General features: G+C 66.0%; 35 protein-coding genes. 11 read left to right on the forward strand and 24 right to left on the reverse strand.

Going from position 1 to position 42,834, the window contains the following annotated elements:
• Positions 1 to 342 precede the first annotated feature (342 nt).
• Entirely contained in the window at positions 343 to 1,335 is a 993-nt protein-coding gene (locus B141_RS43500; protein ID WP_202805972.1) for a hypothetical protein, read from the forward strand.
• Between the two features lie 45 nt (positions 1,336 to 1,380).
• On the opposite strand, the gene B141_RS0129710 is transcribed toward B141_RS43500, so the two are convergent.
• Positions 1,381 to 3,036, reverse strand: a complete 1,656-nt coding sequence (locus tag B141_RS0129710; RefSeq protein ID WP_020578837.1) for a glycine/sarcosine N-methyltransferase — start codon at positions 3,034 to 3,036, stop codon at positions 1,381 to 1,383.
• 622 nt (positions 3,037 to 3,658) lie between these two features.
• Between B141_RS0129710 and B141_RS46345 the strand changes: the two genes are divergently transcribed.
• From B141_RS46345 to B141_RS0129725, 3 genes are all read left to right on the forward strand, one after another.
• Positions 3,659 to 4,165 (forward strand): NUDIX hydrolase, encoded by a 507-nt coding sequence (locus B141_RS46345; protein WP_020578838.1) that lies wholly within the window; start codon positions 3,659 to 3,661, stop codon positions 4,163 to 4,165.
• A 40-nt stretch (positions 4,166 to 4,205) separates the two neighbouring features.
• Positions 4,206 to 5,162, forward strand: coding sequence for a hypothetical protein (locus B141_RS0129720; protein ID WP_020578839.1), 957 nt, complete (start codon positions 4,206 to 4,208; stop codon positions 5,160 to 5,162).
• 139 nt (positions 5,163 to 5,301) lie between these two features.
• The gene (locus tag B141_RS0129725; protein ID WP_020578840.1) at positions 5,302 to 5,487 is read left to right on the forward strand and encodes a hypothetical protein; all 186 of its coding nucleotides are present in this window, start codon (positions 5,302 to 5,304) and stop codon (positions 5,485 to 5,487) included.
• Positions 5,488 to 5,632: 145 nt separating this feature from the next.
• Here the strand turns inward: B141_RS0129725 and B141_RS0129730 are convergent, their stop codons facing one another.
• The 15 genes from B141_RS0129730 to B141_RS0129800 form a co-directional block, all read right to left on the reverse strand.
• The gene (locus B141_RS0129730; RefSeq protein WP_020578841.1) at positions 5,633 to 7,165 is read right to left on the reverse strand and encodes a CoA-acylating methylmalonate-semialdehyde dehydrogenase; all 1,533 of its coding nucleotides are present in this window, start codon (positions 7,163 to 7,165) and stop codon (positions 5,633 to 5,635) included.
• A gap of 14 nt (positions 7,166 to 7,179) precedes the next feature.
• Complete coding sequence (locus B141_RS0129735) at positions 7,180 to 8,121, reverse strand: NADP-dependent oxidoreductase (RefSeq protein WP_020578842.1); 942 nt, start codon at positions 8,119 to 8,121, stop codon at positions 7,180 to 7,182.
• Positions 8,122 to 9,291 carry a thiolase family protein gene (locus tag B141_RS0129740; RefSeq protein WP_020578843.1) on the reverse strand — a complete coding sequence of 390 codons (1,170 nt, stop codon included), beginning with the start codon at positions 9,289 to 9,291 and terminating at the stop codon, positions 8,122 to 8,124.
• The gene (locus B141_RS0129745) at positions 9,288 to 10,094 is read right to left on the reverse strand and encodes an enoyl-CoA hydratase/isomerase family protein (RefSeq protein WP_020578844.1); all 807 of its coding nucleotides are present in this window, start codon (positions 10,092 to 10,094) and stop codon (positions 9,288 to 9,290) included. Before B141_RS0129745 ends, B141_RS0129740 begins: the two co-directional genes overlap by 4 nt.
• Positions 10,095 to 10,098: 4 nt before the next feature.
• Positions 10,099 to 11,085, reverse strand: a complete 987-nt coding sequence (locus B141_RS0129750; protein WP_020578845.1) for an NAD-dependent epimerase/dehydratase family protein — start codon at positions 11,083 to 11,085, stop codon at positions 10,099 to 10,101.
• Positions 11,086 to 11,150: 65 nt separating this feature from the next.
• Positions 11,151 to 11,894, reverse strand: coding sequence for a 3-oxoacyl-ACP reductase FabG (gene fabG / locus B141_RS0129755; protein WP_020578846.1), 744 nt, complete (start codon positions 11,892 to 11,894; stop codon positions 11,151 to 11,153).
• A gap of 3 nt (positions 11,895 to 11,897) precedes the next feature.
• Positions 11,898 to 13,007 carry a zinc-binding dehydrogenase gene (locus B141_RS0129760; protein WP_020578847.1) on the reverse strand — a complete coding sequence of 370 codons (1,110 nt, stop codon included), beginning with the start codon at positions 13,005 to 13,007 and terminating at the stop codon, positions 11,898 to 11,900.
• A complete protein-coding gene (locus B141_RS0129765) occupies positions 13,004 to 13,504 on the reverse strand; it encodes a MaoC/PaaZ C-terminal domain-containing protein (RefSeq protein ID WP_051114220.1) in 501 nt (166 codons plus the stop codon). Before B141_RS0129765 ends, B141_RS0129760 begins: the two co-directional genes overlap by 4 nt.
• Positions 13,505 to 13,509: 5 nt before the next feature.
• Positions 13,510 to 14,526, reverse strand: a complete 1,017-nt coding sequence (locus tag B141_RS0129770; RefSeq protein WP_020578849.1) for an MBL fold metallo-hydrolase — start codon at positions 14,524 to 14,526, stop codon at positions 13,510 to 13,512.
• Between the two features lie 13 nt (positions 14,527 to 14,539).
• Positions 14,540 to 16,285, reverse strand: a complete 1,746-nt coding sequence (locus B141_RS43510; protein ID WP_020578850.1) for an ABC transporter permease — start codon at positions 16,283 to 16,285, stop codon at positions 14,540 to 14,542.
• Positions 16,282 to 17,559: an ABC transporter ATP-binding protein gene (locus B141_RS43515; RefSeq protein ID WP_020578851.1), complete on the reverse strand. Its 1,278-nt coding sequence runs from the start codon at positions 17,557 to 17,559 to the stop codon at positions 16,282 to 16,284. Before B141_RS43515 ends, B141_RS43510 begins: the two co-directional genes overlap by 4 nt.
• A 28-nt stretch (positions 17,560 to 17,587) precedes the next feature.
• Positions 17,588 to 18,619: an extracellular solute-binding protein gene (locus tag B141_RS0129785; protein WP_020578852.1), complete on the reverse strand. Its 1,032-nt coding sequence runs from the start codon at positions 18,617 to 18,619 to the stop codon at positions 17,588 to 17,590.
• Between the two features lie 52 nt (positions 18,620 to 18,671).
• The gene (locus tag B141_RS0129790; RefSeq protein ID WP_020578853.1) at positions 18,672 to 19,865 is read right to left on the reverse strand and encodes a CaiB/BaiF CoA transferase family protein; all 1,194 of its coding nucleotides are present in this window, start codon (positions 19,863 to 19,865) and stop codon (positions 18,672 to 18,674) included.
• Between the two features lie 36 nt (positions 19,866 to 19,901).
• Entirely contained in the window at positions 19,902 to 20,354 is a 453-nt protein-coding gene (locus B141_RS0129795; protein ID WP_020578854.1) for a hypothetical protein, read from the reverse strand.
• Positions 20,355 to 20,395: 41 nt separating this feature from the next.
• A complete protein-coding gene (locus B141_RS0129800; protein WP_020578855.1) occupies positions 20,396 to 20,833 on the reverse strand; it encodes a MaoC family dehydratase in 438 nt (145 codons plus the stop codon).
• A gap of 415 nt (positions 20,834 to 21,248) precedes the next feature.
• On the opposite strand from B141_RS0129800, the gene B141_RS0129805 reads away from it, so the two are divergent.
• Positions 21,249 to 21,944, forward strand: coding sequence for a GntR family transcriptional regulator (locus B141_RS0129805; protein ID WP_020578856.1), 696 nt, complete (start codon positions 21,249 to 21,251; stop codon positions 21,942 to 21,944).
• A gap of 43 nt (positions 21,945 to 21,987) precedes the next feature.
• On the opposite strand, the gene B141_RS0129810 is transcribed toward B141_RS0129805, so the two are convergent.
• On the reverse strand, positions 21,988 to 24,210 hold the full coding sequence (locus tag B141_RS0129810; RefSeq protein WP_020578857.1) for a HelD family protein: 2,223 nt from the start codon (positions 24,208 to 24,210) through the stop codon (positions 21,988 to 21,990).
• 204 nt (positions 24,211 to 24,414) lie between these two features.
• Entirely contained in the window at positions 24,415 to 25,389 is a 975-nt protein-coding gene (locus tag B141_RS0129815; protein ID WP_020578858.1) for a phosphotransferase, read from the reverse strand.
• A gap of 246 nt (positions 25,390 to 25,635) precedes the next feature.
• Here B141_RS0129815 and B141_RS0129820 point away from each other — a divergent pair, with 246 nt between their 5' ends.
• The 3 genes from B141_RS0129820 (at position 25,636) to B141_RS0129830 (ending at position 30,226) form a co-directional block, all read left to right on the forward strand.
• Entirely contained in the window at positions 25,636 to 26,055 is a 420-nt protein-coding gene (locus B141_RS0129820; RefSeq protein ID WP_020578859.1) for a Fur family transcriptional regulator, read from the forward strand.
• Between the two features lie 46 nt (positions 26,056 to 26,101).
• Positions 26,102 to 28,303 (forward strand): catalase/peroxidase HPI, encoded by a 2,202-nt coding sequence (gene katG / locus B141_RS0129825; RefSeq protein ID WP_169512984.1) that lies wholly within the window; start codon positions 26,102 to 26,104, stop codon positions 28,301 to 28,303.
• Positions 28,304 to 28,435: 132 nt separating this feature from the next.
• Positions 28,436 to 30,226, forward strand: a complete 1,791-nt coding sequence (locus tag B141_RS0129830) for a HEAT repeat domain-containing protein (protein ID WP_026257675.1) — start codon at positions 28,436 to 28,438, stop codon at positions 30,224 to 30,226.
• 36 nt (positions 30,227 to 30,262) lie between these two features.
• On the opposite strand, the gene B141_RS43520 is transcribed toward B141_RS0129830, so the two are convergent.
• On the reverse strand, positions 30,263 to 33,595 hold the full coding sequence (locus B141_RS43520) for an AAA domain-containing protein (protein ID WP_157181395.1): 3,333 nt from the start codon (positions 33,593 to 33,595) through the stop codon (positions 30,263 to 30,265).
• A gap of 861 nt (positions 33,596 to 34,456) precedes the next feature.
• On the opposite strand from B141_RS43520, the gene B141_RS0129840 reads away from it, so the two are divergent.
• The 3 genes from B141_RS0129840 to B141_RS48035 all read left to right on the forward strand — a co-directional run bounded on the left by B141_RS0129840 (position 34,457) and on the right by B141_RS48035 (position 38,672).
• Positions 34,457 to 34,798, forward strand: a complete 342-nt coding sequence (locus B141_RS0129840; protein ID WP_020578863.1) for a site-specific integrase — start codon at positions 34,457 to 34,459, stop codon at positions 34,796 to 34,798.
• 184 nt (positions 34,799 to 34,982) lie between these two features.
• Positions 34,983 to 38,210 carry a hypothetical protein gene (locus tag B141_RS0129845; protein WP_020578864.1) on the forward strand — a complete coding sequence of 1,076 codons (3,228 nt, stop codon included), beginning with the start codon at positions 34,983 to 34,985 and terminating at the stop codon, positions 38,208 to 38,210.
• Positions 38,211 to 38,237: 27 nt separating this feature from the next.
• Positions 38,238 to 38,672, forward strand: coding sequence for an aminoglycoside phosphotransferase family protein (locus B141_RS48035; RefSeq protein WP_084678606.1), 435 nt, complete (start codon positions 38,238 to 38,240; stop codon positions 38,670 to 38,672).
• Between the two features lie 393 nt (positions 38,673 to 39,065).
• Here B141_RS48035 and B141_RS52400 read toward each other — a convergent pair whose 3' ends face one another.
• From B141_RS52400 to B141_RS0129875, 5 genes are all read right to left on the reverse strand, one after another.
• Entirely contained in the window at positions 39,066 to 39,188 is a 123-nt protein-coding gene (locus tag B141_RS52400) for a hypothetical protein (protein ID WP_272944116.1), read from the reverse strand.
• Between the two features lie 121 nt (positions 39,189 to 39,309).
• On the reverse strand, positions 39,310 to 40,521 hold the full coding sequence (locus tag B141_RS0129860) for a winged helix DNA-binding domain-containing protein (RefSeq protein ID WP_157181396.1): 1,212 nt from the start codon (positions 40,519 to 40,521) through the stop codon (positions 39,310 to 39,312).
• 2 nt (positions 40,522 to 40,523) lie between these two features.
• Positions 40,524 to 41,153 (reverse strand): DUF2461 family protein, encoded by a 630-nt coding sequence (locus B141_RS0129865; RefSeq protein ID WP_051114222.1) that lies wholly within the window; start codon positions 41,151 to 41,153, stop codon positions 40,524 to 40,526.
• 169 nt (positions 41,154 to 41,322) lie between these two features.
• Entirely contained in the window at positions 41,323 to 42,039 is a 717-nt protein-coding gene (locus B141_RS0129870; RefSeq protein WP_202805974.1) for a GNAT family N-acetyltransferase, read from the reverse strand.
• A gap of 280 nt (positions 42,040 to 42,319) precedes the next feature.
• Positions 42,320 to 42,751 (reverse strand): hypothetical protein, encoded by a 432-nt coding sequence (locus tag B141_RS0129875; protein ID WP_040422746.1) that lies wholly within the window; start codon positions 42,749 to 42,751, stop codon positions 42,320 to 42,322.
• Between the last annotated feature and the right edge of the window lie 83 nt (positions 42,752 to 42,834).

Raw genomic sequence — 42,834 nt, forward strand, 5'->3', positions numbered from 1 at the left:
TGGGGTGGACACGTGCACAAGGATCTCCGATCCCGCCCTCGCTCAGGTAACCCGGGACTCACTCCGGGTGTCTCACCTCAGCCTGACAAAGAGGGGTCGACCCGATCGCCTCTCACACTCCTTACCGGCTGAGCCTTCAAAGCATGCACGTCGCGCCGTGCCGCCGCAGGCAGCCGGAGCGCAGGACTTTGGATGTTTCTCGCGTCCTCATTCATGGCCTCTCCCGTGTAGGTCAGTCCTGAGCAATGCCTTGCCTCGTTGGTAGCGAGCACACGGTTTCGAGAACGTTTCGTTCACGCGGGACGCCTGGCGTCGCTCGGTCCGCCTCGTCGGTCTGCGTCCATGATCGTCAAGCGCGCACGTCCGCTAGACGACAGTCAGCTTGGGGAAATTTCCGTCGCACTTGCTGTCGCCCGCTTGTACGGTGTCGCGGTGGACGTGTTGGGGATCGATGTCGAGAACTCAATGATTCGACGCTGGGCTGGCTGGCTGGCGCCGGCCTGTCAGCCGTTCTTCTTGACCGCCGCCGAGGTGGTCGAACTCGGGCTCACACCTGACCGCCCGACCCGCGATTTGCCGGCCGAGCTTCGCGATACCTACGAGGTCTGGAACCTTCCTGAGGGCCTGGAGGTCGTGTGGCTTGACGAGCATGTGTTTCATGCTCAGCCGCGCGAGGTGCGTGCCGCGCTCGTCCGAGCGCAGGTAAGACACGGGCGAGGAGCCGTGCCTACCATCGCCGATTGGGCAGACCTTCTTGATGCACAGGTGCTGCGCGAGCAGGCTGACGGGGCTCGATTCGTCTGGTGGCCGACCCTGGTGGAGCCTCATCTCGATGCCGTCCTCAAGCGCGTTATCAGTGAGTGGCAACTACCCTGCAAGCGCATGTCGGTGTCGGAGGAGATCTGGCGCACTTCCTCATCCAAACTCCCCCGTGCCCGAGCACTCAGTGGAACCTTCGCCACAGGGAGCAGAGGAAGCTCCTTCGCCAAAGAAGGCGCAACATTCTGCTTCGCCACCGTGATGGCGGCAGCAGGTGTCCAGGGCGCCGACGATGAGCCCTTCGAAGCATGGCTCGCCGCTCACTGCACGGTCGGAGGTAGTGACGATCTGCCGGGAACCGTGCTGGTATGGCGCGACGCCGACGGCAACAACACACATGCGGCGGTCACTCTGGGAGGCGGCTGGGCACTGCATAAACCAGGTCAGGAATGGCTTAGCCCTCGCCAAGTGCTCACGGTGCGCGACCTCATCGGCCTCGCTCCACCGGCAGTCACACTGCACCGGTACTCCCTGCAGGATGCCGACGCCCGCACCGCCCTGGACGAGCCAGCCTGAAAGGCGAAGGTCGGCGGGGCGGCGCTGGGGCGTGAGTCGGGCGCGCTAGCCGGCTCGAGCCACGAACACCCCCCACGCCAGGTTGCCGGCCCGTCCGCCGTCGACCCAGTGTCGAAGCCCGACCTTCATGCGGCTGAGGTAGTCGTCGCTGATCCGGCCGGAAAGTTCCTGCTCGCGGCGTTCGGTTTCCTCGAGCACTCGCTGGTAGTGCGTGGACAGGTGCGGGCTGAGGTCCTCGAACTCCACCGGGCTCATTCCGAGACGCCGCAACTCCCGGTGGTAGAAGCCGGGCGAGGCCATGCTGTCAAGGCGAAGACGCTTCAGGATGGGTACGAGAGCCTCCCGCTGGCAATCGTCGGCCGCCATCGGATCAGTAAAGACCAGGTGGCCACCGGGTCTGAGGACGCGGACCGCCTCCTCCAGTACCCGCGTCCGATCGCCGCTGTGCAGCATGGCGTCCTGCGACCACACGACGTCGAACTTGCTGTCCTCGAAGGGGAGATCCTCGAACGACCCGTCGACGACCTCGACCATCCCGTCAAGGTCGTGCGCGGCGTTCAGTTTGCGGTTTCGGGCGTTCTCCACCTCGCTGAGGTTGAGGCAGGTGACCTGACAACCGTGGGTTGCGGCCAGGAGTCGCGCGGCGCCGCCGAAGCCCGCACCCAGGTCGAGAACCCGAGTGTCCGGAGAAAGCTGCAGCTTCGCGGCCATGCGTTCGACCGTACGCCGGCTCGCGGTCGCGATGCTCTGCGTCTCTCCGTCGTAGATTCCCACGTGGATATCCTCGCCGCCCCAGATCGTCGCATAGAAGGTGTCGGCGTCTTCGGAGTTGTAATAGTCGCGAGCTGTGTGCACGGCGGTTGAATAGGAGTCGGAGATGTCCTCTTCTATGCGGTAGGACTTCTCCGCCACATGGATGAAGAAGTCTGGTTCGCCTTCTGGATGGGTGTCCTGGAAGTCTCCGTACGTGTCGATGCGCTGGAATCCCACGTCCCGCATCAGGCGGCGCATGTAGTCCTTGCGCAAGGGATACATGTTGAGGTGATACTGCGAGCGGTCGGGGAAGGTGTAACGAAATCTGGCGAGCCCGTCGTCGACGTGCTCGGGGTCGACGGACACCTCGTCACCGCAGTAATAGTAGGTGTGACTGTTGGAGTAATCGCCGTCCAGGAGCGCGTCATAGTTGCGCTGGTCGATGATCAGTATGCCGTCGTGCTTGAGCATGGCATAGAACTCAGCAAGCGCCTTCCGGCGATCGCGTTCGGAGAAGAGATGGGTGAAGGAGTTTCCCAGGCAGACGATCGCGTCGTACTCCCCATGCACGTCGCGGTTCAGCCAGCGCCAGTCAGCGTGGACGACCCGCAGGATGTGCCCGCCACGTTTCCGGGCGTTCTCGAAGGCCTTGGCCAGCATGTGGGGACTGCCGTCCGCGCTGACCGTCTCGAATCCCTCATCAAGGAGACGAACCGAGTGGAAGCCCGTCCCGGTAGCGACGTCGAGTACGGTCTTTACGCCGCGCGCTTTCAGCTGGTCGATAAAGAATCTCCCCTCGCTTTGCGCACGCTTGTTCCAGTCGATCAGCTCATCCCACTTTTCGACGAAGCTGGTGACGTACTCCTGCGTGTAGTGGTCGGTGTCCCTTACCTCGATCGGGTTCTCTCCGAACTGCTGATGACTCTCAAGTCCTTCGCTCTCGCGCATCGAGCTCTCGTGCCGGGCACCGTCGCGTCCGGCGACTGCACGCTGGACAGGATCGGCGGCGGGTAGCGAAGCGGCCTGCGCTGTTCGTCGGGTTTCGTGGACACTCCTTGCCACGTTATGCACACTCCCAGGGATTTTCGGTGGTCAGATTTTCGGCCGATTCCAAAGCACGAGCGCAATACCACGCCTGCCGGCATTGGTGAAGGCCGCAAGGGGACACGCGCCGCGGCGGGCGTACTCACACCGATCCGCATGCCGGATGGATGCGGGTTGACGGCGGCTGCGCAGTCGTCAGGGGTCGCCATCGACCCCGCGGGCGACCGGCGCCGTTGCCGGTCCGGCGCAGCCGCGAATGGCTTCCGCAAGGCCGCGCACCGCAAGCCAAGCTATGCGATCTGTGTCCAGCTATCAACACTCCGCCCGAACGGGCCATCGACGGCGGCATCGATCCGGCGCACGTGCGGGTGGATGGGGTACGCCGGCTCGCTCATCGCTCCCCGAGCGGAACTCCTCGCCTGGGCAGCGACTTCGCGCACCAAGCTCCGGCGGCGGTGAGTAGGGCCGACCTCCGGTTCGCTCATGTAGGTTGGCACGAAGCTGCGCGGATCTAACCCTGTGGATGATGGAGGACGGCTTGCCGAGTGAGACCTTGGTGCTGCCCAACGTGTACGGCTTGATCAAGCGTCGTGATGAAGGCGGTGTGCTGATCCAGCGACGGTGGAAGCCACAGACGGATCCGGACAACCTCGGCAAGTGGGAGCTGCCAGGCGGCAAGTGGCGTGCCGACGAGTCGGCGCAGGACTGCTTGCGGCGCGAGCTGCAGGAAGAGTGTGGCATCGATGTCAGCTCAATCGAGGGCTTGTTCGCGCAGCACGAGCACTTGGGCCAGCGGGTCGAGACATCCTCGCCGACTCTGGTGGTTCAGATGCTGATCGGGTCGTACCCCTCGGTCCTGGTGGTGTACTCCGGCTTCTCCGAGGAGCAACCGGCCTCACGAGGTGATGGTGCACGGGACGCCACCTTCATGGACGTATCCGAGCTGAAGAGCGCCCTACGGCAGCATCCGGACACCTTCACCGCCCTGTCATTTGCTGCACTGACAGAGCTTTTGTCACGAGAACTGCTGTAGCGAAGAGGTCACCCAGCCGTCGCCGTGCTCTACTTCGGGGATGGATGATCGCCTACCGGATCCCACGCAGGCGGCGAGTTGGCGGCGTACCGCCGTGCAACCCGTCCTCGAGGCGTATGCCGCTTCCGCAGTGGTCGACGCCGTGATGCTGAGCGGTTCCACCGCCCGCGGTGACGCTGACCGCTGGTCCGACACGGAGGTCGGTGTGTTCTGGTCCCGGCCGCCGACGGCCAGAGAACGCGCCGCGGTCGCTGAGGCGGCACGCGCGGTTGACATCCGTATGGTGACCGGCGAAGACGCGAACCCACCTTGGTACGACCACATCTACCTCGGCGTCGGACGGCCGGACGGGCTGATGGTCGAAGTCGTACACACGTTGACGAAAGTGGTCGACGACACCCTCGACAGCGTGCTGAGATCCTGCGAACCCGACCCGCCCGGCCTCGACGCCATCAAGGGAATCGTCGACGGCGCCGAGGTCAGCGGCGCAGGAGCGGACGTCGTAGCCCGCTGGAAGGCACGCGCGGCCACATATCCGCGCGGCCTCGCGATCGCTGTCGTCCAACGGGACGGCGCGATCGAACAGTTCTGGCGTTGGCGCATGCTCGTCGAACGCGACAATCCGCTCTTGCTCGCGCGCGAGTTCAGCCGGATCGCGAGCCAGCTGCTCAACGTCCTGCACGCGCTGAACGGTCGCTACTGCGGACACCCGTCGGCGTTCAAACGCCTCGACGCGCTGGAGAACGAACTGACGATCGCGCCGCGCGGGCTCGCAGCTCGACTGCGTTCGGCATTCACACTGCCCGCGGCGGAGGGCGCGGCGGTGCTACGCGATCTGGTTGAAGAGACATACGACCTGGTGGAGCTCCACCTGCCCGAAGTGGACGTCGAGCGGCTGCGCACGTTGTTCCGGTCCGACCGCAGGCCGCTCGAAACACTACCCACGACCTTCAGGGCCGGTACGCACCACGTGCCGATCTCGCCGACCGGCTGCTGACCGATGCGCCGCGCAGGTTTTGCCGGTGAACGCTTCGCCTCGGCGCACGCGGTCGACCCGACGCAGGCGTACGCTGTCCTGCGCCCTCACCGATGAAGATCGAGAGTGGCGCCGCTGACCAGCAGGTACTGGAGGTTGCATGAGCGAGTCGACTGTGCCGGAGCTAAGGTGCCCGCTCTGCGGATGTACGCAGTTCCAGCGCGAAGAGTCCCGCAGTGACTCACGGTGGGGCTTCACGAGCCACCGGATGACGCTGCTGATCTGCGAGCGCTGCCGCTACATTCTGCATTTCTACGACAACCACTCGATCTTCGACTTCGACTAGTAGTCCCCTCGTGGGTAAGGGCTCGGACCTGCCTGGTACCTCCCCGGTTGTTGAGTTGGGTCCGAAACTGTAGACTCCGCGGCCTTCGGTCTACACTTTTAGGACCCAACTCAAAGCTGGCTCAACCAAGAGTGGGTAGCGGTCGTTAGTTGGCGGGAAATCCCATACTGATCTGGCTCTCATTCGCCTCGGGCCACCTGCTCGTGACGACTTTCCGGCGGGTGTAGAAATTGAAGCTCTCTGGACCGTAGATGTGCGTGTCGCCGAAGAGGGAGTTCTTCCAGCCACCGAATGAGAACGCACCGATCGGAACGGGGATCGGCACGTTGACCCCCACCATGCCGACTTCGATATCGAACTCGAACTCCCGCGCGGTCTTTCCGTCACGGGTGAAGATCGCCACTCCGTTGGCGTACTCATTACTGTTGATGAGCGAGACGGCCTCGTCGTAGCTCGCCACCCGGGCGATCGAAAGCACCGGCCCGAAGATCTCCTCGTCATAGACGCGCATTCCGGGGACGACCTTGTCGATCAGCGACGGACCGATGAAGAAGCCGTCACCGTCGAACCGGAGCTGCCGCCCGTCAACGACGACGCTCGCACCCTCGGCGGGCGCACCCTCGACGAAACCGGCGACCCGGTCCCGCGCCTCCTGGGTGATCAAAGGCCCCATCTCAGTGGCCGGGTCCGCACCGTCACCCACGTGAAGCGCGCCGAGCCGGTCCGTGATCTTGGCGATGAGCGGATCGGCGACGTCGCCGACCGCGACGAGGACGGACACGGCCATGCAGCGCTCGCCGGCCGAGCCGTACGCGGCGGAGACGGCAGCGTCAGCCGCGGCGTCCAGGTCGGCGTCGGGCATCACCACCATGTGGTTCTTCGCCCCACCGAGGGCCTGGACCCGCTTTCCGTTGGCGGCCGCCCGCGCGTAGATGTACTTCGCGATCGGCGTCGACCCGACGAAGGAAGCGGCTCTCACCACGGGATCGTCGAGCAGGGCATCCACCGCCTCCTTGTCCCCGTGAACGACGTTGAGGATCCCGTCGGGCAACCCGGACTCGGCGAACGCCTTGGCGATCCACACCGCGGCGGACGGATCCCGCTCAGACGGCTTGAGGATGACCGCGTTCCCCGCCGCGATCGCGGTCGTGACCATCCACAGCGGAACCATCGCCGGGAAGTTGAACGGCGTGATGCATGCGACTACCCCAAGCGGCTGCTTGACCTGATGTACGTCGACACCGGTGGCAACCTGCTCGGAGTACTCCCCCTTCAGGTGGTGAAGGAGCCCCGCACAGAACTCGACGTTCTCCAGACCGCGCGCGATCTCCCCTGCCGCGTCAGGAACGGTCTTGCCGTGCTCCGCGGTGATGATGCGGGCGAGCTCGTCGCCGCGCTCGCGGAGGATCCGGTGCAACTCGAACAGCACCTTGGCCCGCTTGGCCAGCCCGGTCCGGCGCCAACCCGGTTGGGCCGCCTCCGCGACCCGAACCGCCTCGTGCACGAACTCCGCGGTGGCGAGTGGCACGTGCTTCGTCTGCCGCCCGGTCGCCGGGTTGTGGACAGCACCCATCCGGGTTGCTTCGCGTGCCTCCCGTCCGCCCACAAGGTGCGGGATCACGGCGAGTGTCGCGGGATCGGTGGCCCGTCCACCGGCTTCCAGTGACGTGTCGGTCATCTTCTCCTCCTCGGTTAGCTGGTGGGTACCGGGCCGGTGGTGCGGAGCACGACCTTGCCGCGAACGTGACCCTGGAGCAGGTGACGGTAAGCCGCCCGCACCTCGTCGAGTTCGTACGTCGCGTCGATCGGTAGCACCAGGCGACCCGCGGCGATGTCCTCGGCGACCACCCGCACCGCCGCGGGTTCAGTCGCGCGACGGCCGACCGAGAGCACGCCGTAGGACGCGGCCAGGTCGGCGTCGATGATGGCGTTGACGCGCTGCGGTGGAACACCGAGCGCCAGGGCCTGCTCGATGTCATCAGCACCGCGGGTGGCGAAGACGGCCGAGAGACCACCGGGCGCGAGCGTTCGCAGCCGATCAGCCAGCTGTGGGCCGTACTCGACCGGCTCGACGCCGAGGGCACGCAGGTAGTCGTGGTTTCGAACGCTGGCACTGCCAAGGACCCGGGCACCGGTCGCCCGGGTCAGCTGGACGGCAAGGATCCCGACCCCTCCGGCGGCGCCGCTCACGTAGACGGTGTCTACGGAGGTGAGCCGGAGAGCCGCCACGCCAGCCAAGGCGGTCCGGCCGGCGATGTCGAGCGCCCCGGCCACCTCGACACCCAGTCCTGGGGGCACGGGGTTGAGGGTGCTGAGGTCATCGATGATCAGGTGGTCGGCCTGAGCACGCAGCCGCGCCCCGCCATACACCAGGTCTCCGACGGCGACACCCTCGACGCCGGCACCGACCTGATCGATCACCCCGGCGAAGTCGTTGCCCATGCCGGCGGGCACGCGCACCCCGAAGCGGTCGGCTATCGGCCCGCCGGCGAGGATCTTCGCGTCGACCGGATTGAGCCCGGCGACGAGCACCCGGACGCGTACCTGACCGGATCCGACCGTCGGTGCGCGGCCCGTCTCGACGGTCAGCGCGTCGACCCCGCCGAAGCGATCGAAGATGACTCGACGCGACATTCAGCGCTCCAGCACGACGGCGAGCCCCTGGCCGACGCCGATGCAGATCGCCGCCACACCGACCCCCCGCCCACGAGCCGCGAGGGAGCGCGCGAGGTGTCCCACGACCCGGGTCCCGGACGCCCCCAGGGGGTGGCCGATCGCGATCGCGCCTCCGTGCACGTTGACCTTGTCTGGGTCGAGGTCCGGCCAGAGGGCGAGGCAGGCGAGCGACTGGGCGGCGAATGCCTCGTTGAGCTCGACGAGATCGACGTCCGCCCACGTCTTGCCGGCCCGCTCGAGTGCGCGGTTGGCCGCATCGACGGGAGCGATACCGAACCGGTGCGGCTCGTTGGCGGCCGCGGCTCTCGACACGATCCGGGCGAGCGGCTCGGTGCCGGGCAGCGCATCCTCACCGCCGACTATCACCGCGGACGCACCGTCGTTGAGCGGTGAGGAGTTGCCTGCAGTGACCGTACCGGCGGGCCGGAAGGCCGGCTTGAGCGCCGCGAGTGCGGCCATCGACGCGTCGACACGGATGCCCTCGTCACGGGTGAGCGAGGCTCCGGGAACACCGACCACCTCCGCGTCGTAGCTGCCGTTCTCCCAGGCCTGGTTGGCCAGCTGGTGACTGCGCAGTGCGAACGCGTCCTGGTCGTCGCGGCCGATTCCGAACTCGTCCGCGAGGATCTCGGCGGTCTCGCCGAGGGGTACCGTCCACTGCTCGGGCATCGACGGATTGGTCATGCGCCAGCCGAGGGTCGTCGAGTGCAGCTGTTCGTGACCCGGTGGGTACGGGTGGGCGGGCTTGCGCATCACCCACGGGGCCCGGCTCATCGACTCCACACCGCCGGCGATCACGAGGTTGGCGTCCCTCGTCTCGACCGCCCGGCTGGCCTGGATCACCGCTTCCAGGCTCGAGCCGCACAGCCGGTTCACCGTCGTACCAGGGGTCGAAACCGGCAAGCCCGCAAGGAGTGCGGCCATCCTGGCGACGTTGCGGTTGTCCTCCCCCGCCTGGTTGGCCGCACCGAGGATCACGTCATCGACCAGGGCCGGGTCGAGGTCTGGATGGCGATCGAGCAACGCGCGCAGGGTGTGTGCGGCGAGGTCGTCCGGACGGATACCCGCGAGCGCCTTTCCGTAGCGCCCGAACGGCGTACGCACGGCGTCGTAGATGTAGCTGGTCATGACCTCGCCCCTCCCTCGCGCCGCTCCTGCGGCGCCGTGTGCTCGGCTGGCCTGCGCTCGAGGAACGCCTGCTGAGACTCTCGTGCGTACGCGGTGGTCGAGAGCTCGTAGGTCACGGACTGCTCGAAGCGGTACCCGTCGCGCAGCGGCATGAGCTCGACGGCGTTGAACGTCGCCTTCGCCTTTGCCACCGCGGGTGGGTGCTTCGTCGCGATCTCGCGGGCGATTCCCAGGGCCGTCGGTATGAGTTCGGTGTCGGGTACGACGTCGGCGACCGCCCCGTGCCGGAGCAGGTCGTTCCCGCCCAGCCGGCGGCCCGTGAAGAACAACAGCCGGCAGAGCGTCCGAGGTAGGTGCTGCTCGAGGAACTTCGCACCACCCATCAGCCCCCGGTCGAGTTCCGGCATCTGGATCCACGCCGACTCGGCGGCGACGATGATGTCGCAGCCGGCGGCCAGTGCGTAGCCGGCGCCGATGGCTGGTCCGTTGAGGGCGGCGATCACGGGTTTGGGGCAGTCGGTCAGCGCGAAGAAGCTCTCCCGGGTGACCCGGTTGTGTCGCAGGTAATCAGCCGCGCCACCCTCGATGGTGACCCGCTCCTTGATGTCTGCCCCGGCCGAGAAGACCTTGCCCGCCCCGGTGAGTACCACGGCACGGATGTCGTCCCGCTCGGCTATCGCGTCGGCGAGCCAGACGAGTTCCTCCCGGGTACGTCGATCCTGGGCGTTCACCGGCGGCCGGTCGAAGGTGAGCAAAGCGACACCAGGCTCGACCAGCTCGAGGCGAAATCGTTCGAGTCGCACGTGGTCACCGTTCCCGGGCGGCGGCGCGCCAGTCGATGAACGCCTGGAGCCCATGCGTGTAGTCGGGGTCCGGAGCGAAGCCGAGTAGCTGGCGGGCCCGGGACGGGTCGTAGTAACGGGCGGTCGAGATGGCACCGTTCGGCTGGCTCGGGCCTGTCCACTCGATCTGCGTCGGCGCTCCGTAAAGCCGCAGAAGCGCCGTGAGCACGTCCTCGAGCCGAGTGGCGGCACCAGTGGAGACATTGATCGGCGCATTGACCTGGCCACCATCAAGGCCACTGGCAAGGCCAACGTCAAGCGCACGGACGAAGCACTCGGCCGCATCGGCGACCTGCACCCAGTCGAGGGCTGCGTTCGGATCACCATCGACTGTTGGCACCCGTCCGGCGTCGACGTCGTCGAGCACCGACAGGAGGAACCTCGAGGTGAGGCCCATCCGCAGGCGGGCCCCGAACAGAACGCCAAGGCGCAGGGCGGCCCACCGCATCCCGTTCGCCGCGGCGAATGCCTCCGCGTAGCGCTCATTGACGTACTTGCTCAGTCCGTAGAAGTCGCGGGTGAGTGCCTCGTCGGTCTCGACGAACGGTGCCGGCGCCGCTCCGCCCACAGCCGTACGGTTCACGCCGTAGACGGAGCCGGAGGAGGCGAAGACGACCGGCTTGTTCCCGGCGACCTCGAAGAGGGTGTGGGTGGCCACCACGTTGACCGCGAGGAGCGGTCCAGCCGGGCTGCCGCCGGCCTTCGGCAGGATCGCCGCCACATGCACGACGGCGTCGGCCGCGCCGACCAGAGAGCCGAGGAGGCGTGCGTCCGTCACGTCGCCCACCACGTCGGTCACCTGGTCCGCCGGCGACTCGTGCCCGTAACCGGGTTCACCACGGGCGAGGTCGAGGGCGATTACCTGGTGTCCCTCACGACTGAGCCGATCAACGATGTGCGACCCGAGCATGCCGTTCGCCCCGGTCACGAGGACCGTCCGTCCCCTGGCCATCTGTTGTCCCTTCCTGCCGTCGCTGGGTCAGCCGCTACCAAGGCCCGCTGGAGCTCACGCCGCCCTCACATGTGCCGACCGCCGGCAACCTCGACGACGGTTCCGGTGATGTACGCGGAAAGGTCGCTGGCCAGGAAGAGCGCGGCATTGGCGACGTCGCTGATCTCCCCCAGCCGCCCGAGCGGGATGTCCTTGAGCCGGTCGGCGAGGAGTTCCGGCGACAGACCCTCGATCATCGCCGTCCGGATCAGGCCCGGCTGGAGCGCGTTCACCCGTACACCGAAGCGCGCGCACTCCTTCGCCGCGGCCTTGGTGAGTCCGACCATGCCGGCCTTCGCGGCGCTGTAGCTGGTCTGGCCCGGATTGCCGACCTTGCCGGAGATCGACGACATGTTGAGGATCGAGCCGCCGCGCCCGAGGTCACGCATCGCCTGGCTCGCCGCCCGCGTACCCAACCAGGCGCCGAGCAGATGAACGTGGATGACGGCGAGGAAGTCCTCGACTGTCATCTTCCGCATCGAGGCGTCCCGCGTGAAGCCGGCGTTGTTGACGAACACGTCGAGGGACGCGAACTCCTTCAGGGCCCGCTCGACCAGGGCGGCGACGGAGGACTCGTCGGTGACGTCGCAACCGCATCCGATCGCCTCGACCCCGGACTCGACGAGGGTCCGCGCCCGCGCCTCGGCCGCGTCCGCGTCGATGTCGGCGACCACGATCCGGGCGCCGCTCGCCCCGAAGACGCTGGCTATCTCGGCGCCGATCCCGCGCGCGGATCCCGTCACGACCGCGGTCTTTCCTTGCAGCAGCATGCGTTAGTCCTTCGGCTTCACGTCGACGACAGCCCGGCCCACGATCCGCCGTTCGTCGAGCGCGCGGTAGGCGGCGCCAGCACCGTCGAGGTCGAACCGGTCGGTGATGAGGGGGTCGACCTGGATCCGCCCGGTGGCCGCGAGTTCGAGCACGGCCGGCATGTCGGTGCGGGCCCGGGCGCCGTAGGAGCCGAGGATCTGTATCTTGCGCCGGACAACGTGCGCGATGTTCAGCCGGGCGGTCACCCCGGCCGGTGCGATGCCCACGAGCACCACCCGCCCGCCGTCATCGACGCTCCCGATCGCGGTCTCTACGGTCGTGGCAGCCCCCAGCGCCTCGAACGCCACGTCGACACCCCGGCCGCCGGTGATCTCCCGGACGCGTGCGACAGCGTCTTCCTCGCTGGCGTCGACCACATGCGTCGCGCCGAGCTCGCGCGCGAGGGCCAGTTTCTCGGCACTCACATCGACCGCGACGATGGTCGAGGCGCCGAACGCCGCGGCCATCTGCACGATGTTGAGCCCGATGCCGCCGACGGCGACCACCGCGACCGACTCGCCTACCCCGAGCCGGGCGACGTTCTTGACCGCACCGTAGCTGGTGAAGACACTGCAGCCGAGGATGGCGGCGTTGTTGAGGTCGAGGCCCGCTGGTAGCGGAAACACGTCCGTCGCGGGTACGACGGCGTACTCCGCCAGCCCGCCCATCGAGTACATCGCGATCGGCTTTCCATCGAGGTCGGCCAGCCGGCTGGTGCCGTCGTAGAGGGTCCCCTTGAGCCGGTTGAACGCGAAGAAGGTCTCGCACAGGTCCTCGTGCCCGCGTACACAGTGCCGGCACCTGCCGCACGGCATGATGAAGCTGCACGCCACCCGGTCGCCGACGTTGAGCCCGCTGACACCGGCACCGAGTTCGGCCACGTGGCCGGTGATCTCATGTCCCAGCACGCACGGCGCCGGGAAGGCGACCTCGCCTTTCATCACGTGCAGGTCCGTGTGGCAGACGCCGCAGGCCGCGACCTCGACCAGGACCTCGCCGTAACCCGGCCGCGGATCCGCGAGCGCTTCGACGCCAAGGTCGGCGCCGACCTCCCGGAGCACCGATGCCCTCATGATCCGTTCACCTCCACCTGAGCCGGCTGCCGGCACAGGATCAGCACGGCGATGATGCCGTCCTGGACCACCTCGTCGCGTTGGTTGATCAGGCGCAGGCGTCGGCGCACCACGCCCGAGGTCCCCTTGCTCGTCAGTCGGGTCGACTCGATGGTCATCTCCAGGTGCAAGGTGTCGTTGACGAAGATCGGCGCGACGAACTTCCATTCCTCGATCTCGAGCATGGCGCCCATGGACGTCTTGAACAGGCCCATCCGATCGAGGAAGCCGGTTGCCATCGAAAGCCCGAGTACGCCGTGCGCGACCCGCTGTCCGAACATGCCGGACCGGGTGATTTCCCGATCAAGGTGAATGGGGTTGAAGTCCCCGCTCAGCCCCGCGAAGCCCACCACGTCGGCCTCGGTGACCGTCCGCCCACTGCTCACGAACGTCTGTCCGACCTCGAGGTCCTCGAAGTAGAGGCTGGAGAGACTCCCCACCACGGTCGGCCTTTCCATGTCCTTCACCCGCTCACACCCGATGTCGTCTGCCAGAGCACAGGTCTTCCTTTCGTTGCCGTGACCATCTCTGCGTCGAGGGCATCGAGGAGGTACGCCTCCGCCTCCCCCGTAGCCGCCAAGCGTGCGTTGCCGTCCAGCTCGGACCATGCGCGGCGCCGCCGCATGCGCGCGGCGATCTGCCACGCTGTGGACCGGGTTGTCGCGAGCTGGGTAACTTCTGAGCGCTTCTCGTCGTACACCGCGCGAAGGACCCGCATCCGTGCCGCGAGGTCGTCGAACGGATCGTCGTGGCCAGGGAGCACCACCGCCGGCTCCAGCGCCAGGAGACGCTCGGTCGAAGCCCAGTACTCCTTCAGAGGACGCTCGGGCGCATAGGGCCTGCTCGTCGCGTTGGCCCGGCGGCTCGCGAAGACATGATCTCCGCTGAACAGCAGTCGTAGGTCCTCGTCGAGGTAGCAGGTGTGGCCCGGAGTGTGACCTGGCGCGTGCACGACGCGGATCCGCCTACCACCGAAGCTGACCACCTCATCGTCGGCGAGTACGACGTCAGGCCGCACCGGCCGGGTTCGCGAGGCGATCTCCGCGTACTGTCGCAGCGCGAACTCGGCACCGGCCGGATCGGCTCCGACGCGTGACAGCCACTGCTGGAGGACGTGCGCGAATCCGCCGCCATCCTCGAAGCGGGCTCGCAGTGCACGCCACTCGGCGGCGTGCATCGCGACGCGGACGCCGTACTCAGACTGGAGTAACCCAGCCGCGCCAGCATGGTCATCGTGATGGTGCGTGAGAAGGACGTACCGCAGTGCGGCTGGTTCGACGCCCGCGGCACGCACCTGCGCGAGCAGCTCCGCGTAGGTGTCGGGTGTCCCCCACGGCACGTCGATCAGTACCGCGCCATCGTCGGAGTCGAGCAGGTAGGCATTGACAGAGCCGAAACTGTGCCCAGGTAACCGCACCCGCAACAACCACGTCCGCGCCGAGATCTCAACGAGAGAAGGCTTTGCGTCGACCGAATCCATTGTGGACGCCACCTCAGGCGCCCCTCCGGTAGCGCTGACGACCAAGCAGGATGAAGAGAATCACGGCCGTACTGGTGATCGCGGTGACGATCGTGGCGAACGCCGCCATCGGACCGACCGTGCCGTTCTCCCAGATCTCCACGAGCACGAACCCGATGACCGGCGTCTTGGTTCCCGCCAGCAACGTGGACGCCGCGAGTTCCCCCACGATGAGTACGAAGATCAGCGCCCACGCGTTCAGCAGGCCTGGCCGGGCCAGCGGAAGCGTGATGCGGGTGAAGGTTCGCCACTCCCTGCCACCGGAGATGTAGGACGCCTCGGTCAGGTCGCCACCGACCTGCGACAGGGCGTTGGAGGTCGTCGTCGACACCTGCGGCATGAAGATCACGAGGTACGCGAGCAGCAGGATGACGTACGTTCCGTTGAGGTGGAACGGTGGCCCGCTGAACGTCACCACGAACCCCAGCGCGATCACGATGGCGCTGAAGGCCGCCGGTAGCTTCGTCACCGCGTCGAGGATGCTGCCGATCCTCGGACTGATGATGACGCCGAAGGAGGTGCGGCGCCGGGCGATGGCGATGATCGTGGTCACCGCCACCGCTACCAGACCGCCGAGTAGACCGAGGAGAACACTCGTCTCCAGTGCCTTGCTGGCGACCCGGTGCTTGAACAGCATGCGCTCGAAGTGCTGCAGGCCAAGGTGGGAGAAGTCGATCGTCGGCGTCCAGTATGGCTGGAGCGCGACCAGGATCACCGCCAGCAGCGGAAGGACCGTGGTCATCAGCAGATAGCTGATCGTGATCACGCGAAGGACGATCCGCCAGCGACCGAGCCGCATCTTCGCGTTGCCACTGCGCCCGCTGATCATGGCGTGCTGGCCGCGACGCGTCACGGCGTTCTGCAGCAGCCAGGCGGAAAGAACGAACACCAGCAGGATCGTGGTCAGGACAGTCGCGCTGGCGAGGTCCGAAGGAAACTCGAAATGCATCAGGCGCACGATCCGCACCGACAGGATGTCGATGCCGGCGCCCGTTCCGATCACCACCGGAGCCGAATAGAGGGCGAATCCGACCACGACGAGGAGAAAGAACGCCGACACCATCGCCTGCGAGACTGCGGGCAGCGACACCCGCACAATCGTCTTCAGGACGCCGGCGCCGCTCACCCGCGAAGCTTCCTCCAGCGCTGGATCGAGATTGCGGAGTGCACCAGCGATAGGGATGTACGCGAACGGCACCAGCTCGAGTGTGTAGACGAAGATGAGCCCCGGCATGCTGAGAATGTTCAGCTCGAATCCGCCGGGAAGCGCGGCCAGCAGGCCGTTCAGGAAGCCCACCTTCGGCGACGCGAGAAACATCCAGCCAGCGGCCACGGCGATGGGAGGCATGAGCAGCGGCATCAGCGGCATGAACGTGCCCAGCCAACCAAGCCCCGCATCCGTACGCTCGTTGATCCACGCCAGCGATGACGCCACGATCAGCGAGAGCACCGACGAGCAGGCGACCGCGATCACGGTGTCGCGCAGCATCGGCCAGAACCACGGCTGCCGCACCGTCGCCCCGAAGGCATGCAGGTCCAGGCTTCCATCAGGGAAGAGGGCGCTGACCGTCATGCGCAGAACGGGAAACACCAGCAGCACAAGCAGCACCGCCGAAAGGAGCAGCACCCCGGCCCTCAGCAGCAGACCCTGCTCGAGGAACCATCGGCGCCACTGGAAACGCCCGGGCGTACGCCGCTCCGCGTCGGTACTCGCGGTCACGCCACACCCCCGGTCGAGGTGGCCGCGTGCGAAATGCTGCGCTCCTCCGGCAGGAGGTGCACGCATTCGGGAGCGACCGCGATCCAGATCTGGCCGCCCTCTTCGGCGCCGATGTCCTTGAGCGTCCACACCCGCAGGGTCTGCTCGCCGATCCTGACGAGGTACTGGTAATGCGTGGCGGTGTAGCTGATCCGCTCCAGCTCGGCCGGCCAGGCGTTCGGCACCTGCGGACGGTCGAGGCTGACGTCGCACTCCTCCGGACGGAACATCGCATAGAGGGACTGGCCCGGTGAGAGAGGCGTTCCCGCCCACTCCTCGCCCGGGCGCTTCGCGACGATCCTGCCCAGCTCGGTGTCGATAGCCACCGTGTCGCCGGCTGTCGTGTCGCCGGCTGTCGTGTCGTCGGCCGAGTCGCCACCCGCCGGGTTCTCGGCGGCGGTGGCGAGGGTTGCCGGCAGGAGGTTGGCCAGTCCGACAAACTCCGCGACATAACGCGAACGAGGACGCCGGTAGACCTCCCTCGGTGGCGCCAGCTGTTCGATGCGACCGCGGTCGAGCACCGCGATCCGGTCGGCGAGCTCCATCGCCTCCGCCTGGTCGTGCGTCACGTAAAGTGCCGTGAAGCCGATCTCACGCTGCACCTCGATGATCTGTGCGCGCAGCTCCTCGCGTACCTTCGCGTCGACGTTCGAGAGAGGTTCGTCGAAGAGGATGAGTTCCGCCTCGCTGACCAGGGCCCGGGCCAGCGCCACCCGCTGCTGCTGGCCACCCGAGAGTTGTCCGGGGTACTGATTCTCGAGTCCGGCGAGGCCAACGCGTTCGAGGCCCCTGGCTACCGCCTTCGCGACGGCGGCCTTCGGGAGCTTGCGGGCCCTGAGCGGGTAGGCCACGTTGCTGAAGATCGTCATGTGCGGCCAGAGCGCGTACGACTGGAAGATCATGCTGATGGGTCGACGATTCGGCGGAACGAACAATCGGCGTGCCGAAGCGAAAACCTCAACACCCTCGATGGTGATCGACCCTTCGTCCGGCCGCTCCAGGCCCGCAACGCTGCGCAGCAAGGTGGTCTTGCCGCAACCACTTGGTCCGAGCAGGACGAGGAGCTCGCCCCTGGCGATATCCAAGCTGACCTGGTCGATCGGGACGACGTCACCGGCTCCCTGCCTCCGGCGGAACCGCTTCACGAGGTTCCTGATCCGCACATGCGGAGTGGGCGCCGAGCTACCCGACTCCGCGGCCTCCGCCGCGGTAGTCGAATGGGCCATGAGTGTCATCGCTCCCGTTCCTTCGTGGTGCTGTATCTCAGCGTCCGAGCAGTGTGACGATCTGGTTCTGCTCCGCCTTGCTGACGTCCCAGACCGCGGGCGTGTAGTTGCTGGCGAGCGGCTGGCAGTCCGACTTCTCGTCCTTCTTCACCGTCGAATAGACCGGGTCCGCGCAGAGCACCTTGTAGCCCTCCGAGCTGACGAGCCAGTTCACGAAAAGCCGCGCGGCGTTCGGGTTCGGCGCATCCTTCGAAATGGCGACGCTGGTGGTGAGACCCTGAGTGGGGTCGAGGTCGGTGACCATGCCCACAGGTGCGCCGGACTCCTTCAGGTCAGCGATATGCGAGGGGTAGTTGGGTAGGGAATAGTCGTACTTCCCAGTCGCGACCTGCTGGGCTCCTACCGCACCACTGTCGACCCAGAGCGGCTTGAGGTCCGCCAGTGCCTTGAGGTATTCATCGCCGAACCGCTTGCGCATGATCGCGTACCACGACATGTAACCAGGCGAGGACTTCGGGTCGACCAGGATGATCTTGCCCTTGTTCGCGGGGTTGATGACATCCTTCCAACTGGTCGGTGGCTTGCTGACCTTGTCCGAGTTGTAGACCAGCACCACCGACTCGACCGCGACGTTCAACGAGTTCGACGTACGGAAGTCTTTGGGCCAACCAGCCGCGTTCGGGATCTCCTTGTCGGTGAGGTCACCGAACCACTCGGGATGGTCACTGATGAACGACGGCTGCACGGTTGGCATGAACACATCGGCGGCGACGGAACCAGCCTTGGCCTCAGTCGCATACCTGTTGAGAAGCGAGCTACCCGGAGCACGGAAGGGATTCACCGCGATGTCGGGGTATTTTTCCATGAACCCGTCCGCGAGCGCCTGGAGTTGGCCCTCGGCAGCGCTCGCGTAGATCGTCAGCTCGCCTTCCTTGTTGGCGGCTTGGACGAGGGACGCGAGCGGGTCGTTGCTGTTCTCCGTTTTCGTCTCCCCCGAGCTGTTACAGGCGGACGCTGAGACCATCAGCGCGGTCGCGGCCAGTGCCGCGAGAATCGCCCTCTTCCTCATGGTGTGCTTCCCTTTCTTTCATTGAAAGCAGGCTCGGGTACGCCGAGGTCACTCAGATGACCTGAGATTCGCGGAGCGCGGAAATCCGCTCCGCGGAATAACCGAGTTCGGTCAGGATCTGCTCGGTGTCCTGACCGACAGTCGGGACGCCCCGGTTCACTCGCAGGGGCGTTTCCGCATAGTGCAAGGGAGTCGCGACGACCTTGGCTGTTCCGCCGTCCCCACGGGGAACGTCGATGAAGCCGCCGAGCTCGGCCATCTGAATGTCGTCAGCGACCTCGTCCAGGCTGTTGAGGCGAGCGCACGAAACACCCTGCGCCTCGAGTCCGGCGAGACATTCGGTTGTCGTGAGCGCGCCCGTCACCCGCGAGAACTCCTCGACGAGCGCCTTGGTGTTCTCATAGCGAAGCGGCAGGCTCACGAAGCGGGGGTCGTCAGCCAGCTCGGGAACCCCGAGTCCGGCACAGCTCCGGCGCCACATCGAGTCGTTCGCCGCCGAGATCACGAGCCAGCCGTCCTTCGTCCTGAACGCTTGGTTCGGGATCCCCAGCCGGTTCGCCGTACCCAGCGGCTTGGGCACCACGCCCTTGAGCCAGTAGTCGGCGAAGAAGTAGTTGAGCAGGCTGACCTGGCTCTCGAGCATCGAGGTGAAGACCTGCTGGCCCTGGCCGGTGCGCGCACGGTGCATCAGCGCGCCCAGGATGCCGATCACGCCGTAAAGGCCCGCGGAGAAGTCCGAGATCGCCGTGCCGCAACGCACCGGGTCACCATCGGGTTCACCGGTGAAGCTCATGAGCCCGCTGTAACCCTGGATGACCAGATCGTTCGCGGCCTTCTGGGAAAGGGCGCCCTTGTGCCCGAACCCGCTGATCGAGCCGTAGATGACAGAGGGGTTCTCCTTCGCGATCGAGTCGTAGTCGAGGCCCCAGCGCTCCATCAGGCCGATCCGAAAGTTCTGGATGACCACATCAGCGTCGAGCAGGAGATCCTTGGCGACCTGACGACCGTCCTCCTGGTTGAGGTCGAGTGCCAGGCTGCGCTTGTTGCGGTTGAGCGCGAGGAACGCCCCGCTCATCGGCGGTTCATCGGCCGACTGTCCGTACGAACGCGCGGAGTCACCGCCACCGCGCCGCTCGATCTTGATCACCTCGGCTCCCATGTCGCCAAGCGTCTGGGTAGCCAACGGACCAGCGAAGATGTGCGTGAAGTCGACGACCCTGATGCCGCTGAGAATCTGGTTCTGCATACCGCTCTTTCGCCGTTCCTTGCTTCCCGCTGACGGTCAGACAGCGTGGGAGCCGGGTGAGTAACTGAGGATGGCCGTATCCGTGTAGGTCGTCAGAAGCTCGTCGGTGCTGGCCGCACGCACCTCGATCTTCATCTCGAGGTAGACCCGCCCCTTCTTCTCATAGCGATTACTCACGTATCCGCTCGCCGTCAGGCGCGCTCCGACCGGGACCAGCCGGTGCTGCACCACGTGAAACTCGTAGTGGATCCGAGCCGTGGGCCCGGGGCCTCCCGGGCAGTTCTTCTTGATGAGGCGGATCTTGTCGATATGCGCCAGGGTCGGCGGCGCGTAGTGCGTGCCACCCGATCCGACCGGACTGTGGAACTCTTCGGCGAACTCGTCCACACCGTGGCAGTACTCCCGCACCACGAACGAGGACATCTCATACGTGACGGGCTCGAGCACATCGCCGACCTCGAGGTCGCTCACGTACCCGTTCAGACTCATCTTCGAAACTCTCCTTGGGATGCGGTCGACGGAGCGTGCCGTCAGGCGACCGGTACGGAGGCCACACCGACGGTGACCTTCTGCTCGTTGGCGGTCTGACACCAGACCTCGATCGACCACCGCCCGTCCTCGAGGCCGGTCACCCTCCCGTGCGCCTGGATGACGTCGTCCTCGTACACGGGCCGGATGAACTTCGTCCGAAGCTCACCCCCGGCCAGGTAGCGCTCGCCGAACTGCTGGTAGAGCAGGCTGGAGATGTAGTTGGTCGAGAGCATCCCGTCGGCGATGATGCCCGGCAGGCCCTGCTCTTTCGCGTACTCCTCGTCGGTGTGGATGGTCGGCTCCGCGATCACGAACTCGCCATTGGCGAGCGCCGCGGTCTCCAGCGCGTCGCAGTACCACCGCATCCGTTCGCGGGTCATCGCGCGCGGGGTCGACCAGAAGTGCTGTCCGACGGCCGCGTCGTGGTCCGCTCCCATGCCTGCTCGTCTCCTTCGCCGTGGATGTTTCGAAGCGATGAAATTTGATTTCGGATATTTGATACTACGGAGCTCGGGTAGGGAGCAAGCCCTCGGAAGCTGACGGTCGGGCACCAGACCGCTCAGGGCGCGTGGAACGAGCGTGCGGGAGCACGGCGAGGGTCCGGAACCGGCCACTCGAGTCAGGGGCGAGGCACGGTCCTCCGTCACGTCCACCGAAGGGAGTCAGTTGATCGTCTTTGGCTGGCTCCGGTACCAGCCTCGCCGCGGCCGCCCGCCTGCGCATGGCAGGCTCCGGTGCCGTCGAGTGTCCTATCCTTGACGTTTCAGCGTGGGAGCTCGACCATCGTCACGAGGAGTCTCCAGACAGACGCTGGCGGTCCGCATGGTTCTCTGGAGATCGGAAGGAAGCGTGATGGAGCGGGCTGCAGGACGCAACCTCGGGCGCCCCAATCTCAAGCAGGAAGCCGCCAAGTTCATCCGCGACCTCATCCTCTCGGGAGAGGTCCGTCCAGGGGACCGGCTCGATCAGGACCGCATCGCCGCTGAGCTGGGCGTGAGTCGCCTGCCCGTACGCGAGGCACTCATCGCGCTGGAGTCGGAAGGGATGGTCGAGAACATCGCCCGGCGGGGCGCGTTCGTCGCCTCGCTCGAGCCCGAGGACTTCATCGACCACTACCGCATGTACGGCCTGCTCAGCGGCATCGCCGCCAAGCGCGCCGCCCAGGCCGGCTCGCCCGACGTGATCGAGCGCCTCTCAGAGATCGCGACTCAGATGCGCGCCACCACTGACCCCCGCGAGCACGACCGGCTCAACTACTCGTTCCACCAGGCCATCAACAAGGCCGGCTCCTCGCGGCGGCTCACCGCGGTCCTACGGATGCTCTCCAACAACATGCCGTCCCATTTCTACGAGTACAACTCGGAGTGGGAATACCGCAGCCAGGCGCTCAAGGAGCACGACGAGATCCTCGACGCCATCAAACGCGGCGACGGTGACTCTGCCGCGGCGGCCGTTGCCAAGCACTTCAACAACACCGGGGAGCAGACGGTTCGGATGCTCAGGTCGGTGGGATTCTGGGGCGACCAATCGGAGCGCCCAGCTAGGTAGCCCGATTCCCGGCGGCCACTTTCCCTCTCCGCCGGTTGAGGTCTCAGTACGAGCGAGCACCAACCAGTTCGGTGGGCAACGGCCGCGCGTGCAGGACGGTGAGTGCGGACACGGCGCGGGTGAGTACGACGTACAGCCGGTTCAGCCCGCGGGGTTCGGCGTCAACGATCCGGGCGGGCTCAACCGCAACGACGCCGTCGAACTCCAGACCCTTCGCGAGCGAGGCGGGCACGCACACGAGCCGGAAGTGTTCCAGGGAGTTCTCGGTGCGGCCGAGCATGCCGGGGACCAACCCGATTCTGTCCAGGCGAGATCTGATCGGCTCGGCAGCGAGCTTGTCGAAGACTCGCTCGATCTCCGCGTCGGCGGCGATGATGCCGATCGAACCCACGTGCCCGCCCTGCTCGTCGATCCGCAAGCAGGCTTGGAGAATGTCCTCGGCGGCCACCTCGTGCCCGTCGATGGCCGTGACCTCCAGAGCGCCCTCGGCACGCCGCAGGCTCACGGGTTCGGCCAGGTCTGGTTGCAGGACAGGCAGCAGCCTGGCGGCGTACTCGATGATCGCGGCCGGGACCCGAAATCCGCGGGTCAGTTCCACAAGCTCGGCGGACTCGCTCGCCCCCAGTTGATCCAGCACGGCCTGCCATGAGGTCGAGGCGTACGGCGTGGTGGCCTGGGCCAGGTCGCCCAACACGGTCGCCGTACGACAGCGTCGGCCGAGCGCACGGAGCTGCATCGCCGACAGGTCCTGCGCCTCGTCGACAACCAGATGGCCGCGACGGGGCGCACGCTCGAGCAGGTCCTGAACCTCGTCGAGGAGGACCAGGTCTGCTTCAGACCAGCGGGCAGACTTCACCGACCGGTACGGCTTCGGCCAGAGCAGAGCTTTCTGTTCCTCGGGCGTGAGCTCGTCGCCGGCGGTTTCGGCGAGGAAGTCGGCATCGGACAGCAGCCGGTACAGCACCTGTTCCGGGGTACGCCGCGGCCACACCCGGTCGAGGATCCGTTTGACCGGAGCCGACCGGGCAACCGCGTTCTGGGTCCGATCGTCCGGGGTTCCACCTCGCTGCTCCATCCGAATCAGCACGGCGTGAGCGAGCCGCTGCGCGAGCGTGGCGCGACCGGCGGCATATCGCGTGGCCGTCTCGAGTACGCCCGCGACGATCTCGCGCACCTCATAATCTGGCACCCGGAAGCGACTCGCTCCCTTGCTGTAGACCAACGCCTCCAGGTCATCGCTGACCCGGGCACCGGACCACAGCGCGCGCCGCAGAACCTCCGCCATCCGCGCGTCGCCTTTCACGGTGACTGTCGTCGTCGGCTCCTCATCGGCGGCCATCGCGTGGTCGGGGAAGTAGCGTCGGATCAGATCCGGGAACGTGAGCTGTCGGACGAAGACCTCGCCGAGCGCCGGAAGCACATGGCGGATGTACTGCAGGAACGAGCGGTTCGGACCGATGATCGCGATCCCGCCATCCCGGGCCAGCCGGGTCCGTTCGACGTACAGCAAGTAGGCGACCCGGTGCAGGCCGACGGCGGTCTTGCCGGTGCCGGGCGCTCCCTGCACGCAGATCGTGGTGTCCAGCGGCGCCCGGACCAGAACGTCCTGATCAGGCTGGATCGTCGCGACGATGTCCCGCATCGGCCCGGATCGTGGCCGCTCGATCTCGGCGGTGACCAGGCTCGAGAAACCCTCCGCGGCATCCGGCACACCGCTCACCGGCTCGTCCTCGTAGGCCGTTACGTCGACGTACCCGCTCGGGCCGGGCTCGTGGGAGAAGCCGTGCCGGCGGCGCACCAACACACGTTGGGGGTCGGCAGGTCCGGCCCGATAGAACGGTACGGAGACCGGTGCCCGCCAGTCGATCACCAACGGCGTGCCATCGGGCTCCCGGATGTGCCGGCGACCGATGTAGATCCGGTCGACCTCGCCACCGGGCCCGGACCCACGTTCGACGCGGTCGAACACCGCGCCCGGCTCGCAGTCCAAGCGCCCGAAGAACAGCGGGATCTTCGGCTGGTCCAGCAGTACTTCGGCGCGATGCTCTCGCGACCATTGATAGAACTTGTTGTCCCAGTAGCTGTCTGTTCCGGAATTGACGATGGCCGGCGTTTCGGTCTCGATGACCTCCGCGTGCATCTGCTTCAGAGCAGCGTGAGCGGCTTCGAGGTGGGCGCGTTCGGCAGCCACTTCTGGGTCCGCGCCGGTATCGATCGGGGCCTCGTCGGGCGGATCCGCGGCGGTGTTGGATTGAGCAGAGGGCATGACGGGGCCTCCACAAGGGTTGTCAGGCACTCGTCAGCAGTGGGCGCGGGCCCTCGCTCCAGGGCCGCCTTCGACGTCAGGCAGCGCAACCGGCTCGATTCGGTCCCTACTCTCCGGCACTACTGTCGTACGACGAGCCACCGGACATTACCAGCGCGAGCGGTGGCGCGAAACCGATTTCGTATGACGTACTAGTCGGTGGGGTCACTTCACGGCGGCAGCCCGCGCGGCCGCGTCCAGCGCGGCAAGCCCGGGGATCCCGTCCAGCAGACCGGTCACTGTGCGTTCGGCGGACTGACGGTGCTGCGGATCGGTATTGGGATCCAAGGCAAGCTGGAGCTGACCGTGGAGGACGTTGAGCCATACCGCGAGGCCGGTGGCGAACCCGCTGGCATCGCCGGGCCAAGGGCGGCCGCCGGCTCGGTGGTAGCGCGCGGAGATGGCCACAATGGCGTCCTCGCAACCAACGTGGTGCAGCAGCAGGGTGCCAAGTTCACGCCAGGGTTCTTGCGGCCCGCAGGTATCCCAATCAAGCAGGTAGCGACTACCGTCCTCGGCGAGGAGGGTGTTGGTGGCCTTGAGATCGCGATGACAGGTGACCACCGCACCGACGGGCGTGCCGTTGACCAGCTGGGTGAGCTGCTCGAACTCTGGTGCTCGTTCAGCGAGACTCCGGGACCACTTGGCTCGGGCATGGCTGGCCGCCTCCGCAGCCTGTGTCCAGCTGCCCTCTACCCGGATGAAGAAGGACAGCACCTCGGCGTCCGAGTCGCACGGAAACGTCAGGTGGTGGACTGTAGCTGCCTGCTGTGCCAGCCACAGTGATGCTGGCAGGTCTGTACGCCCCGGCACGGTTCCCTCAACCCAGCGCTGTACCAGCCACGATCGAGCTGATTCGGGATGGGTAAACAGCGGCATCCCGTCAGTGGTCAGAAGAGTCTCGGGGTTGGGAACCCCGGCCGCCCGGCAGGCGGAAGCGAACGTGATCTGCCATTGAAGATCACTGACCTTCGGGCGCTGCCAGACAAACTCCTTGGCCGCGAACACCCCGGACGCCGTCGTGAGGCTGAAAATCTCGCCGGCGGCTCCCCGGGCAGCAGGAGCCCAGCGGATCACCTCACCTAGGCCATACGCTTCGGCAAGAAGCTTTGGAGTGGCATCCTCGGTCAACTCGGACATGCACAAAGCAGAACCTCACGCCGGCCGAGTTGCCAACCGATTTCCACGCTGACCACCGCCCGTCGTTAACCCCGTTAACCGGTCAGGTCCCGCAAGCGTGAATACCGCCCAGAACCAGCGTCAGCGGCCTATTGATCATCAACCAGTCAGGCCGCACGTTCCGCGCGAACCGACGCCAGAATCTTGATTGATTCCAGAAAACAGGGCAGACTGTTGAGGGTGCCATCGACTTCGGACTTCGAGCGCATGCTGCGCGGGGTCGCCCTGCGTGTGACGCGTCCTCGGGTAGCCGTGCTGTCCGCGGTGCACAACCATCCGCACGCCGACACGGACTCGATCATCGGCGTCGTACGTAACGATCTCGGTGAGGTCTCCCATCAGGCCGTCTACGACGTGCTGCGCGCGCTGACGACCGCGGGTCTTCTGCGGCGCATCCAGCCGCTGGGTTCCGTGGCCCGCTACGAGGCGCGCGTCCGGGACAACCACCACCACATCGTGTGCCGGTCGTGCGGTGTCATCGCCGATGTCGATTGCGCCGTTGGCACCGCACCCTGCCTGACCGCATCCGTCGACCACGGCTTCGTGATCGACGAGGCCGAGGTCATCTACTGGGGCCTGTGCCCCGACTGCTCCACACCGCAACCAGTTCCTGAGTACATGCTCTGATCCCGGAGGGATTCCCGTGTCTGACCCTGACGCCGTTGTTGGCGAGATGAACGACGAGAGCGCGGGTGGATGCCCGGTCGCGGCTGGGCGCTTCAAGCACCCGACCGAGGGCGGAAGCAACCGCGACTGGTGGCCGAACCAACTCAACCTGAAGATCCTCCGCAAGCACCCCGCCGTGGCCAACCCCATGGGCGAGGACTTCGACTACGCCGCGGAGTTCAACACCCTCGACCTCGACGCCCTGGCGAGGGACGTCGACGAGGTCCTCACGACGTCCCAGGAGTGGTGGCCCGCCGACTTCGGCCACTACGGAGGGCTCATGATCCGGATGGCGTGGCACAGCGCCGGTACGTACCGCATCGACGACGGCCGCGGGGGCGCCGGCGCCGGCATGCAGCGGTTCGCTCCGCTCAACAGCTGGCCCGACAACGGCAACCTCGACAAGGCGCGCCGGCTGCTCTGGCCGGTGAAGAAGAAGTACGGCCGCAAGGTCTCGTGGGCCGACCTGATGATCTTCGCCGGCAACCGCGCCCTGGAGACGATGGGCTTCAAGACCTTCGGCTTCGCCGGTGGCCGGGCGGACGTCTGGGAGCCCGACGAGGACGTTTACTGGGGTCCCGAGCGCACCTGGCTCGGCGACGAGCGCTACAGCGGTGACCGGGAGCTCGAGAACCCCCTGGCCGCGGTCCAGATGGGACTCATCTACGTCAACCCCGAGGGACCGAACGGCAACCCGGACCCGCTCGCCGCGGCCCGCGACATCCGCGAGACATTCCGGCGGATGGCGATGAACGACGAGGAGACCGTCGCACTGATCGCGGGCGGGCACACGTTCGGCAAGACCCACGGTGCGGCCGACCCGGACCGGTACGTCGGCGCCGAGCCCGAGGGTGCTCCACTCGAGGAGCAAGGGCTCGGCTGGAAGAACACCTTCGGCAGCGGCAAGGGCCGGGACGCGATCACCAGCGGCCTCGAGGTCACCTGGACTGCCACACCGACGAAGTGGAGCAACCGCTTCTTCGAGAACCTGTTCGGCCACGAGTGGGAGCTGACCAAGAGCCCCGCGGGGGCCAACCAGTGGGTCGCCAAGGACGGTGCCGGCGCGAACACCATCCCGGACCCGGAGGACGGTTCGCTCTCGCGTCCCCCGACGATGCTGACGACCGACCTCGCGCTCCGGTTCGACCCGGTCTATGAGCAGATCTCGCGACGCTTCTACGAGAACCCGGACGAGTTCGCCGACGCTTTCGCCCGGGCGTGGTTCAAGCTGACGCACCGCGACATGGGCCCGATCCAGCGCTACCTCGGACCGCTGGTCCCGCAGGAAACGCTGATCTGGCAGGACCCCGTGCCCGCGGTCGACCACGAGTTGGTCGGGGCTGAGGACATCACCGCCCTCAAGGGCAAGATCCTCGACTCGGGGCTGTCCGTCTCCCAGCTCGTCTCCACCGCGTGGGCGTCGGCCTCGACGTTCCGCGGCAGCGACAAGCGCGGCGGGGCGAACGGCGCGCGCATCCGCCTCGAGCCGCAGCGGGAGTGGGAGGTCAACGACCCCGACACGCTGGCGCAGGTGCTGCGCACCCTCGAGGGGATCCAGGAGTCCTTCAACAGCTCCCAGACCGGAGGCAAGAAGGTCTCGCTGGCCGACCTCATCGTGCTCGGCGGGTGCGCCGCCGTCGAGCAGGCCGCCAAGAACGCCGGCCACGACGTCGCGGTCCCCTTCGCCCCGGGACGCACGGACGCGTCGCAGGAGCAGACCGACGCGGAGTCCTTCGCCCCGCTCGAGCCGGCCGCCGACGGGTTCCGCAACTACCGCGGGAAGAGCAGCCGGCTGCCGACCGAGTACCACCTGGTCGACCGCGCGAACCTGCTGAACCTCAGCGCTCCCGAGCTGACCGTCCTCGTGGGCGGCCTGCGGGTGCTGGGCGCGAACTTCCAGCAGTCCCCGCTGGGCGTCTTCACCTCGACGCCCGAGTCGCTGACCAACGACTTCTTCGTGAACCTGCTCGACATGGACACGGAGTGGAAGGCGACGTCCGAGGTCGCGGAGACGTTCGAGGGCCGCGACCGCGCCACAGGCGAGGTGAAGTGGACCGGTAGCCGCATCGACCTCGTCTTCGGCTCGAACTCCGAGTTGCGTGCACTCGCGGAGGTCTACGCGAGCGACGACTCGCAGGCTAAGTTCGTGCGCGACTTCGTGGCCGCGTGGGACAAGGTCATGAACCTCGACCGGTTCGACCTCGCCTGATCCCCACGTCCGGGTCGGCCGCTCGCCGGCCGACCCGGACATCCGCAGCCCGTTCCGGACATCCGCAGCCCGTTCCGGACCATGATCGGCTCTGATCTTGTGGCGGGCACCGGGTGATGTCAGCATCGGCGGGTGTCCGTGCGGCGGGGTACTGAGCGGGAGTTGGCGAAGTTCCGCGACTGGCTGAACGATCCAGACGCGCAGGTGCGGTTGAATGCCGCAGTCCGGCTGGCGTACCTGGATTGTGCTGACGGGCTGGCCGAACTCGTGGCGGGGCTGGCGCATTCTGAGGGCGCGATCAGGCTGGTACAGGTGCCCGAAGCTCTTGCCCTGCTAGGCGATCGCGGGTTGGTTCATGCGCGTGAGCTGGTACGACGACCCGGAGTCGCGCGGCTCCCAGCGGCGCGCACGCTGACCCACGTCGGTGAGGTCGACGGAGTCGTCGAGGCGATCGTCGCCACGCTTGGCGACCCGAATGAGACGTCCCGCCGTGAGGCCGCGTCTTTGGCAGGTGAGCTTGGACCGGCCGCAGCCGGCGTGTTCGACGTCCTCGCGCCCATCGTCAGCAGTGGCGGCGACCAGCTGGACACGGCGCTCCCGGCGTTGGCGTCAATCGGCGGTAAGCGGGCGATTCCGCTGCTCTTGCAGGCGATCGAGAACGGTCCGGCCGGGGTGAGGGTCGCGGCTCTTCATGGGCTGGCGGGGCTCGGGTTGGGCGCCGCGGAAGTCTACGGCCAGGTGGCGGCGGTCCTGGACGACGCGTCCCTGTCCCTGCGCGAACGTTTGGCGGCCGCGCAGGCGTTGACCCGGATCGGGCCGTCCGGGGACGCGGTCGCCGCGCGCATCATCACGGCGTTGCCGCGATCCGATCGGTGGCTCCGGATCGGTCTGCTGCGCACGCTCGCGCAGATCGCCCCCGGTTACCCCAGGCGTCCCGAGGTCAGCCAGGTCTGGCCGTTGTGGGAGTCGAAGTTCGTCCACTCCGCTCCGCCGCAGCTGATCTCGCGCTCGCGGGATGGCGTGCTGTCCGCCCTGGTGGAGCACCTTGACCACGACGACCATGACGTACGACGGAACGCCGCGCTGGCTGTCGCGTTCTTCGGCCGCGCCGGTCGGGCCGCAATCGACCAGGTGACGAAGGCGCCAAGGCTGTCTGAACCCCTGCGCCATGACGTGCTTCGTCGGCTTGGGCCGCGTACGTCAACCGTCGCGGGCTCGGAACGTCGTCCTGGGCCGTTCGACCATCTCGACCAGGGCGCGTGGCCGTGGGACCTGCACGTGACCCAACCAACCGTCGACCTCGACCGCATCTCGGCAGACTGTGAACGACAGTGGGCACAGGCGTCCGGTGGTGACCTGAACTACCGGATCGACGTGCCCAAATGGGAGTTCCTGCACTACCTGGTCGAGCGGCACGGCGTGCTGCTGCACGGTTCACCAACGCCGGGCGTCGGCATCCTGACACCACGCAGCCGGAGCTGGGGCGGCGGCCGGACCTCTGGTCAGCCGGGGATCTTCGCGGTGGACCACGCCTTGATGGCGATGTACTTCGGCATCATGGAACGGGACAAGGTCTCCTACCTGAGCAACGGGATCTGGACTGGCAGTCGTCCGGACGGGGCGGCCGTGCGATGCTTCCGGTTGGCCGCGGAGTTCGCCGGCCTCGCCAGTCGACCGTTCGCCAACGCGACGATTTACATCCTCCCGGCAAAGACCTTCACCATGATGGGCGAGCTGACCAGCCTTGTTCCAGTGCAGCCACTCGCCAGGCTCACGATCTCGCCGTCGGACTACCCCTTGCTCGAATATGTATGGGGCAGTGATGTCGGCCCGCTCTCGACCCAGTTCGGAGAGCGGTTTGCCTTTCTGCAAGACGTCGGCATCTGGCCGGCGAAACGTTCCGCTCAGTCCGCCCACAAGTGAAAGCGCAGCATCTAGCATCAAGCCCTTTTGTGCGCATCAGATCCGGAGGGACTTGCTAGCGGGGGGACGCCGGTTCGCCCGGCGCTGATTCCGGCCCGGATTGGCGAAGGGCGTCCTCCACCCGCATCCTGACCTGCCCGAAATGTCATCGGTACACACCCAGATCCATTTGCTATCTTTCATGCCCGCCTCCCGGACGGGCTCAGCGCAGGTAGGGCACGTTGGCGGATTCGCCAGCTCATCGGCGCCTTCCTGGGCGAGCAGCATCGAAGCCAGCTTGGTGCTTTCGAGTAGCACCATCACATCGTGCGTTCCGCGATCACCTTGGTGAGAAAGAATGTTCATGCTCCCAATGAATGTAACTCGGCGGTCGATGATGATCAGTTTCTGGTGTTCCCGATCTACAAAGATCACGTTGTCGATCGCTGCGCATAGATTCGATACGAAGGGACGCATGGCCGTGGCAACCTTTCGGGCCGGCCGTACAACGACGCGGACGTCAACCTGTCGATCCTTCGCATCAACCAACGAACCGAGTAGACGGTTGACATTCCGGCCGACCCAGGGACTCCATATCCACAAAGTATGCTGCGCCTCCGCGATTTCGCGGAGCAACGCCTCTGGCAGATCATCTTCGTCGTACACGTCGACGAGCTTGACGTACGATCGCAGCGAGTCCCAGAGCTCCGTGGCCACAGTGTCGGTGACAGGTGGAAGCTCAGCCCTTAGCAAGTCGGCGGCTCGTACAACGTGGACGTCGCCCGCCTCGATTCTCCGGCTGACGGCTTGTAGCGGGCCGGTGCGCGCCCTTCGGACGGCGGCGAGGTTGGCGATGAGGTATACCCGTCGGCGCGCGCGGGTTAACCCGACAGTAAAGACGCGCAATCCTTTGAAAGCGAATAAATTTCGCCTGTCATACGCGGCCTTGAAGATCCAATTCGTTCCATCTTCGACGAGGTCGAATATGACGATGTCGAACTCGCGACCCTGGAATTTGTGTGACGTCCCTACCTCTATGCGTTGACTCGAACCGGACTCGGAGAGGAGATTTGCAACCATCTCTCTCTGGGCTCGGTAGGGCGTGACTACGCCGACTGTATCGTTCTCGTGAGAGACGTGCCGTTCAGCTAGCGCCCGAGCCACCATGGCCCCAATTGGCCACCACCAGCTTCCCTCCTGTCCCTTCATCGGAGTGGCTAGTTCCGTGCTCAGGCCGTCCACATCGATGAGTACGATTTCTGGCCCGGCAGGTTTGGTTTGTACTCCCGGATCGCGCTCCAGGAGACCGCCGTAGGCGACATCGTTGACCAGGGCCGTGACGGCCTCGCCGAATCGCCGTTGGGCGCGTAGCACTACGCAGCCTTGACTGCGCTCGGCGGAATCGGGGTCGGTGATGCCGATCAAGTGGAAGCAGTCTGTCCCGTACCAACGCCGCGGGTGCGCCCTGTCATTTTCGAATGGATCGATCGGGCCGTTCTGAAGGAAGTCGCCGAGCAACGTGATGCCGCTCCTGCCACGGCTCATCGCGTACACGGCTTCGGGAGGACTCGCGGCAGCTGCCTCATCGATGAAGACATGGTCATAGGTGCGTTCGTAGATCGCCGGCTTACGGCGAAGCATCGCCAAGGTCGTCGCCACGACACGCGCCTTCGCGATGAGCTCGTCCTCAGCAGTTCTCTTCTGCACCTCCTGTGTCCGTAGTAGGTCCTCGTGCTTGGCCTCTAGCTTTTCGATCCTCGTGAAGAGCGGAGCCGCATCCGTTTGGAGCGCTGGTAGGCGCTCGCGCTCGCGGTCGTACGCTGCCTGCTCGGCACGCTCCAAGAGGTCATAGTCCGCCGGTGTCGCTGCCTGCCCGGCCTCGAGCCTTGCCAGCTGTGCATCCTTGTCACGAAGCTCCATCTCCAACGCATTGATGCAGACTGAACGTGACTGGCCTAGCGTCTGGGCCCGTTCCATCTCGACTCTCCGCGTCTCCACGTCCGCTCGTGTCCATGGGATGGCCGAGCGGAGGTGTGCGTCGATGCGAGGCTGCAGTCGTTCAGTCATGCGCCGAAGGATCGCTTCAGCATCGAGGCACCGTGCTTCTGCGGTCGTCAGCTGGTCTTGCGACTGCTCAAGCTTTCGTACCAGCTGTCGCTGGATGGGGCGGCTCCTCAGCCGTCCGACCATGCCTTGCGACTGAATGCTCTCAAGAGCGCGGTGTACGTCATCGACGTCTTCTCGCAGGCTAACGACCTTTCCTAGCGCGCGGTCGCGTGTGTCGATGAAGCCGTTCAGCTCGGCATTGAGGCTGTCAGCCTGGTCGAGGAAGACTCGCGCGGCAGATGTTTCGTTGTAGCGCTCGCACGCTTTCGCCGAAGCTTGGCGGTCGACTGCCAAACCGTCGCATTCCCGTTCCAAACGCTGGCTGGTGCGGTCCATCTCAGAGCGGAGGTTCCGCACCTCGTTGGCCTTTGCCACACGTTCCCTTGCTGTCGCCAACCCTCCTTCCTCGAAGGGACGAATGATGCGCTCACACTCTTCCAGCCTGACTATCCGGTCATCCGTGCGAAGATCTGCGATCTTGTCCTGAATCTCTTGGCGTTCGAACTCAAGGCCCGCCAGCCGTTCTCGAATCAGTGCAGAAACAGACATGCGAGGGTCCTGGGCAACAGCAGCTATGTGCGGCGTGCCGACGCGCACCACCTCGCCAAGCTGCGGGCCAATTCTGCGCACAGCGCGCTCGACAGCGTTATCGACGGCAGCGTTCGTGCCCGAGACTAGGAGTACGCTCTTGCCCTCACCAATCAGCGTCTCGAGCGCGTGAGCGATGACCTGCGTCTTTCCCGTACCGGGAGGGCCCCAGACTGCATGCAGGCCCTCGGCGACGCAAGCCTTCCAGGCCTGCTGCTGACTCGGGTCGAGGTGCTCGGGCGCGCCGCGCAGGTCCGGAACTGAGTCGAGTTTCCCAGCATGGAATCGCTCCAGCAGGGGCGTCGTGTCCGTGGCGACTAGCCGTTCAAGAAGCGACTTCGTAAGCGCCGCTGGGCCGCTGGATGAGACCCAGAGGTAGAGGCCATCATCGGGCGCGCTTTCCGAGACATGCAAGTAGAGCAGATTGCCGTCCTGCTCGCTCTCGATCAGCCTGTAGGCATGGCGGTCTGTCCCTTCCTCTGGCGCAAGCCGAGCATCGTCGAGCCGTTCGTCGAAGTCTCGCTCATTCGTCGAGAGGACATACCATCCGTCCCCCCTCTCGTACGCGCGAGTGACGCGCCGTTCCATCCTCAGCCGCGGCGACGACGCCCTTTGCTCTCCGCCCTCCTTCTCTAGGAGAGCGGAGACCTCTTCGACAATCTCCTGGAGCCACGCAGGCCTACTAGACGATCGCACCTTTACCCCCCGGCCCAAAAGGTGTCCGATCACGATCCGCCCAGCCACGACAGAGCGCTCACTCAACGTGTTCGTGTGGAGTCATTCTGACACCCCTATGAGCCCGATCTGGTCATTTTCACCAAGGTTGACCAGACTGGACCATCGGCGGGATCCCCGAAGCTGGCTGGGGCGACCTTCTACTAACCAATCGGACCTTTGAGCTGGGGGCGCTTGGACCGAGCCGGCACGTCTCGGGAACGCCGGGGGTTCAAGCACCGAGGACGCCCGAAGACCCGGGCTGCGCCGATCCACCCGCAGCTCGCGGCGCTCCTGCGAAGGCACCTCGATGCAGACGGCGCCAATCGCGACGAGCGGATCTTCGCAGGAAGGTGCGGCGGCGCATCTCAGGAGACGACCTACCTCGCGGTCTGGGGCGAGGCCCGGACGAAGGCTTCAGCGCCGCCGAGTACGTCTCGCCGCTGGCTGCGCGACCGTAGGATCTCCGGCATGCCTGTGCCACCACATGGCGCAACGCCCGCGTGGCGCGAACCAGCGTCGCCCAACGGCTCGGCCACAGCGTCGACGTCCTCCGACGCGTCTACGCCAAGTGCATCGACGGCCACGACGTCGCCGACCGCCGACGCGTCGCCAGATTCAGAGTCGGACCGGGCTGGCGACGCCCGTAACGCCCGGCGCGTGCAGTACTCGTCGTGATACCCAAGACTGCGACGTCAAGCCGCGCAAGGTGAGGCCAAGGATGTCACCGCCGAAGGGTGCGCAGGGGGCGTCGGTCGAATCGGCAGTTGGGCCGCCTCCTGGTCGCTGCTAGGAACCTAACGTCGCGGCCTCAAGCGCCGAGGACGCCAGTCCACCCGCGCCGTGCCCATCCATCCGCAACTCGCGGTGCTCCTACGAAGCCATCTGGATGCGTTCGGTGTCCACCGCGATGGTCGGGTCTTCGCTGGCAAGTACGGCGGCACATTTCACGAGAACGCCTACCTCGCCGTCTGGGACAAGGCCCGGAAGAGGGCTCTCAGCACCACCGAATACGTATCCCCGCTGGCCGGGCGACCCTACGACCTCCGGCACGCCTGTGCCTCGACTTGGCTCAACGCTGGCGTTGCGCCAACCCAGGTCGCTCGGCGGCTCGGCCACAGTGTCGAAGTGCTCCTGAGGGTCTACGCCAAGTGCATCTACGGACAAGAGGATGCCGACCGCTGACGAATCGAGAGCTTCATGAGGCCTGGCGTCGAGGAATGATCCAGCGCTTTTCGAGGCCCCAGCTGGCGGAGCAGCGGCCGGGGCCGGGTCTCCAAGGACCGACGCGTCGGAGTTGGGCCGCCCTTGGCCGCGTGTTCGGGAGTCGGCGCCGCACGCAGGCCGAAGATCGTCCAAGATGGAGGGTATGACCGGCCTCGACCAGCACGCTCCCATCAGCGGCCTTGACGTCTCTGTCGCGGATCGGCTCGTTGCTGAGGTGGGCGCCGAGTCGGCTGAACGTGTGATCCGATGCCTTCGGACGGCTGAGGCACTACTCCGCCACGGCTCCGAGGACGGCTACCTCCGGTACGCCGAGAGCGCCGCGTACAACCTGCGAGAGGCGCTCGACTCGGTTGTTCGTGACAGACCAGCCGGTGAGGGAGGGCTTTCCCAGGCGATCGAGGCATGGAGGCGCTATAAGCTCACGACCCAGCTACCCGGAGCTGATGGCGCCGCGGCACTGGCAGAGCTGGCCAATGTCCTCGACAGTCTCGCGAGCAGCCATGAACGTCAGTCGTACATGACCAGGAAGCTCCTGCAGTGGTTCCGAGCCCAGACTGGGGTCGAGCCCAGTCCTGGCGAGGACGACCCGACCGTGCAGTACCAACGACTTCGTGAAAGCGCCGCTCGGATCTTGCACAGGAACAGCCCTCACGCCGAGGTCGAGGCGCTGTTCGGTGAGACTGTCGCGTGGTTGGTGCGGTTCTTCACGCCTCCCAGCGACATCGTGCATCGCCTCGAGCAGCTGGCAGAGTGCCCTTACTCGTCCGCACTCCTGGTCGAGTTCCGTTCGCTCGCGTTGAATGCGCACCACCTCCGGCTGTTCCTCGAGCGACTGGAGGATCCAGCTTGGCTGGAGCCGATGCGAGAGGTTGGACTCATCGAGCTCCCGCAGCTTGGTGAACCCTGGCCAGTGACGTCGCTTGCCGGGGAGTCACGCAGGCTGCCCGATGCGGCAGTGACCGGGCTCTTAGAGCGACTTCTGGGTGACCTGAAGTACGAGCTGAAGGATCGCCGGGCAGCTTGTGCGTGGGAGATTGCGAGGACGGCCTCGGGGCTTGGACGCGCCGGGCTAGAGGTCGTTCTGGAGGTCCTCCGGCTCTACCCAGCCGACGACTGGATTCAGATGATCGCGATGTCGGCGACCAAGGAGGTCGACGTCACCGACCCAATTCACGTCGCCGTCGCCGACGCTGTGATCGGCAACGAACCTCGCCTAGACCACGGACACCGTACCGAAACGATGCTGAAGCGACTCGTTGATGGGATGACCGAGGGCAACGTCGCGGCACGCTTCGGCTTGCTCGCAACGAAGGTCCGGCGACTTGCCTCTGATGATCAAGCGCGCCACGTGTTCATCGATGTTGTGGCACTTCCCGTCGAAGGCGAGGATCTCAGGGAGCCTCTGCTCCAAGCGGCGCAGTGCCTCGCGGCCGTTGTGCCGAAAGTGCGGATGCTCGGGATGTCTGGTCCCTCGCTGCTCCAGCGCGTGGAGACGATCCCAGGCGAGCTGGGTCAGCGGTTGAAGTGCCAGGTGCTCGCTGGTGCCACCGACATCGACCGACACATCAAGCTGTCGCACCTCGCGACGAGGTTCGGATCGGAAGTCGCGACAGGCGACGACAAGGCGCTCCTGGATGATCTCCAGCCGCTTGCCGACTCCGAGCTCGTCCGTCTCCGAGCTGCGTTCGGCACACCGTCACTTGCCCCCGCCGACGGCGCCAGGAAGCCCCTAGGTGCCAGGGCATGGCGATGGTCGACCGTGCTACCAGACGTGGTGCTCGCTGGCTGGAAGAGTGCGATCAACGCCGTCAGCGAGGTTCACGGGGCGCCTGACCCTTCCGCCCTCACAAGGCGGACCGCCACATTCGGAGCGATTTCGGGTAGCCCACCCATCTCTGCCGATGATCTCGCCAACCTCGGTGTGCTCGACGCAGCAGCACTGGTCGCCGCCTGGCGACCGAGCCCCGACGCCCCGTGGGGTGTCAGCGCCCGAGAACTCGCCCGTGCGCTGGAATCCGTCGTCAAAGCTGATCCCGAGGCCTGGACGCAAGATCCGGTCGCCGTCGTTCGAACGCTTCGCGAACCTGTATACGTCGACCACTACTTCCGTGCTATCGCCGCAAGCGCAGCCCAGGTCATCGCGCAAGCGCCCGCGCTGGTGAGAGCCGTTGCACTCGTGCGCGACGAACGATGGGAACCCACGGTCATCGGCAAGGACAACTTCGAGTACGAGGATGACTGGTCAGTTGTGGACACAGTCGCGGTCGAACTCATCGATGCGCTCGCCGATGCCGGCGCCGATCTCGCCGAGGATCTCCAGTTCTGCTGGATGCTCGCCTGCGAGCTCACACGAGACCTTCCTGAGGATCTCGGAACAGCGGACCGGTACGTCGACTCGTCTGACCACGACGACCCGCTGAACAGAGCCATCAACAGCACCTACGGTAGAGGTCTTCAGGCCGTTCTGGCCCTTGGCGGCTGGGAACACCGGAGCGCCGGGCCAGCAAGCCCGACGCTCGACACCATCCTCACGGAGGTGCTCGCAGTACAGGGCGCCGTCGGTCTGGAGCTCCGGTCGGTCATCGCAGCCAGTCGGACCTTCGTGGAGGCAATCGCTGGCGATTGGCTCGCTCAACACCAGGACTCCCTTTTCGGCGACGAGCTGGGGCAGGTTACCTTCGATCAGACCCTCAAGTACTCGCGGCCTACCAAGGTGTTCTACGGTCGCTCGTTCGAGCGACTGCTCGATGCGGCGCGCCGGGGCGCCTACCACGGGGCGGTATGCCTCCTGGTCGCATACCTCTGGGACGAGCCAGGCTACACGCTGGAGCGCATCATCGACGGTCTCGCAGGTAACAGCCGCGCCCTGATCGAGGTCGGCCGTGAAGCCCCGCGCCTGTCGGGCGATGCTGGTGTCGACCATGACCACATCCTCCAACGAGGGATCGCGCTCTGGGAAGTGCTCCTCACCGAGGCTGGCCATCGAGTTCCGGTCTCCGCGCTGTCCGGTCTTGGCGGCTGGGCGCTTGCAGCAAACCTCGACCAGTCGCGATGGCTCGAACTCACCGAGCAAACAGTCGACCTCACCGGCGCGGCGATCGACCACGCGTCCGAGGTGGCGGAGCGCTGTCGCGATGCCCAGCCATCACCGGCTGGATTACGCATCCTGGCTGCCCTGCTCGGGCATGGCGACAGATGGGACCAGCACCACATCGAAGGAATCGGCGTAGAGGCGCTCAGCGCTGCCGCCAAGCGCGGCCTGGCTGACGAGACGTTCAAGCTCCTGCAGGAGCGACTCATCCAGCGCGGCCGACACGATGCAGCGAGGATCCGCCCCGGAGACAACGCGGAGATCGCTCCAACGGAGTAGGTCACTCTCCGACCGAGCTCAACGGCAGTGGCTCGGGCCCGATCCGCAAAGCCAGGTGAACGGTGGCACTGGCCGGAGCCACAGCGGCGTTGTTACCAGGGACCGCGGACTCGCAGGCATTACGAGCGGTTCTGGCGGCCCCGCGCATTCCGTGCAACCACCCGTTTCCAGCCGCGAACGACACCGCTGATCCAGGCAGCCGAAGATCGGCTTGCCGATGCCTCTCAACCCGGCGGCCCTACGGCGCTCGTGCACGGCGACTTGTGCGGGGGGAACACCGTCTGGTCGGACGCCGGCTTCGTTGGTTTCATCGACTGGGAGGGTTGCGGCGTCGGGCACTACGTCGTGGACCTTGGAAATCTCAGATTCGAAGAATCGCTGCGTTTCGATCCGCCCGCCGCAGACGAGATCTTGCTGGGCTGGCAGGAGGCGAGCGGCCGCGTCGCCGGAAATATCTCCTAATGGGATCTAATAGCAGCCCTGAACACCCCGCACGACCTGACGCCCTGGGGTGCCGCGCTTGGCGGGACCGAACGCCGCGACCGGTTCCTGCGTTCGGCTATCGACCAGTTCGACCGTGGATAGGCGAGCACGGCCTAGACTAGGCCTCGACACGTAGCCGCAGTGGCGTCCCAGAGCGGTCGTACGTGTCGCGCAACACTCCCCCGGCCGCTACGTCGGCGCATACGGCAGTCCAAAATCTCTCTGCCTGCGCATAGCCGGGAAACGGTCTGATCTCCCACCGGCCGGGGAACCGTTCGACAAGACGACGCACGACCTCCCGCCCAACGCCCGAACGTCTCCAGCGGCGCAGAATAAAGAGCTCGGCCATGTCGTAGACCGCCGGGTCGCCGCTCAGATGAGGTCGCCGAACCCGCCAGTCTCATTCACGTCCCAGCCCTCGACGGCAGACAGATCATGCAGGTAGAGCCGTACGAGCTGAACGAGAGTCGCCCGCGCGGTTGGGGCGGCTGGCACTACAGAAACCTTGATCGAAGCCGGCATGGCCCATCATCCTCCACACTTTCGTCGACCAGATGCAACTAAGGATCTGATCAACGATCCGCCTGCATTCGCGCGGCGGGTACCGCGAGGCCCCTCAGGTGGTTGTTAAGGTGAGTTGGAGATCGCAGCCGAAGAAGATTGCCAGGCGCTCCGCCTCGACCTCGATCGGTCGTCGAGTCCAGCGAGGTAGCGTGCCGAACGGCTCGATTTCGACGCTGAGCTTGCGCCCGGTTCGTTGGTGTTTCCAGACGCCCTCGATCCGGCCGTTGATGAGAAGGACAGCGGAGACCCAGCCCTGAAGCCGGTAGATCCGCGTCCTGTAGGCGGGGTCCAGCGCCGGATTGCCGGGGCCGGGACGAGACCCGCCTCGATCGCGTCGGGTCGCGCATACCACCCACTGGTCGAAGCCAGGCAGGAGCCGGACGACGTTCGCCGGCGTGGTCGATGCCAGCTCCGCGACCTGGTCGGCCAGCATCCAGTACGGCTCTCCGTCGACCTCAATCTTGGTGACCTGCTCCCCGAGCGCGTCGAGCATCCGAGATGCGTGGGTGCGGGTCGTGCCCCACCAGCAGGCGAGGTCGACGGGCGCGGCCGGGCCGTAGACGCTCAGAAATCGCCGGGCGATCGCGGCGAGGGCTTCGTCGGCGTCGGGTGGATCAGAAGGTGTGTCGAGCCAGGTGGCCGGATGGGTGAACCGGACATGCTGGCCGAAGCCAGGTCCGAAGCAGAGTTGGCCAAGGAACGAAGCGGGCTTGAGAAAGCTACCCCAGCCTCCGTGGATCATTCCTTCCTTGGCGGTCGATTCGCTGAGGCGCCCGACCGCGGCGGCAAGCTCTGCTCGGGTAAGAAGCCTGTCATGTAACGCCCTTCCCACCAGATCGGCAAGCTCGCCCATGAGCGGGTCTTTGAGCCAGTCGTACCTCTGCGTGTACGTACCAAGTCCGGCAAGCCACACGCCAAGGTCGGACGCCGACAGCACATGCAGAGTCCCGCGCATCGCCCACAGCTTCACCAGGATGCGCCGCTGCCACAACGCATCCTGAACCGCCTCACGGGTAAGCCCGTCGATCCTGGCCGACAGGGCCAGCTCCACCGACGACATCACCTGCGCGTGAAGCCCGCACATCCGTTCGACGACCGCGATCAGATCAGCGGTTGACGCGCGTTCCAGCAGGTGCTGTCGCCTCATCCGCCACGCGAGGGCCTGCTCCCATGAGACCTCTAGTCGGGCGGGAGAAGCCTGACCCTGATTGTCGTCCGATCCAGAACGGTTGACCTGCTGGATCGGGAGGGACCGCGCGGTCATCTTCACCTGCTCTCAATGTGTTCGACGTGCCAGGACGCCAGCGGGCGTAGCAGTGCGTAGGCTTCGAGCACCCGGTCGACCGCCTCCGGTGTATGCAGCCAGTCGTCACATCCGAGCGGGCGAGTGACAATCAGCGTGCGATGGCGCAGCAGGTCGGCGCGCGGATGGTCGGCCGGATATCCTCGTGGAGTCCGCTTCAGCTGGTCACCGGCGATCTCAGATCCGTTGTGCTGCAGGGCTTCCACAATGCTCACCAACTCCGGACCGCTGGCGTCGGACGCGACCGCGGCGCGGTAGGTCGCGACGTTCTCTGCACCCGGATACCACCAGCAACCAAGAACCGCCAGCCCGTCGAGGTCGAACCACAGGCTGAACTCGGCTTTAGGCCCGATGCGTACGACACCGCACTGCCGCTGCCACGGCCACACCATGGAGCCAAGCCCCCAGACCGAGAAGTCCCCGTAGGCAGCGTCGGCGTCGGCGACATCCTGCAGGAGATCGATCATCGGCTGCCGGACCAGTCGCTCCCGGTCCTTGCGCAGCCCTTGCCGGACAGAAGCCGGCGGATCACCGTCGAGCTTCAAGAGTACGTCGTAGGCCTGCTCGGGCCATCCGGTAAACGCTCGTCGCATGCGTGGCATTGTGCCGCCGGCCACCGACATGCACTCCGGACGTTCGAAACCGGGAAGCAACGATGCCACACTGCCGCCTGTGGCACCCTTCGGCCCGCGCGATCCGGCTTGCTCAGGGATAGCCGTTGGGTTACGAAATCGCCTCTTGGAGGGCCTCGAGCTCGACGGATCAAAGTGGCAACTGGATCCATCCCCCGATGTCAACTCGCCCAGCGCGTTCAGCGGCCTGTCGGGCGCCTCGGTTCTCGGCGTGGATGGTGCCGACCAGAATGCGACCCTCGTCCGGTACGGCTTGGGCGAGGAGCGTCGTGAGGTGGGCACCATAGCCACGGCCGCGGAACTTCGTGGCCAGGATGAGTTCCTGGACAACGTAGGCTGGCATACCGAGGGTTTCGCCCTTGGTCTTCACCGACACGTAGCCCGCCCAGTCCCCTTCGACCGTGACATCGAAGAGGGTGCCTGCCGTCAGGCTCTCCGCCAAGTCCTCATAGTCCGCGATCTTGGCTTGCTCTCTATGCGGCGGATGCTCGTGGTCTAGATCGTCGTAGGCCGCACTGGCATCCTCGTAATGCCGCAGCGTCTCTGCCAGCGTGAGTATCAACTCGGCGGGGACTGACTGGCCGAAGCCCGCGCAAAGACTTCTCACAGGCATGGCGAGGAATCGTCTGTCCGGCGTCGTACCTTCGAAGCGGCCGGGTGGCTCGGCACTCCACAGGCGTACATAGCGGGGGTGAAGATCTCCATAGGTCTGGACGGCTGCTCGTGCCAACACAGGCAGGTCCTCTGTCGTGAAGGGTCGACTCATCACGGTGGCGTCAACGAACGGCTTGCCTGGATCCCCACCCTCGTACCTCATGCTCATCATTGCGCTGAGGTCGTTGCTCACCGCCGACCAACGGTTGAGGAAGGCCTCGGCAGGCAGTCCGGTAGTTGTCAAGTCAAATGAGACAGGTTGTGCCTACGGGGTTGGTTGTGGCTGGTCGGTGGGTTGGTTGATCCATGCCACCTCGGGCAGTCGGGGTGTGGCGGCTTACGCGGCAACCACGGGCCATGCACCCGGCCTTTCGGGTTGACGTGCCGATAGTGGGTTGCCCGGGAAATCCCGGTCAACGCACACGATGTCGTGACCGGAATCTTTGCCGCGCGCAGCTTCGTGAACGCGGCCGTCATGACGTCCTGCGCGGCTCGTCGTTCTCCGCGCTCTCGGAGAGACCTTCCAAGAGCGCGCGCACTTTTCCCATAATGTCCAGCGCCATCTGGGTCCTGGTCAGATCATGCTGCAGCTTCTCGTTCTGGCGGCGAAGTTTCTCCAGCTCAACCTGCTCGGCCGACCTTTTGGCGCGTTTCGTTGAGGTCGTTGATTCTGCCGGCCCGCCGGTCAGGGCACCCGCATCTCGTGCCCGTGCCCACTCGATCACATGGGAGGAATACAAACCCTCCCGGCGCAGGATGGCGCCCTTCTCACCGTTAGCGGCGCTCTCGTACTCAGCGACAATCGCCAGCTTGTACTCCGGGCTGAACACCCGCCGGGACGGACGTGCCGCCGGGTCGCCCGCCGAGGTCGAAGCTGCGGGCCGGTCATCAGATGGGGTGGACACGTGCACAAGGATCTCCGATCCCGCCCTCGCTCAGGTAACCCGGGACTCACTCCGGGTGTCTCACCTCAGCCTGACAAAGAGGG

The sequence above is a fragment of the Actinopolymorpha alba DSM 45243 genome (genome assembly GCF_000373925.1).
In the GTDB taxonomy this organism is placed as follows: Bacteria; Actinomycetota; Actinomycetes; order Propionibacteriales; family Actinopolymorphaceae; genus Actinopolymorpha; species Actinopolymorpha alba.

Excerpts from the sequence above, each read along its gene's own strand:
- B141_RS0129790 (WP_020578853.1), bottom strand. The coding sequence starts at position 19,865 with ATGCAGAACCAGATTCTCAGCGGCATCAGGGTCGTCGACTTCACGCAC.
- B141_RS0129720 (WP_020578839.1), top strand. The coding sequence starts at position 4,206 with ATGGATGATCGCCTACCGGATCCCACGCAGGCGGCGAGTTGGCGGCGT.
- B141_RS0129785 (WP_020578852.1), bottom strand. The coding sequence starts at position 18,619 with ATGAGGAAGAGGGCGATTCTCGCGGCACTGGCCGCGACCGCGCTGATG.
- B141_RS0129815 (WP_020578858.1), bottom strand. The coding sequence starts at position 25,389 with ATGTCCGAGTTGACCGAGGATGCCACTCCAAAGCTTCTTGCCGAAGCG.
- B141_RS0129800 (WP_020578855.1), bottom strand. The coding sequence starts at position 20,833 with ATGGGAGCGGACCACGACGCGGCCGTCGGACAGCACTTCTGGTCGACC.
- B141_RS0129760 (WP_020578847.1), bottom strand. The coding sequence starts at position 13,007 with ATGAGGGCATCGGTGCTCCGGGAGGTCGGCGCCGACCTTGGCGTCGAA.
- B141_RS43500 (WP_202805972.1), top strand. The coding sequence starts at position 343 with ATGATCGTCAAGCGCGCACGTCCGCTAGACGACAGTCAGCTTGGGGAA.
- B141_RS0129805 (WP_020578856.1), top strand. The coding sequence starts at position 21,249 with ATGGAGCGGGCTGCAGGACGCAACCTCGGGCGCCCCAATCTCAAGCAG.
- B141_RS0129725 (WP_020578840.1), top strand. The coding sequence starts at position 5,302 with ATGAGCGAGTCGACTGTGCCGGAGCTAAGGTGCCCGCTCTGCGGATGT.
- B141_RS0129710 (WP_020578837.1), bottom strand. The coding sequence starts at position 3,036 with ATGCGCGAGAGCGAAGGACTTGAGAGTCATCAGCAGTTCGGAGAGAAC.
- B141_RS0129750 (WP_020578845.1), bottom strand. The coding sequence starts at position 11,085 with ATGGCCAGGGGACGGACGGTCCTCGTGACCGGGGCGAACGGCATGCTC.
- B141_RS0129810 (WP_020578857.1), bottom strand. The coding sequence starts at position 24,210 with ATGCCCTCTGCTCAATCCAACACCGCCGCGGATCCGCCCGACGAGGCC.
- B141_RS46345 (WP_020578838.1), top strand. The coding sequence starts at position 3,659 with ATGGAGGACGGCTTGCCGAGTGAGACCTTGGTGCTGCCCAACGTGTAC.
- katG (WP_169512984.1), top strand. The coding sequence starts at position 26,102 with ATGAACGACGAGAGCGCGGGTGGATGCCCGGTCGCGGCTGGGCGCTTC.
- B141_RS43515 (WP_020578851.1), bottom strand. The coding sequence starts at position 17,559 with ATGACACTCATGGCCCATTCGACTACCGCGGCGGAGGCCGCGGAGTCG.
- B141_RS0129770 (WP_020578849.1), bottom strand. The coding sequence starts at position 14,526 with ATGGATTCGGTCGACGCAAAGCCTTCTCTCGTTGAGATCTCGGCGCGG.
- B141_RS0129795 (WP_020578854.1), bottom strand. The coding sequence starts at position 20,354 with ATGAGTCTGAACGGGTACGTGAGCGACCTCGAGGTCGGCGATGTGCTC.
- B141_RS0129740 (WP_020578843.1), bottom strand. The coding sequence starts at position 9,291 with ATGACCAGCTACATCTACGACGCCGTGCGTACGCCGTTCGGGCGCTAC.
- fabG (WP_020578846.1), bottom strand. The coding sequence starts at position 11,894 with ATGCTGCTGCAAGGAAAGACCGCGGTCGTGACGGGATCCGCGCGCGGG.
- B141_RS0129735 (WP_020578842.1), bottom strand. The coding sequence starts at position 8,121 with ATGTCGCGTCGAGTCATCTTCGATCGCTTCGGCGGGGTCGACGCGCTG.
- B141_RS0129865 (WP_051114222.1), bottom strand. The coding sequence starts at position 41,153 with ATGCGACGAGCGTTTACCGGATGGCCCGAGCAGGCCTACGACGTACTC.
- B141_RS0129730 (WP_020578841.1), bottom strand. The coding sequence starts at position 7,165 with ATGACCGACACGTCACTGGAAGCCGGTGGACGGGCCACCGATCCCGCG.
- B141_RS0129765 (WP_051114220.1), bottom strand. The coding sequence starts at position 13,504 with ATGGAAAGGCCGACCGTGGTGGGGAGTCTCTCCAGCCTCTACTTCGAG.
- B141_RS0129845 (WP_020578864.1), top strand. The coding sequence starts at position 34,983 with ATGACCGGCCTCGACCAGCACGCTCCCATCAGCGGCCTTGACGTCTCT.
- B141_RS0129820 (WP_020578859.1), top strand. The coding sequence starts at position 25,636 with ATGCTGCGCGGGGTCGCCCTGCGTGTGACGCGTCCTCGGGTAGCCGTG.
- B141_RS0129860 (WP_157181396.1), bottom strand. The coding sequence starts at position 40,521 with ATGACCGCGCGGTCCCTCCCGATCCAGCAGGTCAACCGTTCTGGATCG.